Origin of the sequence: Novosphingobium sp., from assembly GCF_036733805.1 — a bacterium.
In the GTDB taxonomy this organism is placed as follows: Bacteria; Pseudomonadota; Alphaproteobacteria; order Sphingomonadales; family Sphingomonadaceae; genus Novosphingobium.
This window is the reverse complement of sequence record NZ_DAIMZT010000010.1, coordinates 11,334-62,650: the sequence shown is the minus strand read 5'-3', so window position 1 is coordinate 62,650 and position 51,317 is coordinate 11,334. Positions and strand designations below refer to the sequence as shown.

Sequence of the window (51,317 nt, the reverse complement as noted above, 5' to 3'; positions counted from 1 at the left end):
ATCATGTTCTTCACGTAGTCGGCGTGGCCGGGGCAGTCGACGTGCGCATAGTGGCGGTTCTGGGTCTCGTACTCGACGTGAGCGGTCGAGATCGTGATGCCGCGCGCCTTCTCTTCCGGCGCCTTGTCGATCTGGTCGTACGCCGTGAACGTCGCACCGCCGGTTTCAGCCAGCACCTTGGTGATCGCTGCGGTCAGCGAGGTCTTGCCATGGTCGACGTGACCGATGGTGCCGATGTTGCAGTGCGGCTTGTTCCGCTCGAATTTTGCCTTCGCCATCTTTCAAACCTTCTTTCGTCTTGAATTTGATTTGCGGGTAATCGTGGCGGCGCCCGCTGAATCAGGCGCCGCCCCTAGAACCATTCTTGCCCTCAGGCAAGCTTCTCCTTCACTTCGGCCGCGACGTTCGCCGGCACTTCTTCGTAGTGCGAGAACTGCATGGTGTACTGCGCGCGGCCCTGAGTGAACGAACGCAGTTGATTGACGTAGCCGAACATGTTTGCCAGCGGCACGTTGGCGTTGACGACCTGGGCGTTGCCACGGCTGTCAGTGCCCTGGATCTGCCCACGGCGGGAGTTCAGGTCGCCGATCACATCGCCCATGAACTCTTCCGGCGTCACCACTTCCACCTTCATGATCGGCTCAAGCAGCTTGATGCCGGCCTTCTGGGCCGCCTCGCGCATGGCGCCGCGACCGGCGATTTCGAAGGCCAGGGCCGACGAGTCGACGTCGTGATACGCACCGTCCGTTAGGTGAATGTCGAAGTCGATGATTGGGAAGCCGATCAGCGAACCCGTCTCGGCCGTTTCGCGCATGCCCTTCTCGACTGACGGGATATATTCGCGCGGGATGTTGCCGCCCTTGATCTCGTCATGGAAGTTGATGCCTGCGCCCCGCTCACCGGGAACGAGACGAACCTTCACGCGGCCGAACTGGCCCGAGCCGCCCGACTGCTTCTTGTGCGTGTAATCAAGCTCAACTTCGCGAGCCAGCGATTCACGGTAAGCAACCTGCGGCGCACCGACGTTGGCTTCGACCTTGAACTCGCGACGCATGCGGTCGACGATGATGTCGAGGTGAAGTTCGCCCATGCCCTTGATGATGGTCTGGCCAGACTCGTGGTCGGTCGAAACGCGGAAGCTCGGGTCCTCGGCGGCCAGGCGCGAAAGGGCGATGCCCATCTTTTCCTGATCGGCCTTGGTCTTGGGTTCCACCGAAAGTTCGATGACCGGCTCGGGAAATTCCATGCGCTCCAGGATGATCGGCGCCTTCTCGGCGCAGAGCGTATCACCGGTGGTCGTTTCCTTGAGGCCGGCCAGCGCAACGATATCGCCTGCATAGGCAGTATCGATGTCTTCACGGTTGTTGGAGTGCATCAGCAGCATGCGGCCGATCTTCTCCTTCTTGTCTTTGACCGAGTTCAGGTACGAACCCTTGACAAGCGTGCCGGAGTAGATGCGCACAAAGGTGAGCGAGCCGACGAAGGGGTCGTTCATGATCTTGAACGCCAGCGCAGCGAACGGAGCGTTGTCGTCGGACGGGCGCTCATCCTCGGCCTCGGTGTCGGGATTGATGCCCTTGATCGCCGGAACGTCCAGCGGGCTCGGCATGTAATCCACGACGGCGTCGAGCAACGGTTGCACGCCCTTGTTCTTGAACGCCGAGCCGCAAGTGATCGGCACGAAAGCGCGCTCCATCGTTCCCTTGCGGATCAGGCGCTTCAGGGTCGCGACGTCCGGCTCCTGGCCTTCCAGGTAAGCTTCCATCACCTCGTCGTCCTGTTCGACGGCAAGTTCGATCAGCTTCTCGCGGTATTCGGCGGCCTTGTCAGCCATGTCGGCGGGAATCTCGACGATGTCGAACTTGGCGCCCAGGCTTTCGTCCTGCCAGACGATGCCGCGGTTGTTCACGAGATCGACAACGCCCTTGAGATCGCTCTCAGCGCCGATCGGCAGGTACATCACCAGGGGGATGGCACCCAGGCGGTCAATGATCGACTGGACGCAGTAGTAGAAATCCGCGCCGGTGCGGTCGAGCTTGTTGATGAAACACATGCGCGGCACGCCGTACTTGTCGGCCTGACGCCAAACGGTCTCGGATTGCGGCTCAACGCCCGCCACGCCGTCGAACACGGCCACGGCGCCGTCAAGAACGCGCAGCGAACGCTCAACCTCAATGGTGAAGTCAACGTGACCGGGGGTGTCGATGATGTTGATGCGGTGCTCAGGACCCTCGCCGTCTTCCGCCTTCCAGAAAGTGGTGGTGGCGGCCGACGTGATGGTGATGCCGCGCTCCTGCTCCTGCTCCATCCAGTCCATGGTCGCAGCGCCGTCGTGCACTTCGCCGATCTTGTAGGACTTGCCGGTGTAATAGAGGATGCGCTCGGTCGTCGTCGTCTTGCCGGCGTCGATATGCGCCATGATACCGATATTGCGGTAGCGTTCGATCGGATGGCTGCGTGCCATGGTGAGAATCCTTGAGCAGGTGTTTTGGAAGCTGGGCCGACCGTCAGATAGGCCCGCGCCCCCTGAAATGAAAGTGTGACGCCCGGATGACTCCCTGTGATGGGCTCAGCATCGAGGCGCCACGAAGCCGTTACCAGCGATAGTGCGAGAAGGCACGGTTCGCATCCGCCATGCGGTGCGTATCTTCGCGCTTCTTCACGGCATTGCCGCGGTTATTGGCCGCATCGAGCAGTTCACCCGATAGGCGCGCCGACATGGTGGTTTCGGGGCGGTTGCGCGCCGCGGAAATCAGCCAACGGATCGCCAGCGCCTGCGCACGTTCGGGGCGCACCTCCACCGGAACCTGATAGGTCGCACCGCCAACGCGGCGGGAACGAACCTCGATCTGCGGCTTCACGTTGTTAAGCGCATCGTGGAACAGCTGAACCGGATCGGCCTTCGCCCGCGTTTCCATGGTTTCGAGAGCACCGTAAACGATGGACTCGGCAACCGACTTTTTACCGTCGAGCATCAGGTTGTTCATGAACTTCGACAGGACCTGATCTCCGAACTTCGGATCAGGCAGGATTTCCCGCTTCTCGGGACGACGACGACGTGACATCGCTTGTGCTTCCTTGTCTTTCCAGACCCGTTCTCAACCTTCATCCCGGCGAAGACCGGGATTCATCTGGCGGCTGAGATGGACCTCAATAATTCCAATCGACCCAGCGCTTCTCCGCCTTGGCCCTGGCTTTCGCCGGGGACGGCGCGGGAACGCGGCCGTTTCCGCTTATTTCGGACGCTTGGCGCCGTATTTCGAACGGGACTGCTTGCGATCCTTAACGCCCTGAGTGTCGAGCACGCCGCGAAGGATGTGATAGCGCACGCCGGGAAGGTCACGCACGCGACCGCCGCGGATCAGGACCACCGAGTGCTCCTGCAGATTGTGACCCTCACCGGGAATGTACGAAATGACTTCGCGGCTGTTGGTCAGGCGTACCTTGGCGACCTTGCGGAGAGCCGAGTTCGGCTTCTTCGGCGTCGTCGTGTAGACGCGGGTGCAGACACCGCGCTTCTGCGGGTTCTGCTCCATCGCAGGGACCTTGGACTTGGCCTTCTGCGGCTCGCGGCCCTTGCGGACCAGCTGGTTGATCGTGGGCATCTATACTCTTCTTTCGAAATGTGGAGTGCGATGGATGCGCACCGAAAACCCTTGTTTCCGCACAGGGATCGGCGCGCACCCGTCGCACCCCGGGTCGTCAGGCCCAGCGCGTTTCGAGAATGAGTAAGTGAAGGTTCACACGATCTGGCGCCGTCCTGCCCGTTACCCGACGACGTCGGAAAACGGATGAAAGAACGCGATGTCGCCACACGCGTGAGCCGAAAACACTCCACCCGGCCTCGATGCCACCGGATTACTTTGCCGCCAGCTGCGGAGTTCCTCTCCGACTCGCGAAAAGGACCTTTCCGATCAGGACCGTTTCGCATGAAACCCGCGAAAAGCCCCAAAATGCTGACATGACAATGTTCAGCTCTATGTCATGCCCCCTACAGGCGTGCCCGCAGGAGATGCGCGCCCTTAGGCGATTGTCGGTTTTGCGTCAAGCAAAGGTGCGAACAGGTGGTGATCGTATGATCGACGAACTTTGATCCAGATCCTTGTTTGACGGCAAGCGACCGTTCATGCCTATCCCATGAACGCACTGCTCACGCTCACTTTCAATGGCGCCGCGCGGACGGTGACCGGATCATGCCACGAGTTCGCGCTGGGGAACACGAGGGTGCTGGTCGACTGCGGGATGTTCCAGGGTTCGAGGACGCTTGAAGCATTAAATTCCGATCCTCTCGGTTTCGATCCGCGTCAAGTAGCCGCGGTGATCCTGACGCACGCACATATCGATCATTCCGGGTTGCTTCCCCGCCTGGCGGCCGAAGGTTTCAACGGGCCGATCTGGTGCACGCAACCAACGGCGGACTTGCTTGAATACATGCTGGCCGACGCCGGCCGCATTCAGGAAGCTGACACCGCAAGGCGCAATCGAAGACGCGATCGGGCAGGAGAAGAACCGTTTCAACCGCTCTATACCGAGGCTGACGCGCTGGCGGCATGGAGCATGTGCCGGCCCGTCGACTTGAAGCAATGGTTCGAGCCGGCAGCCGACTTTCGCGCAAGATTGTGGAATGCCGGTCACATCCTCGGATCAGCTTCGGTGGAAATCGAGGCCGGTGGCACGCGCGTCATGTGCTCAGGTGATATCGGGCCGGAGAACAAGGCTCTTCAGCCCGATCCCGAAGCTCCGGCCGCCTTTGACCATGTCCTTTGCGAAAGCACTTATGGCGATCGCAGTCGGGAACCGATAACGCAAGCAGGCCGGCGCAAGCTTCTGGAGGTCGAGATCCGCGGCGCATTGGAACGCGGGGGCAACTTGGTGGTCCCGACATTCGCGCTCGAACGCACACAGGAACTGCTGCTCGATATCGTTGCATTGCTGCAAGCGAAAGCAATCCCGCCTGTGCCGGTATTCATTGACTCTCCCTTGGCCAGCCAGGCGACAACGGTATTCAAGCGCCATGCCGACAAATTGGAGGATATCGGCGGGTCAGCCACCTTCGACCATCCTCAACTCCACTTCGTGGAAAGCGTTCAAGAATCGATCCGGCTGAACGCGGTGAGCGGCGCGATCATCCTTGCGGCTTCCGGGATGTGCGAAGGCGGGCGCATTCGCCATCACTTGATTCACAACCTCCACCGACGCGAATCCACTGTGCTGTTCGTGGGGTATCAGGCGGCGGGAACGCTGGGGCGGGTCATTCTGGAAGGCGCGCAGCGCGTGCGCATTTCGGGACAGGATGTGCATGTGCGCGCGGCCATTCGCCGTATCGATTCTTATTCCGCTCATGCAGACCAGGGAGAGCTCCTGGATTGGATTGCCGAACGAGCCCCTGTCCGCGGTAGCCTCTTCCTGGTTCATGGCGAGGAAGGCGCTCTTGAAGCGATGCGGCGTCTTGCCCCCCTCCGCTTGCCGGGCACCGCCGTGGCCGTGCCTGAAATCGGTGAAAGCTGGGAACTGCCAACCGGCGCCGCGGCCCGGCGGATCAAGACAGGTCGCATCGATCTGGCAAATGTCGCAGGGCGAGACTGGCAGAACGCCTACGCCGAGTTTGTCACCAGCCTGAAACGCGACCTTGCCAGGATCGGCAATGAAGAGGCGCGCCAGGAAGCGCTGACACAGATGCGCGAGGTGCTCGACAGTTACGCGGCCCATCAGCACGCCCACCGACAGCGGGCAAGGACAACGCCCCCCGGCGAACGATAACTCCGGCTCTCTCCCGATCGCTCGTGGCTATTTGGTGAACACCGCAGCGCTTCGTGGCCCCGTCGGGCGGCCCGGCGGAAACTCGAAGTTTGCGTGGAATTTCACGGTTTGCCGCGCTCTTTAACGGGGGCACATTCGAGCAGAAACGTTTGGCAGACGAAATAGTTCCGTTCTGGATGCAAAAAAATCCTGGATGGACCGTCTTAGGGATTAACCCATATCGGAAAGTTCCGTACTGTCCCGATATGGAAAACTACCGCACCGTCGCCATCATCGAGAGCAACTACCAGAAACGGGCAAAGATAACCAATGCCCTGTTCGCCGGAGGTTACCACGTAGAACCTTATGAAGAGATTGAGGAGTTCATCTCCGAAAGTCGGGCGGGTTATGTCGTTCTCATCAGCGATGAAGAGGGTAATCTTGACCGCCTGCTGACCATGATGAACCGCAAGGCGATGTGGTTTCCCATTATACCTTACGCTGAAAACGCCACGTTGCAGACCATTGTCGCGGCCATGCTAAAAGGCGCGATTGGCTATATCGATCAACTGCCCGATCTCGAAAACGTGACGGACGTTATCAATTCGAACCAGACGGAACGGCGCAAGCTGATCGAGAATGGTCGCATGCGTGCCGAAGCCCGCTCCAAACTTGTACTGCTGACGAAGCGTGAGCGGGAAGTGCTGAAATACATGTCGGAAGGCATGTCGAACAAGATCATCGGCGTAAAGCTGGGGATCAGCCCCCGGACTGTGGAAATTCACCGCGCCAACATGATTTCAAAGCTGGAGACGGACTCGACCAACGAAGCGTTGCGCCTGGCTGCTTACGCGGATATCTGAGCCTTACTTCACTGACACACCGGCACTCACCGCCGTTTCCCGGCGCCGGTTGCGGATTTGAATCACGGTGTCGTCAAGGATCGTATTGCGCGCGCGCTCGTATTCGCCCGGCCCCAAACCAGATCCGCTCGGCGCGGAAGGGCGGGATCGACCGTCGGCAGCTTTCGCGAGGCATCGATCGTAAAAGAGATACATCATCTTGCGCAGCGCCAATTCGGTGAGTTCCACATAGACCCTGCGTGAATCTTCCTTGTCGCGATACCGATGGACCAGGTTCTCGCGTTCCAGTAGCGCGATCCACCGTAACGCCGTCGTCTGCGGTACATGAGCGCCGATGCACACGCTCGTAGTCTGCATCCTGGCATTTTTCAGCTGGGCAATGAACAAGTCGAGGAGGATATCCCAGGTCGGCTCTCCGAAAAGCTGAATGCCTCCGAAGCACTTTTCCCGGTTACGCCGCATGTTGTAGGCGTCGAGTGCCGTTGCCAGCCAGTCTCCGATCTCCGGAACCGGCGGGTGGCAACCAGTCCGCTGAACAGGCTCCGGCCTCATTTCCATATGGGAAATGAGTTGATTGAGCTCATCCGCAAGTATCTTCATTCTGCGTGTGGGCATGGTGTCTCTTCCGCGCCTGTATGCTCAAGGGGTATGTCGTTCCTCTTTTTCTCCGACTCTCAACGCTCCTCCGCACGCCCACGGCTGGAATGGATGGTTGGCAGGGATGCCACGAAAGTCAACCGCGGCGATAAATCTAATGCCTTGCATTCATGGGATATTGCCGCAGGAGACATTCGGTGATGCCGTCGAGGAGCCGGACGGTTTGCCGCAGCGGTCGAAACGAAAACTGCAAACCGCGCACTGGCGGCGCGCGCCGGCACAGCAACGCCGCGTTCCGCCAGTTGGACATACCAATGAAAGGTGCTCTTGCATTCACAGCGGAATAAAGAAGCGGGCGCGGACTACGGTGCGCGCCGAGTCCGCTGCGGGTCCAAAAGCCGCCATTCCAGGCGACTTAGGACGATCCTCTCATGCGCCCACGTCCGGTCACGAACCGGGACCAAGATAGATTTCCCCAAGGACGGCGTGGAAATGAGCGTCCACCCGCTCATTGCAAGTGCAGGCACGGCGACGCAAGCCGGCAAGATCAAGCACCTCGATGCTCCCCCGCCGCGTGCGCAGCAGCTTGTCGTGCTTGAACCGCTGGAGCACACGGCTCGCGTAACTGCGGCCGATACCCATCATTGACGCGAGTTGCTCCTGCGTCATCGTTACGCTGTTGCGGCCAATCCGATCGACCGCCGCGCAGAGCCATTTGGCGGCGCGCTGTTCAATCGTGTGGACTGCGTTGCAGGCGATAGACTGGAACACCTGCGCCATCACGCAATCGGCATAGCGAGCAAAAAGGTTCGCGATCGCGGGAGACCGGCGTTTCGCCTCCTCCAGATCGCGCATCGCAATGCGAAGGAAACGGCCCTCCTGCAATACGGCGGCGCGGGCGTAAGCCGGCAACATTCCGTGGCTGACGACACCGCCCAGCGCTCCTTCCCGTCCAACGAGCACTGTCTCAACGGAGATCCCATCCTCGATTTCGACCAGATAGGCGGACATCGCCGAGCCGGTCGGGAAAAAGCAATGCTCGACGTTGTCGCCCGGCCGATAGATCACGTCTCCATTCAGCAAATGGCACTCGTGACAATGATGTTCGATCAGCGCCAGGTCGGCGGGCTGGAGGAAAGCCAGCAAATTATTGCTCTGAACAGTGGGATAAGGGGCTGTCATCTGCTTCATTTGCAGAAATCCTTGGCGGAAGGCGCGCTTTTCGGGCGGACAGGCTTGAAAACCCGCGCTCACAGCTTCGGTTCCCGGAAATAGGTGCAAAAGTGCACAGACTTAGGCGTCTGCCTTATTCTTTCACACCCATCAGCATTTCACGGAAACCAACTCGGATCGCGGCCGTTTCCCTCGCATCGCCAAAAATACACCACTGAACACCAGACGGGATCCAGAGGAAATGGCTGACGCACGCATCTTCAAGGATCTCAAGAGCGATCACGCAAGACATCGCCGGCTGTTTGAGAAATTGAGCGAAACGCAGGGAAACAGTGCGGAGCGATGTGCGCTGTTCGAGGACCTTCGAAAGGAACTCCAAGCTCACGCGGCGGCGGAGGAGGAATCGCTTTATGCGGCGATGCTCGCTTGTCCCGACCTTCGCGAGAATGCCCGCCATTCCGTAACCGAACATAAGGAGATCGACGATTTTTTGGGCGAATTGCTGAAGATCGACATGGCCTCCGGAGCGTGGCTGGCCAAGTTCAAAGAGATGCAGCACCGCTATCTCCACCACATTGACGAAGAGGAAGAGGAAATGTTCCCCGCCGCCGCTGCCACGCTTTCCGAAGCGGCCGAACGAAGGCTCGCCGAAGTGTTCGAGAAACGCAAGCCGCGGGAGTTGGCTCTTGCCGAGAAGGAAATGCCGGGAGACGAACGGGAATAGCGGCACAAAGATCATCTGTGGCGGTAGGGCGGGAACAGGAACGACGCGCGGCTCGTTGTTCCTCTCGAACAACAAACGGAGATTTGCCGTGGACACCGGCACGCCTATGGATGGGGATATCCGCGAAACGTTCTGGAATGCGTTCCAGGCCAGTCCCTTCATCATGATGACGCTTATCGGGCCCCGCGGCCATGCCGAGCCGATGACAGCCCGGCTCGATCGGGACGCGCATCACGTCATCTGGTTCTATTGCAAACGCGATAACCGCATTGCCGCGGGTGGCCGGGCGATGGGGCAGATCATGACCAGGGGGCACGACGTCTTCGCCTGCCTGGAAGGCATATTGGCGGAAGAAACCGATCCGACCCGTCGCGAAAAGCATTGGAGCAACGCGGTGGAAGCGTGGCTTCCCGGCGGCAAGTCCGATCCGTCAGTGATGATGCTGCGCTTCGACATTGCCGACGGTGAGGTGTGGACGGCTAACCTCGGCCTGAAAGGGGCGTTCAAATTGATGTCCGGCCGGCCAATCCACCCCCACGAAGCTGGTCGACACGCGCTCGGCGCCGTCTGACACCCTCACAGACAGGCGTTGGCGGGGAGGGGCGCAGGCTTGCCGCTTTGCGCCCCTCTTTCTTTTTCGATCATCGTATTTAATCGTACTTACCGGCGAATGCGGCGCGACAGAAGATAACGCCATACGCCGAGACAGTTAATCATGAGCAGGACAACGTTCTGAAGGCCGATCCCTTCCGAGTCTGTGTCAAGAAAGCCCCAAGCGATTAAAGCGGCTGAACTGGTCACGAAAATCACGAAACCCCAGCCCGTCCAGCGGCGACCCAGGTCGAGAGAGACGACCAACGCCGCCACAGTTCCTGCGGCGGCGCCGTAATATTGCAGTATCCGCAGCGCGAACTCGTTCGTCACTCGCCCCGCCGCCTGCGTAGCCGACGAGTCAGGCGTGGCATACCGGTTCGAGTTCGGCGGGGCGGCAACTGTCTGGGCAACCAGCCAATGCGTAGGATATGGCCTCCAGAATCGATTGTCGGGTGAAGGGTTTTTGAACAACTCCCACGGCGGTCGGCGCAGGGGCATCGATTTGCGTGGGATTGGCGGTAACGTAGATCACCCTCGCGCCGAATTTTACGGCAAGCTGCCGCGCTATGGCCGGCCCTGTCAAACCATCCCGCAGATTCAAATCGACCAGCGCGACATCCGGCGCATCGCCCAGCATCGCCAGAGACGCCATGTCAGGCACCGTGCCGACGACGGCGTGCCCCCCATCTTCGAGAATATCTTCCAGCTGCAATGCAACCAGGAATTCGTCCTCGACAATCAGAACCTTCCCGAAGTTGGTCATAAACGCACCGGTCAAGGCACGGCATTCCTTATCTTCGTCAGGCGGCAACGGTTTCGCCGTCCTGGCTATTGGCGATCTTTTCCAGTTCCGCGAAAAACGCGTCGATTGCTTCACCGGTCAGAACAAAATTGTGGCGGAAGTCGGGGAGCTGGCCCGACTCAATGATGTTGTGGAGCATCGCACGTGCCCGGCAGATGCGACTTTTAACTGTGCCCAACGCGATACCGCAGATCTCGGCAATTTCCTCGTAAGAGAGATTTCCGGCCGCAACCAGGACAAGCGCCTCACGATAAGTGTCTGGAATGGCTGTGAGGGCACGAATTACGTCGACTAGCTCAAGAGCACTTTCCTGGGCCGCCTCCGCACAGAGGATGCGTTCCGCAGCCAGCTCGTCATACTCGCCGTGGAATCGCGCGCGCCGCGCTTCACTGTAGAAGTGATTACGCAGGATCGTGAAAGTCCAGGCTTTGAAGTTGGTTCCGGCCGTATAGCGCTCGCGAGCGGCCCAGGCCCTGAGCATAGCCTCCTGAGCCAAATCGTCCGCCCGGTCGCGGCAACCGCAGAGCCCCCGCGCGAAAGCACGAAGGTGCGGCGCAACATCTGCCAGAGCTCGTCTGAAGTCTCCATCGCTGAGCGCTGTTACGGGCTGGGGCGCAGGATGAGCCTCTGGTGCTGCGGACATCCAAATCCTCCGTATTAACCAGTCACAATGCAAACGCGCTTCCGCAACAGAAAGTTCCCATGTTCGCTTCCGCGAAGGCCAAACGGCTTTTCAACACATTGGAAAGATGCGCAAATCCAGCGCCAGATGGCGAGGTGTCTTCGAAGGAGCGAAAAATTTGTCCCCGATGGGAACAAGTGTGCTCCGGAAACTTTGAGGCCCCTGTCCACGATGAAGTGAACAGGGGCCTCCGGGATCGGGTCACCACCGGTTTGCGGGGGGTGGGGGAGCCAGTGGTGATACGGGGCAAACGTAGAGGAGTGCACTTGGTTCCCGGGAAAGTATGAGTTCTGCAAAAAATTTTCCGATTGCGATGGGAACGTTGTGGAGTCAGACCACCCCCACGCGGGCGGCCATGCCAACGGCGTCCAGTGCAATGGACCACAATTTCCAGCCTGAGGAATTCCCATGTCCGTCTCTGACCAGATTGCCGTTCAACTTCCTTACTTGCGCCGGTATGCCAGGGCGCTGACGGGATCGCAGCAATCGGGCGACGCCTATGTGCGGGCAACATTGGAGGCCGCGCTGGCCGATCACGCGCTGCGTGACGGAATCGCGGAGGACAGATCTGCTCTCTATCGCGCCTTCACCTGCATCTGGGCCACGGGCCACGTCGACACGCCCCGACAGGCGTTGCCCATCGGCGGCGGTCCGCAGGAACAGGCCGCTCAAACGCGGCTGGCGACGGTGACTCCCGCTCACCGCCAGGCATTGCTGCTGACCACTGTCGAAGAATTTTCCCGGACTGAAACCGCGGAAATCCTGGGCATTCCGGTCGAGGAGGTCGACGCGCTCGTGACGCAGGCGATCCGCGAGATCGAGGGAGAGAGCAAAACGAAGGTGCTGATTATTGAGGACGAACCGCTGATCTCAATGCAGCTCGAAGGGCTTGTCACGGACCTGGGCCACACGGTGGTCGGCACTGCGGCAACGCACAAACAGGCGCTGGAACTATTCAACCACTCGGCCACCGGCCTCGTGCTTGCCGACATTCAATTGGCCGACGGCAGTTCGGGTATTGACGCGGTGGAGGACCTGCTGAAGTTGGGTGACGTGCCGGTCATTTTTATTACCGCCTATCCCGAGCGCTTGCTCACGGGCGAACGGCCGGAACCGACATACCTCATCACCAAGCCGTTTCAGGAAGCCACGGTGCGCGCGGCGATCAGTCAGGCGCTGTTTTTCCGGTCCAATCGTCCGCTTCAGTAAAATTCCCTCGTGCTGCCGCCTCAGCCTCAGTTGGGAAGCAGGCCCGCCGTCTCGTGATAGCGATCGACAATAGACAGCGCCAAGGCCCCCACGAGCGCAAGGGCGAAAGTGCTGCCCGAAGATGTGGACTCACGTTGCTGGCCCTGCAGTTGGACAGTCGCCAAATGGCGTCCGGGGCCAGGCGTGGAGGTCATTAGGCACGCATTGTCGGGAAGCAGCCTGAGAGCCGCGGATTCGAAAGCACCGGCATTTAGATTACGCGTGACTTCAGCTTCGCGACCGGCTTCCATGCCCGCATCCTCCATTCCCGGTGGTCGCAGCCGCATCAGGACGCCCATGGCGCGCAGGTGGGCTGCCTCGAAGTCCGGCGCGGCAACGGTGGATGACAAGGCGATATTGTCGACCTCCACCAGCCATTCGGCGATGCAACGGGTAGGTCGCATGGGATACTCTCCTATTCCATATCACCGCCCCACGTTGCATATTCTGCACTGCATCATTTGCGTTGAAGGCAAGAGAGACATACGTAGTTTCCCCCTGCCGCGACGAATTGGATCGAAAATCGCCCACTCGCCCGGCTCGCCCGTTCGAAAATCGAATAGCCGGGGGCTTAATTATGCGATGGGCCGCCTCTCGGAACGGAGGCTGAACTCCCGAACCGCCCTGACCGGCACTTTCAGCCGGCATTCCACACCGCCGGGATTGAACGTCAGGTAAACTTCAGATCGCAATTCATGAGCCACGATCTTTTCGATCAGATCGCGCCCAAAGCCACGCTTCGCCGGCTCAACCACCGGCGGCCCGCCCTCCTCACGCCAACTGATTTCCGCACTGTCCGGCGACAACAGCGTCCAATCGATGTGAATGCGCCCTTCAACGGTGCTGAGCCCACCATATTTGGCTGCGTTGGTCGCCAGTTCATGGATGGCAAGGCCAAGCGACATGGCGTCGTTCGGCGCCAGCTTGATGTCCGGCCCCGACATGTCCACACGATTTTCGTGTCCATCCATGTAAGGCGCCAGTTCGGAATGCACGATGTCGCCAATCGCGGCATTGCCCCAGTCCGTCTGGGAAAGCAGGTCATGCGTAGCCGACAAGGCCCGGATACGCGCCGTCAGGCTCTCAGTGAAATCATCAATGTCCCTCGAACGGCGACGAGTGAGCGCAGCGATCGAAAGAACATTCGCAAGCGTGTTCTTGACCCGGTGATTAAGCTCTCGGGTCAGCGAATCGCGGATCGACGCCTGACTGGTGAGCCATTCCAGCACCCTGCGGTCTTCAGCGGAGCGACGAGTAATCAAACGGCCGATCGTCATAACCATCAGTGACGCGAGCACTCCGAAGAACAATGTGATACGCGACAAGGTGGAAAGTACGCGTCCTTCCCGGTCGCTGATCTGGACCACCCAGGAATGATTGCCGACGTCGATCCGCCGCTCCATCGTGGTGCCGGTCACCCCTTCCGCACTGCGCTGGGCCAGCAATGTCGCCGGGGCCACATGATCGTCGTAAATCGCCACTTCGATGTGGTCGTTGCGATAAAGCTCGCCCGCTGATTGGAGAAAGGCGCCGGCCCGAAACGGGCTATAAACGAAACCTTTGACGCGCCGGCCGGCGCCCCGGTCAGTCACCACGGGCATGTATATCAGAAAGCCGGCAGCATCTGCGTCGCTTTCGTCCTGAATCAGATGGACTTTGCCCGAGGCTACCGGCCTGCCCAGGCGCATCGCCTTTTCCATGGCGGCGCGTCGTACCGGTTCGGAGAGCATGTTATAGCCGGAGGCTCGTCGATTTTCGGGCGTACCCGGCTGCAGATAGACCACCGGCGCCGCAAAATCGCTGTCGCCCTCGGGTCGTGGATAAGTGACGAACTCCGGTCTCCCCGCTTCATGGATCGCGGTTTCGAAGACATCGAGCTTACGCGCCGGGACCAGCGGCGCCCAGCCCATCCCCAACGAACCGTAGAGATTGCCTTCGCGCTGAAGATCATCCGCGAACTCGTCGAATTGCTGCTGCGTGACAAGGTCCTGCGTGCCGAACAAGGCCGCGCCAGCTCGCAGGAGGGCGATGTTTTCGGTGATCCGGCGCTGCAATGCCGACGCGATTTCGGTGAGATTGCGATCCAACTCGACCTGACGGGTCTGCCTGTCGGCACGCTCGATCGCCACGACCGAAACGGCCGTGGTTATGCTCGCGATAAGGAACAACAAGAAGGGCCAGCCACGCGGATATTTATGGAACCACGCCTGCTTCTTCACTCTGTCCAGCAGAGCCTGGTCAATCACCCCGCACTTTCCAGTCTCCTGAACGGGCGGGTCGCCCCCCTGCCCAACAACCCTATGGCAACACTTTACAGTCAGGGGAACCTTAAAGCGGGTCGATTGTTCCAACCGCGAATGATGTTCGTGTGCCTTGCGACTAATGAAGTCTGCGAAAGACCGGGCTGATCCCGGCTTGACCGCTCTCCGGTCCCGCAGCAAGGGTAGGCGGCGAAAGGGAGCTTGTGTTGACTCAACCCAATGGACGTGGGCACTCCGGAAAGATGCAGCAAGAGTCGCCGGACGTTCGCCGCAAACGGGACGGGGAAGAAGAACCCGGCTGGGCCGACGGGTTGAGGAAGCTCTACAATTCCGTAGTGGAAGAGCCGCTGCCTGACAGCTTCAAGGATCTCCTGAAGAAGCTGGATGACGGCGACGATGCCTGAACGCACCAAGCATTCTCCCGCCGACGAGGAATTTCGCAAAGAGCTTCTGGACGTTCTGCCGCACCTGCGCGCCTTTGCGCGCGGCCTTTCCGGACGCGCCGATTTCGCTGACGACCTGGTGCAGGAAGCAGCGATCAAGGCATGGAGCGCGCGTGACCGATACCAGGCCGGAACCAACATGCGGGCGTGGACCTTTGCGATCCTGCGCAATCACTACCTTTCCGAACTGCGTCGCAGCAAGCGCCAGACCGACCTAGATGACGGTGCGGCGGAGCGTATGCTGGTGATGGAAGCTGATCAGGAAGGCCCCATTCACCTCGACGACATGGAAGGCGCCCTGCAGCAACTGGCCCCGGAACGTCGCGAAGCAGTGCTGCTCGTTGGCGCTTCGGGTTTCAGTTATGAGGAAGCGGCGGAGATTGCCGGCTGCCCGATCGGAACTATGAAAAGCCGTGTCGCCAGAGCCAGAGCCGATCTGGCTCAGTTGCTTGACGGCGAACCAGAGCTGCTAAAGGGCAAGGTAGGGCGGGGCCGCTGACATGGATTGGCCCGCGCTGCTGGGATAATTTCCGCTTGGAACGAAGAGCAGCCCCCGCGCCCGTTCGGGACGCGGGGGCTTTTTACTTGATATCCAACCGGAAGATCAGGCCGGGTATGTCCAGGGCGTTCCTCGATCGAAATTGTCCGAAGCGAACTTCCAGTTGACGATGTTTTCAAGCACCGCCTTTACGTAGGCGGGGCGCTTGTTCTGCTGATCGATGTAGTAAGCATGCTCCCACACATCGATGGTCAGCAAGGGGTTGGCGCCTCCGGTCAGCGCGGTGGCAGCGTCGTGAGTGGAAATCACCTTGAGCTTGCCGCTTTCCACCACCAGCCAGGCCCAGCCGTTGGAAAAGTGATTGACCGCCTCGTTGCTCAGCGCTTCCAACAGCGCGTCGATCGAACCGAAATCGTTCTTGATCGCCGTGGCAAGGCTTTCGCTTGGCGCGGTTTTCTCCGGCGAGAGCGAATGCCAGTAAAAACCGTGGTTCCAGGTCTGCGCGGAGTTGTTGAACAAGGGGCCAGAGGCTGACTTGATGATCTCTTCAAGCGGCTTGCCAGCGTTCTCGGTGCCTTCGATAGCGGCATTCAGCCTGTCCACATAGGTCTTATGGTGAGCGCCATGATGAATTTCCAGCGTCTTGCGGGAGATATGCGGTTCAAGCGCATCGTGCGCATAGGGCAGCGGCATCAAGGGAATGGTCATGGCAAGTTTCCTGTTCAGGTTATCGAACGCTTGGCATGGGCTTTCTCGCGGTAACAGCCGTGAACGCCCAAAAAGACACGGTCGCCTATGTCTGTCGTCCGGGCCGACAATTCAAGCGTGCAATCGTGCATTTTGGTCGAGCGGCTTTAGCGGCGCTCTTTCTTTGCGAACATTGCGACAAGGGCCCCGCGGAACCCGGCCCTTGTCACGAGAAAAAGAGCTGCTCCGCCTGGAGCAACCGCATGCTATCGGCGCCGGTCTTCAGCTTTCTCCGCCTTGTCCTTCAGCGCGCCGGCCTTGTCTTCACCGGACTGCTTCACTTGATCCGCCTTCTCGTCAACAGCATCGGCGGCGCCGGTCATCTGCGCCGCTTCGCTTTCCATGGCATCGGCTGCGGCGTCGGATGATTGCTCAATGGCGTTTGCCTGCTGCTCAGTCGCGTTGTCGGCTGACTTCTTGCAAGCGGCCAGACCGAGCGAGGCAGTTGCAAGCAACAGCAGCGCCAGCCGCGACGTCGTCATGACATGCATCTCGGAAATTCCTTTAGCTTTTGGAAAATGCGCGTTTTTTCAGAAGGACGCGCAAACCTTCATTGAGGACGAATGAATCAACGCACCGAGCCGCGGCGGAACAGATTCACGATTGCCAGAAGCACCACTGCGCCGAGGAACGAAGCGATAAGCGACATGATGTCGAACGATCCGCTGGTGATCGGCGCTCCGCCGATCAGAGGCGTCACGATGAAGCCGGCGATCACCGCACCCACTATGCCCACCACGATATTCAGGAAAATTCCCTGTTGCGCGTCCGTGCGCATGAGGATCGAGGCGAGCCAGCCGATGACCCCGCCGACGATCAGGATAAGCAGAAGTGTCATTGCTCCATCTCCGGAATTTGCTTGCTGCACCGGATAACGGACAGCCGGCGGCATGGTTCCGAGGACGACACACAAGACGACTTTCAGTCAATCGCGCCGTTTCGACCGCGCGAAACCGGACGTGTTCCCAGCCGTTCTTTCATGGGGGGTAGGAAGGCCCGAAAGGTGTATGCGCCTTCACAACACCGAGCCTTGTCCGCGCTGTCTGCTCTGGTCATCGTGGCGTGCGGAAGCCTGGCGCTTATGCTCGGTCTGTCTTTCGCGTCGCCTTCGACGGCGCCACGTTCCGCGCTGGAGGCGATCCTGCCGACCCACAGCATGCCAGCGCCCCACTCACAAAAGCTGCATCCGAGCCCGAGCCGGAGCTCTGCCCCGCGCGGCCGCCCGGCCGCCACGGCACGTGCCGCCCACCTCGAAGCGCCAGCGAGACCACCGCCTCCCCCGGTCGCGCTGCCCCTTAAGCCCGCTACCACCATCGCCGGTAATGGCGCCACACCAGATCAAGGCGCAGCGCAGGCCAATGGTTCCGGACAGGGTGCCGGCGGCATCGGAGCGGGCGGCGGAGGGGAAGGGATAGGCGGCGGCGGAACAGGTTCGGGCGCGGGACCTGGCGATTACTCGGCCTATCCCCGCCAAACCGCCGGAGAGCTGCACTACTCGGACATTCCAGAGCAATTGCGCCGTAACCACACCGGCACGATCCGCCTGCGTTATCGCATTGGCCCGGATGGACGCGTGAGCGATTGCACTGTCCTGCAATCGAGCGGCTTGCCCGATTTTGACCGGCAGACCTGCGCCAACATCACGGCGCGGTTCCGCTTTCGGCCCGCGCTGGATATCCAAGGCCGCCCCGTACCCTTCATCATGAATGAGATTCACGGTTGGGACCATGCGCCGGTCGGTTAGGCATTTCCATTCCGGCGTCCGGACAAATCCGCGGTGGTCCCCTGCTCTATCAATCTGCTTGGGAAATCCTCCGCCGCGGGTTGACGCAGCGTATTCGCCGGGAGCATGGCGTGCGAAGGTAACGCATCGCGAGAATTGCCCTCATGCTTTCGCAAAAAACCCGTTATGCGATCCGGGCCATGCAGCACCTCGCGGACCGGTATGGCCAAGGTCCGGTCCCCCTTGCGGAAATTGCCGAGGCGCAGAATATCCCTGCAAAGTTCCTGACCGTCATTCTTTCAGAACTGAGCCGCCTTGGCATTGTCGCTTCGCAGCGCGGCAAGGACGGCGGCTATTGGCTAGGCGTTTCCCCGATCGACATCACTTACGGGGATTTGATCCGGGTAATGCGCGGATCGCTGGCGCTTGTTCCGTGTGCCAGTCGCTTCGCGCATGAGACATGCAAGAACTGCCTGGAGGAGAAGGACTGCCGCATCCGCGCGCTGATGCTTCAGGTTCGCGACGCGACCGCCGATCTGCTTGACGGTATCCGTCTATCGGACCCCATCGAGTTGGCGCCTGCGACGGAGGATATGGCGGCGCCGGGTTAAGCGGTTCGGGGCTGAGAACGCCACCGCTCATCCTCCGCCCCGAACCGGCGCGCAAGGACCGCACAAACCATAAGCTGGATCTGGTGAAAGAACATGAGCGGCAAAATCACCGCACCCACCTGAGCCGGAGGAAACAAAACACCAGCAAGCGGCACGCCAGTGGCGAGGCTCTTCTTGGAGCCGCAGAACAACAGCACGATGCGATCTTCTCGGGCAAAGCCCATGGCTTTGCCGAGAAGCGCCGTGAAAACCATCACCAATGTCAGGACAGCCAGCGAGATCGCGGCGATCAGCGCCAGTTCCGCCGGCGTCACCTTATGCCACAAGCCTTGCAGAACGGCTGCCCCGAACGCAGTGTAGACTACCAGTAGTATCGACGTCCGGTCTGTGTAGCTCAGCATTTTGCGATGTCGCGCGACGAAGCCGCCTATCCACGGCCGCAGCAGATGGCCTACCAGGAAAGGCAGCAGCAATTGGACGGCGATGGCCATAACCGGATCGGTGGAGAAGCCGCCGCTTTGCTTCCCGGTAATCAGTAGCGCGGTCAGCAAGGGCGTAACGAAGATACCCGCCAGGTTCGAGAACGACGCGCTGCATACCGCGGCCGCGACATTGCCGCCGGCGATCGCCGTGAATGCGATCGAAGATTGTACGGTGGAAGGCAGCAAAGTCAGGAACAGCATTCCCGTTGCCAGCGACGGATCCAGACCCGGAATTGCCCTCACACCAAGACCGATCAATGGAAACAACACAAAGGTGATCGCCATCGTTGTGAGGTGCAGTTTCCAAGCGCGTGCGCCCTCGATGATCGCCTGACGGGAGAGCCTGGCGCCATGCAGAAAGAAGAGCAGCGCGATCGCGCCTTCCGTAATGCCGCCCGCCACGTGCGCCCATTCGCCACGCGCCGGCAGGACTGTGGCCAGGCCCACGGTTCCGACCAACATCAGCAGGAAAGGATCGATGTTCAATCGTGCGAGCAGGCGGTTCACGGTTAGAGCCATTTGTGCTCCCGATACCACTGCGCGGTCGCGCGCAATCCTTCGCGCGTCTCTATCCGCGGCCTCCAGACCGTTTCGGGCACGGCGGCCTCCGGTGACACGACCCAATCCGGGTGGCTGAAATAGGCCGCGCGATCAAGCGTCATCTTCGCCTTGGTGCCACGAAAGAACCGATCCATTCGTGCGGCCCGCTCCAGTGCCTTGCGCGAAAGACCGAGCACCTTGGGCCGCCTACCCAAGGCCCAGCCGATCGCGCGGGCCATCTCGTAATGCTCCCACCCGCGCAACCTGCCGTCATCCGGCTCGAATATGCGGCCCGAAACATTCTCCGCCGCCTCCACCAGAGCCACGAGCAGGCGGGCCAGATCCTCGACATGGATCATCGACGCGCGCCCTTCGCGCGGCGTCGGCACCAGCCCCCAACGCGCGGCGCGGAACAGCTCGAACATCTCTTTGTCACGGGGGCCGTAAATCGCCGGTGGACGCACGATCGTCCAGTCAACAGGGGTGGCCATCAACAGCTTCTCAGCGCGTGCCTTGGACGCGCCGTAAGCGGAAAGTTCAGGCTCCCGCGCCGAAAGTGACGAAACATGGACGAACCGCGGAATACCCCCGGCCACGGCCGTTTCGATCAGGTTAAGCGTGCCTTCCACGTTGCACGCATGGAAGGCGGCCGCGTCCGTCGCGTTGACCACACCGGCGACGTGAATCACCGCTTCCACGCCCTGAGTCAGTTCAGATAGGGAGGCCGTGTCCGCCATCTCACCAAGGACCCATTGCACATGCTCCCGGTCCGGCTGTTCACGCCGCGTCAGAGCGCGCACTGCGTAACCGCCCGCCAGTGCCGCGTCGAGCACGGCGTGGCCGACGAAACCGGTGGCGCCGGTCAAGGCGATGGTCGGACGGTCCGGCCCGGTCATTTGAGCACCATCTGATCGCGATGAACCACCGAAGAGCGCGGCGCGTAGCCAAGCACCGCAGCCTGCTCTGTCGAATGCAGGCCCGTGATAGCGGCGCATTCAGCCGCATCGTACTCGGAGAGACCATGCGCCAGCACCCGGCCCTCGGCATCGATGATCGCCACCGGGTCGCCGCGCTCGAACACGCCCTCCACGGCCGTAATACCCTTGGCCAGCAGGCTGGATCCGCGCAGCAGCGCAGCTGCCGCCCCAGGATCAACGACCAGGCTGCCCTTCAGCCTCAGCCGCCCCCCAAGCCAAGCCTTGCGCGCACCGGCCTTGCGGCGTGGCAGGAATAACGTGCCGATGCCCTGCTCGGTCACGCGCGCTATCGGCCGATCATGCTGACCATTGGCGATAACGAGGGAAATACCGGCCAGTTCGGCGATTTCGGCCGCCTGCAACTTGGACACCATACCGCCCGAACCCAGGCCCGAATTGGATTCCGCGCTCGCCATGGCATGAACCTCCGGTGTGACGCCTTCCACCACCGGAATCATTCGCGCCCCCGGCTCCTTGGGATGCCGATCATAAAGCCCATCGATATCGGAAAGCAGCAATACCGCGCTCGCCTGTGCCGCCTGCGCGACGCGCGCGGCCAGGCGATCGTTATCACCGAAGCGGATCTCGTTCGTGGCGACCGAATCGTTTTCATTGATGACCGGCACCGCTCCGGCATCCAGCAACCGAGTAAGCGTGGCAGTAACGTTGAGGTAACGGCGCCGATCCTCCAGATCCTCCAGCGTCAGCAGGATCTGGGCCGCCGTCAGGCCATGGCTGCCAAGCAAATCCGCCCATAGACCCGAAAGCGCGATCTGGCCTACCGCCGCCGCCGCCTGCGCATCAGCCAGTGATCCGCGTCCGCCCTTCTCCAGCCTCAGCGTCGCAGCCCCCAGCGCAATCGCACCGGAGGAAACCACGATCACTTGCTGCGCCCGCGCCCGCACGCCGGCAATCTCCGCCACCAGTCCGGCGAGCCATTCGCGTCGCACACCGTCCCGACCCACGAGCAGCGCCGATCCGACCTTGATTACAAGGAGCGGGCACTGGGCCTTGTCGGCAAGATCGGAAACGCGCGTGATCGGCATGTGAAAGCCAGCCTCTAGGAGAATTGCCGCGCGGTGGGAAGCGGGCGTGTGGCCGGAAGGCCAACAGTCAGGCACCATTGTCGATTTGACGGCCCCCTCATTGCGCCAACCGAACGGCCAACCTAAAGAACCGTCAGTGTTACAAGGCGAAAAGCGGTGGAAGACGAGTCAGAATATCTCTTCAAACCGCATGAGCGCCCCACCCTTCCCGGCTCACCCGCTACGCCGGACCACCCGCAACGCCGCCGGGTCTTCTATCTTCTGATCGGCACGCTCATCGGCATCACCGGTGGACTGGGCAACGCGCTGGTATCGGTAAATCTGATATTCGCGCAGGGCACCCTGGGTCTTAACAGCGATGAAAGCGCTTGGCTGACTGCCGCGTATTTCATGACGAACACCACGGCTAACCTGCTCTTCGTGAAATACCGGCAACAGTTCGGATTGCAGCCCTTCGTTCGCGCGATGCTCGCCATTTACGGCCTTACTACTCTGCTGCATATTCTGGTTCACGGCTTCTGGTCGGCGATCGCTGTAAGGGCCGCCAGCGGCTTTGCCGGCAGCGGCCTGTCCACTCTCACCATTCTCTATCTCATGCAGGGCATGCCGGCGTCCAAGCGGCTCAACGGCATCATGCTGGGCATATCGATCCCGCAACTGGCTACGCCATTGGCGCGCGTTCTCTCACCGCATCTCCTGGAGAGCGGGGATTGGCACATGCTTTACTGGTTCGAACTTGGCCTGGTGTTGGCATTGTTGGCATCAGTGATCGCACTGCCGCTGCCGCCGAGCGAGCGCGTCAAGGCGTTCAAGCGTATGGACTTCGTCACCTTCTTCTTGCTGGCGCCTGGCCTCTGGTTGTTGATCGCGGTTCTTTCGGAAGGGCGCATCGAATGGTGGACGGAGCGAGCCTGGATTGGCTGGGCGCTGGCCGCCAGCCTCATCCTGATAACAAGTGCGCTTGTCATTGAACATTTTCGCGCCGATCCGCTCATCAACACACGCTGGCTTGGCACAAGAGAAATGCTGCGGCTTATTCTGGTAGCCGCCTCGGTGCGCATCCTGCTTTCCGAGCAGGCTTTTGGATCGGTGGGGCTGCTAAACGCGCTGGGTGTGCTCAACGACCAGATGGTCGGCCTTAACCTGGTTATTATTCTTGCGTCCGTGGCGGGGACCGCGACGGCAATATTGGCCTTCAGGCCCAGCAATGTGGCAAGGCCCATCTCCATCGCCATCATACTGATCGCTGTAGGGGCGTTCATGGACGCGGGTTCCACCAATCTTACGCGACCCGCCAATCTCTATCTGAGCCAGGCTCTGATCGGTTTCGCATCCATGCTGTTCCTTTGCCAGACAATGGTCATCGGGGTGTCCCGCACATTTCTTGCCGGACCGAAGAACTTCATCAGCTTCGTCGTGCTTTTCGGCCTCAGCCAAAGCATCGGCGGCCTTATGGGCTCAACGCTCCTGGGCACCTTTCAGGCGATTCGAGAACATGTCCACGCGAACGAGCTTATGCAGGATATCGTGATGACAAATCCTCTGGTCGCCGCACGGATCGGCACGGGAGCCGGCGTGGTGAGTCACGTCATCGGCGACCCGGCCCTGCGCAACGCGGAAGCGGGTGCGCTGCTTGCTCAGCAGATCGTGCGCGAAGCCAACGTTCTTGCTTACAATGATGTGTTTCTGTTGATCGGCGTGCTTTCAGTGGCTGCAACGATCTGGAGCTATATGATTCGCTGGTCAATGCGGCGGCGGGGGGAGGTTTCTCCCGTCCTGCAGCTTCAGCGCGCGCAGGCCGCCAGTGCCAATACGCAAGGAGAGCAGGAGTGACGGAACCCAGCGACGTACAGCAGGAGGGGCCGGCCGATCCGCAGATCGGTTCGCCGCCGCAAGGCTGGCATCCTCCCGCCCGCAGTCGCGCCGCATGGATCGGAATTGGCCTGTTGGCGCTCTGCGCCGTCCTTGTCATTCTTTATGCGTGGCAGTTACCGCCCTTCGCGGGCTGGGCGGAAGAAACCGATAATGCCTATGTGCGCGGCAAGGTCACGATCATCAGCCCGCAAGTGAGCGGCTATGTCACTTCCGTTCCGGTGCACGATTTCCTGTTCGTGAAGAAGGGGCAGGTCCTGGTGGTCATAGATCAGCGTATCTATGCCGCGCGCGTCGAGCAGGCCAAGGCGAACTTGGCCGCCCAACGCGCCGCGCTGGCCAATTCCGAACAGAGCCAGCGCGCTCGCGAGGCGACGCTGACCGGCCAGGAGGCCGCGATCGCCAGCGCGCAGGCGCAACTGGTGCGGGCGCAGGCCGACATGAAACGCGCCGGCGCGCTCGTCGCTGACGGCTCCATTTCCGAACGTGAGCGCGACCAGACACGCGCCACGCTGCTTGCAGCACAAGCCGCGGTCCGCCAGGCGTCAGCGCAACAGCAGGTAGGTCAACAGGACGTGCGCTCCGTCATTGTCGGCCGCGGAGGGCTGGAAGCCTCCGTCGCCGCCGCGCAGGCGCAGCTTCATCTGGCCCAGATTGATCTTGATAACACGATCATCCGCGCACCCGCCGACGGGCAGCTCTCCGAACTCGGCGTACGCAATGGCGCTTATGTGACCGCGGGCACGCAGCTCATGTTCCTGGTCCCGAACGAGTTCTGGATCATCGCCAATTTCAAGGAAGCGCAGACACACAAGATGCGCGTCGGCCAGTCGGCTTCCTTTCGGATCGATGCGCTGGGCGGCGCGAAGCTGAGGGGTCATGTGGAAAGCCTGTCCCCTGCCGCAGGATCGGAGTTCTCAGTGCTCAGACCGGACAATGCCACCGGCAATTTCGTCAAAGTGGCGCAGCGCATCGCCGTGCGCGTGAAAATCGACCCCGGCCAGGACTTGGCCACGCGATTGCGGCCGGGCATGTCGGTCGAACTCAATGTCAACACGAGCGACTGATGCGCATCACGCTGTTCCTTCTGCTCGCATTTCTGGGCGGCTGTGCCGGACCGGCTGTGGAAACCGCGAAAGTCGAGCCCGTCACGCCTCCAGACACATGGCGCACGTCGCTCTCGCCGACGGCGGCGGCCGACATCGACTGGTGGCAGGGCTTCGGGGATCCCGTGCTTGCCGCGCTCGTCAAACAAGCGCTCACCAACAACCTCGACATTGCTATTGCCGGGGCGCGTATTCGTGATGCCAAAGCACAGGAAATGGCGGCGCGCGCGGCCCTGCTGCCGACGCTTGATGCCGCTGGCGCAGGCGCTCGTTCACGTTCGGTCAGCCCTTTCGGCACGCCTTCGGTACAGACGGCAGCGCAGCCTCAGCTCCAGGCCGCTTGGGAGATCGATCTGTTCGGTCGCCTTTCCGATCAGCAGTCAGCGGCGCGCTCGGCCTGGCTCGCCAGCCAGGCGGCACGCGATGGAGTGCGTCTTTCGATCGCCTCAACGATGGCCAACGGTTATGTGACTCTCCTGGCCCTCGATGCGCGCCTGGCCGTCGCACGCCAGACGGTGGACGCACGCGCGCAGGCCCTGGCGCTTATCCGTCGCCGCGCCGATGCGGGCTATTCACCAAGACTGGAACTGGCCCAGGCGCAGGCAGAATATCAGACGGCGCTTCAAGGCATCACCCCGCTCGAACAAGCGATCTCGCGACAGGAAAACGCTCTGAAATTTCTGGCTGGTGACCTTCCCGGCCCCATAGCGCGCGGCGGAACCTTGGCAGCGCTGAAGGAACCGGCAGTGCCGGACGGCCTTCCTTCCGAACTATTGCGCAGAAGACCCGACGTCGCGCAAGCCGAGCTGCAGCTTGCGGGCGCGGATCATGCGCTTGCCGCAGCCCGCAAACGCTTTCTTCCGCAAGTGCGCCTGACCGGCGCTGGAGGAGCTGCATTCTCCACTTTGCTTGCCGACCCCATCACCCTCTGGTCGGTAGGGGGAAGCATTCTCGCACCACTGTTCGAAGGAGGCCGGCTGCGCGCCAGTGCGGAAAGCGCCGGGGCCCAACGAGACAGCGCCGCATTCGCTTATCGCCGCACGGCGCTCAATTCCTTTCGCGAAGTGGAAGACGCAATGGCCGGTATCGTCAGTGCCGACGATCAAGTCCGGGTCATATCCGCCCAACGTGACGCACTGGCAGAGACCTTGCATCTCGCGACCAACCGCTATCGAGCGGGCTATTCCCCTTATCTCGAACAGCTCGATGCGCAACGCGGTCTGCTCGCGGCCGAACTCAATCTCGTTCAGGCCCGCGCGGATTCCTTCACCGCCCGGATAGCCCTCTATCAAGCCATGGGCGGCAGCTGGCAGCGAAGCCCTTGAGTGGCAGCCCGCACATCCGCACCCACAGACCCCTTCGGGTTTTCCGCTATGTATTTGATTTCCCTGGTGGGCGGTGACGGGCTCGAACCGCCGACCCTCTCGGTGTAAACGAGATGCTCTACCAACTGAGCTAACCGCCCGGACTTGCGCGCTATGACCGCGATGGCAGCGCGGGTCAACCGGCCTGTTCAATCAAAGACGCACGAGGAGCGCGGATGATTTGCTATGTTTCGCCGTCGTTCTGCCCGCGCCCTGGTCAATTGATCGACTTGACTCCAAGTGCGACCGCAGGTTGGACGGCGATATGAACTACCGGTGGAAAAGCGCGTTGCTGACTCTGATCGTCCGCCAGCGGCGATCTTTGCGGGAAAGCGAGGCCGCTTTCATCGTGCTGGCAACGATCGCCGGCCTCGCAGCCGGCTTCTTGACCAATCTCCAGCAGTTCATCGCGCATTCGCTGCAACATCTGTTTTATGGCGTCACCATCAACCGCCTGAGCGCGCTGGCTTCGATTCATCATCCCTGGCGACTCCTGGCGCTTCCCACGGGGGGCATTGTCATGGTGATGATCGCCCGCCTCCTGCGCGGTCGCAAACGTCCGCCTATCGACGTGGTGGAGGCCAATGCGCTGCATGGCGGACGCATCCCGTTCGTGGATAATCTCGTGATCTGCGTGCAGACCATCATTTCCAACGGGGCCGGCGCATCGGTGGGATTGGAAGCCGCCTACGCGCAGATGGGCGGCGGCATCGCTTCCGTGCTGGGCCAGTGGATGAAACTGCGGCGTAATGATTTGCGCACCTTGGTCGGCGCCGGAGCCGGTGCGGCAGTGGGCGCCGCCTTTGGCGCGCCGCTGACCGGGGCCTTTTACGCTTTCGAGATCGTTATCGGAAATTACACCCCTGCCGCCATTGCACCAGTGGTTGCGGCCGCGCTTTCGGCCGCATTCGTAACGCGCGAATTGGGTGTCGAGCCCTATCTGATCGCCACCACAGCAAACCGCGAACTCGCGCTTCCGGACTATCTCGCTTACGCCGGGCTAGGGATCGTATGCGCGCTGATCGGCGTCGCGATCATGCGATTGGTCACGGCGGCGGAGCAGCATGTGCAATCGTGGCGCCGGATCACCGGCTGGCGACCGCTTGTGGGCGGTCTGCTGCTCATGCCGATCGCGTGGTTTTCACCGCAGTCGCTTTCAGCGGGGCATGGAGCTTTGCACCTTGATCTGCTGCTGCGCCCCCCAGTGGCGTTCCTGACCGCGATCCTCTTGCTGAAGATCGCCGCTTCAGTGATTTCGCTGAGCTTCGGCTTCAGGGGTGGGTTGTTCTTCGCGTCGCTGTTCCTCGGATCGATTGTGGGGCAGATCTTTGCAGGACTGATACATGCCACTCCGCTAGCGTTCACACTCGATACCGGCGATGCCGCGCTTGTCGGCATGGCGGCGCTCAGCGTCTCGATCGTGGGCGGACCGATGACACTGGCCATTCTCATGCTGGAAACGACGCACGATTTCGCGCTCATGGGCGTGGTTCTCACAGCGGCCCTGATTTCCAGCGCTTTTACTCGGGAAACGTTCGGCTATTCCTTCTCGACCTGGCGCATGCATCTGCGCGGCGCCAGCATCCGCAGTCCCCGCGACATCGGCTGGACCACCTCGCTCACCGCGGGACGAATGATGCGCCGGGACTGGGTAGCGGTGACCGAAGACATGACAGTTGCGGACTTTCGGGCGCGAGTGCCACTGGGCTCGGCCAGCAAAGCCATCATGACGGACGCAAACGGGCATTATCGAGGCGTTGTCGTCACGGCTTCGGCATACCGTCCCGACCTTGAAGGAGGCGCGCCGCTGGAAGACCTTGCGACGCTGGCCGACGTTGCGCTTAACCCGGCCACGGGGATTAATGTCATGCTGCAAATGTTCGACACTCACGCGGCTGACGAACTGGCCGTCATCGACGCGGAAGGCAAAGTCGTGGGGGTCTTGACCGAAAAGCACGCAAGACGCCGCTATTTCGAGGAAATCGAAGCGTCCCAGCGCGCGCTTTTTGGAGAGACGTGAAAAATACCGCTAGGAAGCTATCGATTGGCGATGGCGGGCATGCCGTCCTTGCAGCCGGTGCCGCCGGTATCGGCCCGACTCCGTGGATTGGCAGCGGCGGCAGCGATCAGACGATCCTGTTCGTCGGCGCTGATTCGCTCCCAACCGGCGCGACCGAGCTTTTCCATAGGCCGATAGCGCACCTTGTATTGCATCCGCGCCGACCCCTCGACCCAATAGCCGAGATAGACGTAAGGCAACCCCATCTCCCTGGCGCGGCGGATGTGATCGAGAATGATGAAATTGCCCAGCCCCGCCCGCGCGTCATGGTGCGGGTCGTAGAAGCTGTAGATCATTGATAATCCGTCGCACTGCCTGTCCGTCAGACAGGCGCCGATCAGACGGCCGGGCGTTACGCCGTCAGCCGAAGGCTCGCGATATTCGATGACATAGCTGGTGACCGGGGTGTGTTCGACCATATCGGCGAAATCGGTCTCGTCCATGCTGGTCATCCCGCCTTCTGGATGGCGAACGGAAAGATAGCGCTGAAGAAGGTCGAACTGCTCGCTGGTCGACCAGGGACGGCAGATCGTGACGACGAGGTCTGCATTGGCTTTGAGCGTGCGCTTCTGCGTCCCCGACGGCATGAACTCTTCCGCCACGACACGAACTGAAACACAAGCGTTGCAATCGAGACATGACGGACGGTAGGCCACCGTCTGACTGCGACGAAAGCCGATACGGCCCAGCGCATCGTTCAGCGAATCCGCATGCGGCCCCTTCAGCTCGGTGAACACCTTGCGCTCATTGCGGCCAGGCAAATAAGGGCAAGGTGCCGGGCTGGTCACGAAAAACCGCGGAAATCGAACCTGGGCCGTCACGGGGCTGCAACTTCCTTTTTCTATGTCGCCACGCACTGTCTGTATAAACGAATATGCATGGCAGCCCCAAATCTTCAAAGTTCTTTAACCACAAAAACTCATGAGCCCGCAGCCGAAATGCGCGCGCGAATCCTGGATCGCAACTCATTGTGCCAATTTGGCGCGGATGTTCCGCCCGCTCTTAAAACGAAGCCTCGCTCCATCGCTTGTCCACCAGCTTCGCTCTTCACCCAGCACTGGCAAGAACGCCGCAATCGCCGTGCGGTTGCCCGCACCAGGGGCGGCCATTATCGGCGCTTCCGCAGAAGCTTTTGCCGGCGCTCCTCTATTCGGTCTCGACCTGCTTCACTTCATAGCCCTCGCGTCGAAGCGCCGCGACCAGAGCATCGAGCTGTTCCTTGTCACGGGCTTCGCACTCGATCTCAGTGACAAGGCCCTTGGCGGGCAAGTGCGTGAAGATGCGCTGGTGGAACACCTCAATGATGTTCACGTTATGCTCGTGAAACACCTTTGCCACCTTGAACAGCGCGCCGGCCCGGTCCTGCAGGCCGATACGCAGTCGCGCCAACCGGCCGGCCCGCGCCAGGTCGCGCAGCAGGACATTGGCGAGCAGGCGCGTGTCGATATTTCCCCCTGAAAGAACGACGCCGACCTTCCTGCCCGCGAACAATTCTCGATTGCCCATTACCGCCGCCAGCCCGCAAGCGCCGGCGCCCTCGACCAGCGTCTTTTCGATCTGAAGTAGAAGGGCAAGGGCACTTTCAATGCTCGCCTCGCTGACCAGCAGCAAGTCATCCAACTGATCGCGCAGCACTTTCGATGTGAACAGGCCCGGCGCGAACACGGCAATGCCTTCTGCCAGGGTATCACCGCCGATCGGCAGGTTGGTGCCCTTTAGCAGATTGTACATCGAGGGATAAAGCTGCGCCTCGACGCCGATCAGCCTGATGTCCGGATTGATCGCGCGCGCCATCGCGCCCATGCCGGCAGCCAGCCCACCGCCGCCGATCGGCAGCACCAGCGTGTCCAGATCCGGCACGTCCTCCAGCATCTCCAACGCCACGGTGCCTTGCCCGGCGGCGACGTGCGGATCATCGAATGGGTGAATAAACGTCAGGCCCAGCTCGGTTTCCAGCTTGCGGGCGTGAGCATAAGCTTCATCGAAGCTCTCCCCTTCCAGCACGACTTTGCCGCCCACACTTTCCGTCTGCATGACCTTCACCAGAGGAGTCGTCTTGGGCATGACAATGGTCACCGGCACGCCTAACCGCGTGCCGTGATAGGAGAGGCCCTGCGCGTGATTGCCCGCCGAAGCGGCGATCACGCCCCGCGCCTTGCGCGCTTCGTCCAGCAGCAGCAGCGCGTTGAGCGCCCCGCGCTCTTTGTAAGCTGCGGTAAATTGCAGGTTCTCGAACTTCAGCCAGATTTCGGCGCCCGTGATGGCGCTCAAGGTCTTGCTGTGGTCCGTGGTCGTGCGCACGACCGAGCCCGAAATTCGCCCAGCCGCAGCGCGAACGTCAGCGGCGGAGAGCGGGGCATCGTGAGCCCCGGAAGCGATATCGAGCACTGGCTTGTCCATAGGAGGCCGCGCCTACCGGAAACTTCGATAAATTGAAAGCAAAGTCCGGCCGGCAAGGGGCTACCCCGTTTGCATTCCCGCAAAAGGCGCTAGAAGTCGCCCCATGAGCCAGAGCACCAGTGCGCCTCGCAAGGTTTCCTTTATCGGTCTGGGGGTGATGGGCGGCGCAATCGCGCGGCACATCGCGCATGCCGGGCATGAACTGACCATCTACAACCGCTCCCCCCAGCGCGCGGCGAAATGGGCGGAGGACAATCCCGGCCTGGCGCACCGCATCGCCGCGAACCCCGCCCATGCGGCGCAGGGCGCCGATGTCGTGATTACCTGCGTCGGCAATGATGATGATCTTTCCGACGTGGTGCTCGGCCCCAACGGCGTGTTTCGCATGCTGAAGAAGGGCGGTGTCTTCATCGATCACACCACAGTTTCAGCGCGAATCGCCCGGCAGATTTCAGTCGAGGCGCGCGACCTGCAGATTCACTGCATCGACGCGCCAATGACCGGATCGCAAATCGGTGCGGAAAAAGGTACGCTCACCCTGATGTGCGGCGGGCGCGATGATGCGATCGAGGCGGCAAGACCGGTGATGGAAAGCTATTCCCAGCGCATTGTCCATGTCGGCAAGGCCGGGTCGGGCCAGATCGCCAAGATGGCCAACCAGATATGCATTGCCGGAAACGTCGCCGCACTGGCCGAAGCGGTGCGCTTCGCGCAAGCCTCGCACTTAGATATGGACAAGGTCTATGAGGCGATCTCGGGCGGCGCGGCGCAGTCATGGCAGATGGACAACCGCTGGCAGTCGATGGACGAGGATCGCTTCGATTTCGGCTTTGCGATCGATTGGATGAGGAAAGATCTGGGCCTCAGCCTTGAGGAGGGACGCGGCCTAGGCGTCTCATTACCGGTCGCGGCGCTGATCGACCAGTTCTTCGCCGAGATCCAGGCGATGGGCGGCGGCCGGCTGGACACCAGCGCAATCATCAAACGGCTGCCGAAGAAGGGCAAGAAGTGAAGCTCAGAAGCCTTCGCGTCCGTTTCATGTCGCCTCGCACTCATTGCTCCAATTCCGCCGCAGAAGGGAAACCCGGAAGACCCGCCTTCGCGACACCTTTCATCACCGGCCGGTCCGCCTTGGTGCTTGTCGCCGGGTTCTGCTGCGCCTTCGCGGCGCCGCCCGCCATGGCGAAAAAAAAGCCGGCCCCCGAAGAAGCGCCGGTGGCGGGAACCCTGATCGACAACATCGATGGCCTGACGCCTGACGGCAGCGGCGGTATCGAGCATTTCAGCGGCTTCCTGATCGACAAGGAAGGCCGCGTAGCAGCGGTCTATCGCAGTGGCGACAAACGGCCGCAGCGGGTCGATTACCGGCTCGATGGTCACGGCCGCGTCGTAATGCCCGGCATGATCGATGCGCATGCACATGTGATGGCGACGGGCTTCGCCAAAATGACGCTCGACCTGTCAATGACGAAATCGCTGGACGAGGCGCTTTCACGCATCTCCGCCTGGGCAGCCGCGCATCCCGATGCGCCTTGGATTCTAGGTTCGGGCTGGAATGAGATGCCATGGGGTCTTGGCCGCATGCCCACCGCTGCCGAGTTGGATGCGGTGACAGGAGGAAAGCCGGCGTGGCTTACCCGGGTGGACGGCCATGTTGGCTGGGCCAACAGCGCTGCGATGGCCACCGCCGGAATCGCTCCGTCCACGCCCGATCCCATCGGCGGCGAAATCATCCGTGCTGGCAGCGGCAAAGCGCCTGCGGGTGCGTTCGTAGATGCCGCCATGAACTTGGTTGAAGCCAGGATTCCGAAACCCCGTCCTGAAGATCGCGACACCGCGCTGGGAGAAGCGCAACTCATATTCCTCTCACAAGGCGTCACCGCTGCAGCCGATATGGGCACCTCGATCGAGGACTGGCAGGCGTTTCGCCGCGCGGCCGACCTCGGCCATTTGCGCATGCGCGTGATCTCCTATGCTGGCGGCATCGACAACATGAGCCTGATCGGCGGCCCTGGCCCCAGCCCATGGCTTTATGACGACCGGCTCAAGATGAATGGCCTCAGGCTCTTCCTCGATGGCTCACTAGGCGGACGGGGGGCATGGCTCAAAGCGCCTTATGCAGACGATCCCAAGGCGCGCGGCCTTCCGCATATGAACCAGACTCAGCTCGGCAACCTCATGAGCCGGGCCGCGATCGACAATTTCCAGGTCGCCGTCGACGCCACTGGCGATGCGGCCGTCAAGACGGCGCTGGACGCGATTGATGAGCTCTCCGCCACTTACAAGGGCGATCGCCGCTGGCGCATCGACGATGCGCAGATTGTCGATCCGGCGGATATTCCCCGCTTTAGCCAACACGGTGTGATTGTCTCGATGCAGCCACAGCAGCAAGCCTCAGGTCGGCTGATGGTGGAAGCGCGGCTGGGGCCAAACAGGCTCGCGGGCGCTCATGCCTGGAAATCGATCGCCGCAACCGGAGCAAGGCTCGCCTTCGGATCCGGCACCCCGGCCGAACGGCCCGACCCGTTCGAAGGCATCGCCGTGGCCGTGACCCGGCAGGGCGCTGACGGACAGCCCGTCAACGGATGGCAACCGCAGGAGGCCCTGAATCGGGAGGCAGCGATCAGCGCCTATACGACCGGCGCGGCCTATGCGATGTTGGCAGAAGACCGCTTGGGCCGCATCGCCAAGGGTTACCGCGCCGACTTTCTCTTCGTAGATACAGACCCGATGCTTGCCCCGCCCGATCAGCTACGCAGGACCAAAGTGTTGGAAACCTGGATCGGCGGTCAACTGGTCTGGTCGGCCGCGCAGAACCGGACGCCAGCGGAGGCGAAAGCATCCGCTGGGCGGTGAGGAGCCAATCCGGGCTGCTTCCCGCCCCCTTCAAAACACATGCAAAGCCGTGTATCGGCGCGCGATGCGTCCTATCCAAACTCCCAAGACCTACCGGGTCAAGAGCTTCGGCTGCCAGATGAACGTCTATGACGGCGATCGCATGGCCGAACTGCTGGCCGAGCAAGGCATCCAGCCCGCCGCCGATGGCGAGGACGCAGATCTCGTGGTGCTCAACACTTGCCACATCCGCGAGAAGGCGGCGGAAAAGGTCTATTCCGATATAGGCCGCCTGAAGCGCGAGGACGGTTCCAGCCCACTGATCGCCGTGGCCGGTTGCGTTGCTCAGGCGGAGGGCGAGGAAATCATGGCCCGCGCGCCCACGGTGAAAATGGTTGTCGGCCCGCAGGCTTATCACCGCCTGCCTGAGATGATCCGTGCCGCTGCAGACGGACACCGCGTCACTGACACCGACATGCCGGCGGAGACCAAGTTCGATGTTCTTCCCCCTCGCCGCCGCTCAGGCCCCACGGCATTCCTGACGGTGCAGGAGGGATGTGACAAGTTCTGCACCTATTGTGTGGTGCCCTATACGCGCGGCGCCGAAGTCTCGCGCCCTTACGCCGACCTGATGGACGAGGCAAAACGCCTGATCGAAAGCGGCGCGCGCGAAATCACGCTGCTGGGGCAGAACGTCAATGCCTGGTCCGGCGAGAATGGGAAAGGTCAGGGTGTCGGGCTGGAGGGATTGATCCGCGACCTGGCGGCGATCCCCGATCTGGCGCGCATCCGCTATACGACCAGCCATCCCAACGACATGTCCCGCGGCCTGATCGCCGCGCATGGCGAAGTAGAAAAGCTTATGCCGTTTCTTCACCTGCCGGTGCAAGCTGGAAACGACCGGGTGCTGAAAGCGATGAATCGCAGTCATACGGTCGAGAGTTACTTGCACATTCTCGAACATGTGCGCGCCGTCCGGCCCGACATTGCGCTCTCGGGCGATTTCATTGTCGGCTTCCCCGGCGAGACCGATGCCGAGTTCGAGGAGACGCTGAAGCTGGTCGATACCGTGCGCTATGCTCAGTGCTTCAGCTTCAAATATTCCCCCCGCCCAGGCACTCCGGCAGCGACGATGGAAAACCAGCTCCCGCTGGATGTCATGGACGAGCGCTTGCAACGCTTGCAAGCCGCGCTTAATCGAGACCAGCTTGCCTTTAACGCGGCGTCCTTGGGCAAGACCTGCATGGTGCTGGTAGAGCGCAAGGGCAAGCATCCCGGCCAGTGGCTGGGCAAGTCGCCCTGGCTGCAGTCAGTTCATTTCGAAGGCGATGCGGCGGTGGGTGATCTGGTCGGAGTGGAGATCACCAGCGCTGGGCCGAACAGTCTGGGCGCCATCCTGCGCCAGAACTGCGCGGCCTAACGAAGCTTTTCGGATTGAACCTGCCCCTCCCGTTAAAGGAGGGGCATAAGAAGGCACGCTCTGCCGCTTAGAAGAAGAACCCATTGTAAACGCGCACCACATGTCCGCTGCGCACGTCAACCAGCACCACATCGTTGCCGTAGCGCACCCAGCGGTGGAACCGTCCCGGTTCGGGCAGGCGATATCGGGCATAGTCACGCACCCAGTAGCGATTGCCGTAATAGGCGGGCTGAAAACGATATCCCGTCACGACCGGACGATAGGCATATCCGCGCGGTCCCACATAAGCGGGGCGGCGGAATACATCGCGATGAGCATTGCGATAATCGCGCCAATCCTCGCGCATTTCCTGGCGGTCCTGGCGCAATTCATGACGGTCTTGGCGCGCTTCCCTCCAATCGCCGCGGCGCTGGTCGCGATGTATCTCGCGCTGATCCTTGCGTATCTCACGTTGATCGTGGCGTACTTCCCCTGCGCTTTGCGCCGAAGCTATCGTCGGAACCATTATCACCGGAAGGGCAACGCTGGCTGCAAGGGCAGTCATGATGAACTTGCGCATGTTGTTTCTCCTTATAGGCGCGACCGCAGCGCGGTCCGGGCGGATATCTGCTCCTGTCCATCTGAATTCCGGGCGAACCGGATTAGCAACGAACGCTCATCTCTGTCGCAAGTTGCGACAAATCGCGGTCCCTGGTCCGATGCGTCAGGTTATCCCCTGCGAAGCGAGATTTCACACCGGCACTGCTTGCACGCCGGAGCGGGCGGAGCCATTTAGGGATCGGAGCGACGACAACGTTCGTCAGAAAGGAGCGCATGGCCCGTAAAGCAGCCCGTGCCGTTGATCCGGCACAGTTCCGTCCCGAAACTCATCGTAGAGCGCGTGTCGAGATAGAGTTCGACGAGCCGACGCTGCTGGGAACCCTATTCGGGCAGTTTGACGCCAATCTGGTGCAGGTGGAAAATCGGCTGGGCGTCTACATCTCGGCGCGGGGCAACCGCATCCAGATGGAGGGGCCGGAAGAAGCAGTGGCCCGCGCGCGGGATACATTGAAAGGCATGTATCACCGGCTTGAAATGGGTCAGGACCTGGATGCCGGCGCCATCGAATCGCTGATCGCCATGTCGTCTGAGCCGACGCTGGAAGGCATCATCACCGGCGACGCGGGCGCGCCGCCGATCATGATCCGCACACGTCGCAAGACCATCGTACCACGCTCGGCAACGCAGATCGAATATATGCGGGCGCTGTCGAAGTCCGATGTGATCTTCGCGCTCGGCCCGGCGGGCACGGGCAAGACCTATCTCGCCGTGGCGCAGGCGGTGAGCCAGCTCATGACCGGCTCGGTGCAGCGCCTGATCCTTTCGCGCCCGGCGGTGGAAGCGGGGGAGAAGCTGGGCTTTCTGCCCGGGGACATGAAGGATAAGGTCGATCCTTACTTGCGCCCCCTCTACGACGCGCTTTACGACTGCATGCCGCCCGAACAGGTGGAGCGACGGCTCGGCAGCGGAGAGATCGAGATCGCACCGATCGCCTTCATGCGTGGCCGCACCCTGGCTGACGCCTTCGTCATCCTCGACGAAGCGCAGAACACCACGCGCGAACAGATGAAGATGTTCCTCACCCGCTTCGGCCAGAACAGCCGCATGGTGATTTGCGGCGACCCAAAGCAGGTCGATATTCCCGGAGGCGACAGGATGAGCGGCCTGGCTGACGCGGTGCAGAAGCTGGAAGGTGTTGAAGGCATCGCAGTTACACGCTTCACCACCGCCGATGTGGTGCGCCACCCGATCGTGGGACGTATTGTCGAGGCTTACGAGGGAACAAACGCGCTTACAGATTAGAACCGCGCCTAATCGCACCAGCACCCCCGAAAATCCACCGCCGACCCGCTGGATTAAATGCGCAATCGTTAATCCCGGTGACGCCGCGCGTATGGGCGCTTCTCTTTGTCCGACCGCGCGGGTAGCACCGCCGTAGATGAACCTCGAAATCGATATCGAAGCCCCGTGGCCCTCCACCACTGATTGGGCGCAACTCGCCGAACGTGCACTGGAAGTGCTGATGCAAGTCGCGCCCGAACTCGCGAATCCGCGCCTGATGGCCAGCGTGCTATTCACATCCGATGCGGAAGTCCATGCGCTCAACCGCGAGTGGCGGGGCAAGGACAAGCCGACCAACGTGCTCTCCTTCCCCATGCTGGAGCGTGAAGGCTTGCTTGATCTCTCGCCTGAAGGCCCGCCGGAAATGCTGGGCGACATCGCGCTGGCCTGCGAGACTTGCGCGCGCGAGGCGGAAGAAAAGAAGGTTTCCACCCAAGATCACGCAACGCACCTGATGGTCCACGGCCTGCTCCACCTGGCTGGTCACGATCACGAAATCTCCGAGGCCGAGGCCGATGCAATGGAAGCGCTTGAAACAAAGGCGCTTGCGATTCTGGGCATCAGTGACCCATATGGGGGCGCAACGTAGGCATCAGGGGATCATCAGTCACGATGGCCGAAAATGGCCGCCATACCGAGTCCGGCTCGGGAGACGGGGACAGTACCGGCACGCTTTGGCGTGTTTTTAGACGGCTTTTTCAGTCCGACGGCGATCAGTCGCTGCGCGCACAGATAGAGGACGTCATTAACGAGCATGAGGGCGAGGCCGACCCCGGCCGCGCGCCTAACGGCGACCTCTCCCCCCTCGAACGCCAGATGCTGCGCAATCTCCTGCATTTCAGCGAGCATGACGCGGATGACGTGGCGATTCCGCGAGGGGAAATTATCGCCATTCCGGCCTCGGCAAGCTGGGAGGAACTGGTCGAAACCTTCGCCGAGCATGGGCACAGCCGCATGCCGGTCCATGGCGAATCGCTAGACGAGATAAAGGGCATGATCCACATCAAGGACGTGTTCCCGTTGCTGGCACGCGGCCATGCCCCAATCGATTGGACCGATCTCTTGCGGCAGCCTCTCTATGTGCCCCAATCGCGCGGGGCGCTGGATGTTCTGGCCGACATGCGCGCGCAACGCATTCATCTAGCTGTCGTGATCGACGAATATACCGGCACTGACGGCATCATCACGATCGAGGATCTTGTCGAGGAAATCGTCGGCAATATCGAGGACGAACATGATGATGCGCCGGAGGAACTGCTCATTCCCCTCGAAGAGGGGCTATGGGAAGCCGACGCCCGTGTCGAGTTGGAGGAAGTGGCTGAGCGCGTCGATCCGCGGCTCGCTGAAGTGGAAGAAGCCGTTGAAACTTTGGGCGGCCTCGCCTTTGTCTTGGCTGAACAGGTTCCGCAAGTCGGCACAGTTCTCACACACGGCAGCGGCTGGCAGATCGAAGTTATCGACGGGAATGAACGACATGTAACCCGCCTTCGCCTGCATCCCCCTCGCGAGGGCTTGGAAAACGAGCCCGATTAGCTCACATGTAGTTGCATGATCTGCATTGCAGATTGCATCTTCAGCAACTGACGAAAAGATTGCCCCGTGCCTGTACGCCGCCTCCCCCCCCTGCGCGCACTCGAAGCCTTTGTGCGCGTTGTTCGCCTTGGTTCAGCCAAGTCCGCCGCCAATGAACTGGCGCTGTCCCCTTCCGCCTTGTCGCGCCGCGTCGCCGCGCTGGAAGATTTCACCGGCAAACGCCTGTTTACTCGCCAGCATCAGGCCATGAAGCTGACTGAGGAAGGGCAGGCTTTCTACAATGCGGTCGCGCCAAAACTGGAAGAACTGGCCGAAGCCGTGGAAGCGCAAGTCGATCGCGGACGCGTCTTGCGCCTGCACCTCGGCGTGCCTTCCCTGTTCGGAGGCCAGCGCCTCTTTCCGCGTCTGCCCGAATTGCGCAAACTGCATCCCCGCCTGCACATCGATATCGATACCGGCGTGCATTCGGAAGACCGCGTCGGCGATACGCTTGATGCTGCAATTGTCTTGTCTGAGGAACCCGACCCGGCATTTTACCGGGTGCAGCTCGACCAAAACATGGTCTACGCCATCGTCTCGCGGGAAACCGCGGCGGAGATTGGTCCGGTTCCCGACAAGAAGATGCTTTCCAAACAGACGTTCCTTATCCATCAGGACCTGCCTGACAGCCTCGACGCTTGGAAGAAGGCCATCGGTATGCCCGATCTGGTGCCCGCTGCGATCGACAAGTTCGATTCCGGCCAGTTGGTGCTGGAAGCGGCGGCCCAAGGTCTCGGCATCGCCATCATGCATGACGATCACTTCCGTCGGTCGCATGACAGCCGCCTGGCGCGGCTGTTCGATATCAATGTGGAAAGCCCCTACCGCTATTGGTTCATCTGCAAGCCAAAGGCCCTGGAGACGCGGCCGGTGCGGATCTTCCACGAATGGCTGCTGCAAGCGGGACTGTAACGGCCAAGATTATCGCACGATTGCAATAAATTAAACTTAAGCTTCCTCTACCAGACGGCATGGAAAATGCCACCCATTTCGAAAGTGCTACTCATGTTCAAATTCTGCGCAGCGCTTGCCGTTCCTCTTTCCTTGCTTGTCGCTAGTCCGGCAGCGACCGCCGGCGAACCTGCGTCTCCGTCACCGGCAAACGAGGCTCCCGATCCCGTCCACCTGAGCCTGGCGCGCCGAACGGTCGATTACGTCTTTCCCGTGGGCACTTACGCGCGGATCATGAGCGGGGCGATGGATCGGATAATGGATTCCGCGCTCGACTCGGTCACTCACATGCCGCTCAAGAGCCTGGCCGGACTTGGCGGCGCCAACGCTGCCAAGCTTGGCTCAGGCACGCTGGCCGAAATCGTCGAAATCTATGATCCTGCCTACAAGCAGCGGATGCAGATCATGACACGCACGATAATGACCGACATGATCGGCCTGATGACCCAATTGGAGCCGGAGATCCGCGACGGCCTGGCCCACGCCTACGCGTCCAAGTTCGATGAAAAGCAATTGGGCGAACTGAACGCCTTTTTCGCCACGCCGACGGGCAAGGCATACGCCGCCGACTCCTATGTCATCATGACGTCGCCCGAGGTCACGGCGAAGATGCAGGCATTTATGCCCAAGATGATGCAGCAAATGCCGGCAATCATCGAAAAAGCGAAAACGGCGACCGCCAGCCTGCCAGCCCCCCGCCGGTACTCCGATCTGACCGAGGCGGAAAAAGACAAGCTCGCCGGGCTGCTCGGGTTGAGCCGCGCCGATCTAGACAAGAAGCAAGCGGCGAAGGCGGCCCCTCGGAACTGAACAACAAAGGGCGGCACACGCGGCCGCCCTCCATCCTTCTGATGCGGCCCGATCAGCCTTCGTTGACGGTCGCCTTTACGATATGGCCCGGATTGCGCGGCGGTTCACCCTTGGGCAGCGCGTCCACCAGTTCCATGCCTTCGACCACTTGACCCCAGACCGTATATTGCTTGTCCAGGAAGGTCGCATCATCGAAGCAGATGAAGAACTGGCTGTTCGCCGAGTGCGGATAGCTCGTGCGGGCCATCGAGCAGACTCCCCGCACATGCGGCTCGGCGTTGAACTCGGCCTGAAGGTCAGGCTTATCCGAACCGCCCATGCCAGTGCCCTGGGGGCAACCGCCCTGCGCCATGAAGCCGGGAATTACACGGTGAAACTTGACGCCATCATAGAAACCCTCGCTTACCAATTCCTTGATCCGGTCGACGTGGCCGGGGGCAAGGTCGGGGCGCAGTTTGATCTTCACGTCGCCCTGGTTCTCCCCAGTATCGAGAGTGAGGGTCAGATATTCGTCGGCCATTGCATATCTCCTGTTGCCGGCACCCAACCCGGGCGCGGATAAGCTCGGCGCCTGATATAGGGCGCGCGCCCGCAATGTCACCTTTTCGGTAACGCACCTGGCACATTCGGGTGGAGCGTGCGCGAAAACGGCGCGAACCATTTCCAATCGTTCAAAGACTGGCTGTTGCAATCGCGAAATAGGTGCGTAGACCCGCCAGTTATGAGCGAAGCGGACGTCAAGGAAAACCAGCCAGAAGACGAGGCCACCGCCCTTTCCGGCGCGGCCCCGGAGTCGGAGAGCCTGGACGAGGAAAACCGCCTCAAGCCCGAGTTCGTGCGCAATGTGAAGGACGCGCTTGACGCGGAAGATTTCGACCGCGTTTACGATCTTGTCGAACCGCTCCACCCCGCCGACATCGCTGACTTGTTCGAGCTGATCGATGGCGATGAACGCCTGACCCTGGCGCGGTCGATCCGCGATCTCATGGGCGTGGAGGTGATCGCCGAACTGAACGACTGGGTGCGCGAACTGCTGGTGGGCGATCTGCCTGCAGACGTTGTCGCCGGCTTCGCGGAACAGCTCGATACCGACGACGCTGTCGCGATGCTGGAAGACCTTGACGAGGAGGATCAGCAGGCCGTCCTCGCCGAGATGGAGCCGGAAGACCGCGCGGCGATCGAATCGGCGCTGTCCTATCCAGAAGAATCCGCCGGGCGTCTGATGAGCCGGGAGTTCGTCGCGGCTCCGGAGACGATGACGGTGGGTGACCTCATCGATTTCCTACGCGAGCACCGCGAACTGCCCACCGAGTTCTGGGAAGTGTTCATCGTCGACCCGATGCATCGTCCGGTCGGCACCTGCGCCTTGTCCTGGATCCTGCGCTGCCCGCGCAACATCCCGCTCCATGACGTGATGAAACGAGACCAGACGCTGATCCCTGCGGGTATGGATCAGGAAGAAGTGGCGCTGCGTTTCCAGAAATACGCATTGATTTCAGCCGCCGTGGTTGACGATGCTGGCCGATTGATCGGCCAAATCACCGTCGATGACATCGTCCATATCATCCAGGAAGAGGCCGGCGAAGACGCGTTAGCCATGTCCGGCGCGGGCGATGGCGACATCAACGAACCGCTTCCCCGCACGATCCGTGGGCGAATGTGGTGGCTGTTCATCAACCTGCTTACCGCCCTTCTCGCCAGCTCGGTGGTCGCATTCTTCCAGGGCACTATCGAAAAGCTGGTGGTTCTCGCTGTCATCATGCCGATCATCACCGGCATGGGCGGCAATGCGGCGACGCAGACCATGGCGGTGACCGTGCGCGCCCTTGCCACCAATCAGCTTACCAGTTCCAATACCTGGCGCATGATCGCACGCGAATGGTGGATCGCCAGCGCCAACGGCATCGGCCTGGGCGTCTTGATGGCGCTGGGCTGCCTCGCCATTTATCACGACGCCATGCTGAGCTTCGTGGTGATCCTGGCGATGGTCCTTAATTCACTCAATGCGGGGCTTTCGGGCGTACTTATTCCCTTGGGCCTGGAAAAGCTGAAGATCGACCCGGCGGTGGTCTCGACCGTGTTCGTCACCACCATGACGGACACACTGGGCTTCTTCTTCTTCCTTGGCCTTGCCAGCATATTCCTCATGTAAGGGGCCGACATGCCGCTGCACATGACCAAGATCGCTTATTCCGCCACCAGTGTCGCAGAATTACGCGAATGGCTGGAGAGGCATGCAGACGAAGCGTTGATGACCACCCGCTATCTGCCCAAGCGGCATGAGGAGATGGTGGGCGGATCGCTTTATTGGATTTTCGAGCACGCTCTGGTTGGCCGTTCCCCGATCCTGCGCTTCACTCAGCGCGATGACGGGCGCTGGCACATTCATCTCGCGCCCCTGCTGATCCCGGTGCAGACTCGCCCAAAGCGCGCTCACCAGGGCTGGCGCTATCTGAAAGAAGAGGAAGCGCCAGCGGATCTTCAGGAAGGCGAGGCCGAAAGTGACGTCATGCCCCCGAAGCTGGTGAGCGAGCTGGCAAAACTCGGACTGGTCTGACCGGAATTTCCGACGGCCCAGCCGGTTTAGCCCCGTTCCACCCACCAGCGCAGCAGCAGGTGAGCGATCGCCGTGGGTGGCGGAGCACCGAAAGCGCGGCCATTTTCACCGTGCGCCACAGCCTCCAACGCATCGATCGCGTCCTCGCGGCTGAACCAGCGGGCGTCCTCCAACTCGGTGATGTCAACAGTGATGGCCGGATCATCCGCATGGGCATGGCAGCCAAGCATGAGGGATGATGGAAACGGCCAGGGCTGACTGGCGATATAGGTCACGTCGCGCACTCGCACGCCGGCTTCCTCAAACACTTCGCGAGCCACCGCTTCCTCAATCGTCTCGCCCGGCTCAACGAAACCCGCCAGCGCGGAATAGCGCCCGACCGGAAAGCGCGGCTGACGCCCCAGAAGGATTTGCCCGGCATGTTCGACGAGCATGATGGTGACCGGATCAACGCGCGGAAAATGTTCAGCCTTGCACGTCTCCGAAACGCAAGTCCGTTGCCAGCCACCTTTGGCGAGCGCCGTAGGACTGCCACATACGGCGCAAAAACGGTGACGCGCGTGCCAGCTCACCAATGAACGGGCACCGCCGTAAGTTGCAAGTTCTCCGGCCTCCAGAACGGCCATGGCGTGCCAGCTCGCCGGTCCAGCATGAGGGCTTCCTGAAGGATACGATGTCCGCACTTCGGCAAAACACCCGCGATCGCCATCGAGGCCCAGGAATACCAGTTCACTGTCGGGCGCTGCATCGGCCAGACTGCCCCATTCGAGCATGTTCTCCGCCGTCAGCGCGGGATCGAGGCCATCCAGGCGCAGCAGGCGTGCTTGCCAGGTCTTGAGCGCTGCCAATCCCTGGGGGTCGTTGCGAATGTGGTCCGCCCGATCAATGTGCGACCCCGAAAAGGCGATGACAGGAGCACTCATGTGGACGCCACTCTCAGCAACGCCAGGACATCGGTCTTAAGCGCAGTCTGGAATTCGGAATGCAGGGCAAGCGCCTCCGGCGGCATGAACTGGACGAAAAGCTGGGAACGGATGCCACGCAGCATATCCACCATGCCGACCGTTCCAGCGGCGCCGGCCCAACCGTAAATTCCCGTCTCGGGACCGATGCCGACCCGACCGCCGGCTCCGAAATCCGCCTTGGAAGAGTTCCACGCAGGTCTCTCAACGCCGGGGGGAAGGAGATTGCTGGTGCCTTGCCGCACCGCCGTTTCAGCCAGCACGCGCTTACCGTCCATCACGCCGAATTGCGCAAGCATACGCAGGAAGCGATCGTAATCACGTGGCGAGCTCACAAGCCCCGACCCACCCATCGGAAATGGCGGCGGATCGAGGAATACTGATTCCGCCCCCTTATCGATCGGGACGAACACGCCGCCCACGACGGCATAATTGGTTGTCAATTCACCGGCATCGGCGGCGGGAACCTGAAAGAAGGTGCTGGTCATCCCGCAGGGACCGAAAATGGTTTCCTTGAGATAGGCATCGAAGGGCTTTCCGGAGACCACCTCTATGACCCGTCCCATCAAGTCCAAACCAAGCGAATAGCTCCATTTGGTTCCCGGATCATAAACCAGCGGCACTTCGGCCAACCGGTCCGCAAAGATTTCCAGGCTGGGCGCCGGCGGACCGCCATAAACGTCCGGCAGCTTCATCCGGCTGACCTGCCCTCCCGCCAAACCTTTCCGGTTTAGCAAGTCCCGGATCGGGCCCTTCTGAATGATTGCATAACCCAGGCCGGCCGTATGCGTCATCAGCTCGCGGATGGTGATGGCGCTTTTCACCGGATGCAGATCGGTGACTGAACCGTCGTAGACGTTCTGCACCTGCATTTGCCGATACTTGGGTAGAATGTCGTAAAGCGGCTGATCGAGGGATAGTTTGCCCTCAGCAATGAGTTGCATCGCCGCGATGCCGGTAATCGGCTTGGTCATCGAATAGATGCGAAACAGGCTGTCGGCTGTCATCGCATCGGGACTGACGAAGCCCTCGGTGCCCTTGGCGACATATTCCGGTTCTTTGCCCGGCAGCCCCAGCGAAGCGACCATGCCGGGAAACTTTCCCGGCCCAACCCACTTGTCCACCAGCATGCGGACATTCGGCAGGAGTTCCGGATCCGCTGCAGCCAGCGCAAGGCGCGGCATCAGCGCGGCGCCAAGGCCCGCGAACGCGCCAAGCCTCATCACCATGCGCCGGTCGAGAGCCCGTTCGAGTGCCGCACGCGATTCCATCATCGGCTAGTCTCCGGCTTTGGCCAGCGCGAGACGCGCCGCCTTTGCAAAAAGCGTAGGCAATCCAGCCTCGTCCAGCCGATCGAGCGGCCACCATTCGCCATCGCCGGGGTTCAAACTAGCCCAGTCCTGCCCGAGGTAAACTGCCAAATTCAACTCGAGCGAGAAATGCGTAAAAATGTGATTCACACGGCCGCCGACCGTCCATGGTCCGGCAAGCGGCCTGCTTCCCGATCCGTCCGCCCTCGCTGACCAGCCGTCATCGGGAAGAGCACGCATGCCGCCCAACATACTCGTTCCGAGGCGACGAACGAGCCAGACGTGATCTTCGCGCTCGATCCAGAACGCACGGCCGCGCCGGGCCGGCCTGGCTTTCTTCGGCGGCTTAACCGGAAAGCACTCTGGCTCGCCTTCGGATCGGGCCCGACAAAAGGCGGAAATTGGGCAAACAAGGCAGCGCGGCGATCGGCTGGTGCATACTGTCGCCCCCAGATCCATCATCGCCTGCGCAAAGTCTCCGCAGCGCGCTTTCGGCGTGACGGCATCTGCCCTGGCGCGAATCACGGCTCGCCCGCCGGGTAGCGGCTCGTCCAGCGCGAACAGACGAGCGATCACCCGCTCGACATTGGCGTCGACCACTACCGCGCGTTGCCCGAACGCAATCGCGGAGATCGCCGCTGCCGTGTAAGGGCCAAGACCGGGCAGCGTTCGCAAGTCGTTCTCGGCTTCGGGAAACCGTCCCCCACGCAATGCCACTTCGCGGGCGCAGGCCAGCAAATTCCGAGCGCGAGCGTAATAGCCAAGCCCCGCCCATGCAGCCATGACATCCTCATCGGCGGCGGCGGCCAAAGCTTCGATAGTTGGCCACCGGCGCGTGAACTCCGCGAAATAATCCTTCACGGCCGCCACGGTGGTCTGCTGCAACATCACTTCGGAAAGCCAGACCCGATAGGGATCAGGAGGCTGCTCCCCCGGCCGCGCACGCCACGGCAAAGCGCGGGCATGGACATCGTACCAAGCGAGAAGATCGTGCGCGATAGCATCGGAACTGGCGTCCATGCTTTCGCTATGGCATTGGATCTGCGGCAATGGAACGGGACGATCGCAAACAATCCACCTCTGGGCCGAAGCGCTATGAACGAGCGCGAGGCGGGCCTGCGCGCGCGATCTCCGAATTGATGCCCGAAGTGGGTCGGACAGCCTTTCGACGGTTTGGCTTCGTCCAGTCGAGCGTGGTCAGCCGGTGGCCGGAAATTGTCGGCCCTCGCCATGCGCGCGTATGCACGCCCGAATCGATTCGCTTTCCGCCTGGCGAGAAGAGTGAAGGCATCCTGCAACTTGTGGTCGTGCCGGCTCATGCGCCGATCATCCAACACGTCATTCCCGAAATCGTTGAACGGGTGAACCGCTTCTTCGGCTACAATGCTGTCGCCAAAGTGAAAATCCGTCAGGGCGAAGTTAAAGCGCCACCGGCTTCAAAACCACCGACCGCGGCGCCCTCACTTAAGCCGGTTCCGCTCGAGCTGGGGGAGTCGCTGCGTGATATCGGTGATCCAGAGCTTCGCGCGGTACTAGAGTCGCTTGCCCGCAGCATCGGCGCGAGAAACAATCAGAAAGAGCAGTGAACATGCGCCTGACCACAAGAACAACCCTGCGCATTCTAGCCCTTGTCGCAGCAGTCACCGCCAGCGGAGCGGTAATCGGCAAACCGAACCACCTTGTGGCGGCGCCCAAGGCCAACTGGAACGGCCAAGTGGCAGTCACCGCCGATGGCAGCTATCGCATGGGCAACCCTGACGCACCCGTGAAGCTTACTGAATATGTCAGCTACACTTGCCCGCATTGCGCGCATTACCAGAGGGAATCGGACCCGGTACTGCGCACGACGGTGATCCCGAAAGGGCAAGTCTCAGTCACGGTGACCAACCTGTTGCGTAATCCGATCGATCTTGCCGTCGCGCTATTGGCCAATTGCGGCGATCCCAAGCGGTTCTTCGTACGGCATAACGCCTTCTTCGCAACTCAGGACACCTGGCTTGCCAAGGCCGAAAAGATCAATCAGGCGCAACAGCAGCGCTGGTATCAGGGGCCTATCATCGATCGCATGCGCGCCATCGCCAATGACTTTGACTTTTATGAAAAAACAGCCGGCTGGGGTCTCGACCGGGCGCAAACGGATGCCTGCCTTGGCAGCACCGCCGTATTGGACAAGCTGAAGGAACAGCAGGCGGAAGTTGCCAAACTGGGGCTCGACAGCACGCCCAGCTTCACGCTCAATGGCGAAGTGCTGCAAGTGCATGATTGGGCCTCGGTGTCCAAGGCCATTGGGGCCAAGCTGGCGGAACAGCACACGGGAGCTATCTGACCCGCTCGCCAATACAATGGTTAGCTGTGGAGAGAATCTCCCGCGCGCAGCTCGCCCGCTTTGTTCCCTTTCGCCCCTGAGCTAGCCTTTCCCATTCGCAAAGGATTCGCCACAATGAACCGCACCTTTATCCGTCAGATCGCGATCGGCATGCTGGCGCTGCCTTTGGCGCTTGGCCTTGCTGCATGCGGCAAGAAGGCTGAGGGCGACGCGCCGAAATCCAGCGAACCGATCGCGAAGATCGCGGCCCCAACCGGCAAGACATGGGCCGACATGGTGGAGAAGACGCCGGAGGGCGGCTATCGCATGGGCAACCCCAAGGCCCCGATCAAGCTGGTCGAATACGGAGCGCTCAGCTGCTCGCACTGCGCAGAGTTCGCAAAGGAGAGCTTCGCGAAGCTGCGCGACGACTACATCGCCGGTGGACGTGTGAGTTATGAGCTGCGCTATTTCATGCTCAATCCGTATGACATTCCGGCGTCTCTTCTGGCCACATGCGGATCGACGGAGGCGGTGATCCCGCTCAGCGAACAGTTCTGGGCCTGGCAACCCAACATGTTCAAGAATGTCCAAGCAGCAGGCGACGCCCGCCTCAAGGCGCTGGGCGATCTACCCAAGGAAAAGCAGATTCCGGCGATCGCCGAACTTTCCGGCATGACGGAGTTCTTCTCCTCGCGCGGGATTGCCCGCGACCAGGCCAATATTTGCCTTGCCGATGCGAACAAGGCGAAGGCGCTAGCCGATCAGACCGAGAAAGCGACGACCGAATTCAACGTCACCGGAACGCCGACTTTCGTGATTAACGGATCATCGATCGGCTCCATGGGCTGGTCCGAATTGGAAGCCAAACTGCAGGCGGCGGGCGCGCGCTAATGCTGCGGCGAGGCAACTTCAAGGACGCCTAAATGCGCATAAGGCGGCTCAAGCTCAGTGGTTTCAAGAGCTTTGTGGAGCCCGCCGAACTGCGCATCGAACCGGGGCTGACCGGCGTTGTCGGCCCCAATGGCTGCGGAAAATCAAACCTCCTCGAAGCGATCCGCTGGGTCATGGGCGAAAGCTCGGCAAAGTCCATGCGCGGCGGCGGCATGGAAGACGTGATTTTCGCGGGCACGGCCCACCGCCCACCACGCGCTTTCGCCGAAGTGGTGCTGCACGCAGAAACATCCCGGCGCGAGGATGGCACACGCGAGGAAATCGAAGTCGTCCGCCGGATTGAACGGGGAGCCGGCAGCGCTTACCGCATTAACGGGCGCGATGTGCGCGCCAAGGACGTCGCGCTGATTTTCGCCGATGCGGCAACGGGCGCGCACAGCCCGGCTTTGGTCAGCCAGGGCCGCATCGCCGCAGTGATCGCGGCGAAGCCGGCTGAGCGCCGGGCAATGCTGGAAGAAGCGGCGGGCATCGCAGGATTGCATGTGCGCCGCAAGGATGCAGAGCAGAAGTTGAAGGCGACGGAAGCGAACCTGGCCCGGCTTGAGGATATTATGGCCGGGCTCGACAAGCAGGTCGCCACGTTGCGTCGGCAAGCGAAGGCCGCCGAGCGTTACAAAGCGCTGACAGATGATATCCGCGTTGCTGAAGCACGCCTAGTTTTTGCCCGGTGGCGCGATGCGGCGATGGCGGCCGACGCGGCCAAGAAAGAGGCCCAGACCGCCCACTTGCGCGTGGCGGAAACGCAGGAGGCGGCGAGGCTCGCACAGGAAACCCAGGCCACCGCCGCCGCAATGATGGCTCAAGCCCGCGACGAATTGGCCGACCGACGCGATGACGCTACCGCGCACGGCCACCGCATGGCCACATTGACGGGTCAGCTCGAAGCGGCGGAACAGCGTCTTAAGGATCTCGATCGCCAGCGTCTGCGGTTGGAGGAAGATCGCGCCGATGCCGACCGCCTGACGCGTGACGCGGCGGAAGCTCTGGCCAGGCTCGAACGGGACCTGGCGGAAGGCGCGCGGCAACTGGCGACTGATGAAGAGCAGCGCCCGCGCCTTGTCCAGGCTCTGGAGCGGGAGGACCGCACCACTCGTTCCGCAGAGCTTGATCTTGCGCAGGCAACCGCAACACAGGCCGGGGTCGAAGCCGAATGGCGCGTTGCCGACGCCGAATTGGCGCAGACACAGGCTGTTCTAGATCGACTGACTGCCGAGGCCAGACGCCTGCAGTCCCAACTGGCGGCGCTGCCCGACCCCGGCAGCTTCGATGCGGCGATAACGCAGACGCGCAATTCGGCGCGGGCAGCGTCCGAAGCACTGGCGAGCGCACGCGCCGATCTGGACGCCCAGCAGGCGCGCAAGACCGAACTACTGAGCGATCGCGACGCCGCTGCCTCTACTCTTTCCGGTGCGCGCGCCGATCTCACCGGCGTGGATCGTGAACACGCCGCCCTACTCAGGGACCGTGAGGCTCGCGCCAAAGGAGCAAAGGCCGCGCACGGACTTCCGGTCGCGATCGATGCCCTCCGCGTCACCCCAGGCTATGAGCGCGCGCTGGCTGCCGTGCTGGGCCGGGACGCCCGAACGCCGCTTGGCTTCATCGCCGAGGTGGATGGGCGCTTCTGGACCGGGTCGGAACCGCCCTCTCCGGTCGCAGCGAATCTCGCGGCCTACGTCACCCAATGCCCGTCTGAACTGGCGGCCCGTCTGGCGCTGGTCCACTTCGCCGAGGAAGACGATGGACGAAGGCTGAAGCCGGGCGAATGGCTTGTCACTCGCACCGGCTTGCTGCGCCGTTGGGATGGCTTCGTCGCGCGCGGGGAAGGTGCAGCCGAAGCTTCGCGGCTCGAAGCCGAGAGCCGTTTCGCCGAACTCGACGCGCAGCTTCCTTCGCTGCGCGACGCGGTTGCGACCGCCGAAGCGCGGCAAGCGCTTGTGCAGGATCAATTGGCCTCCCTCTCCGCTTCAGTCATCGCCGCTGAACGGACCATCGCGGGCGCGGCCAACGCCGAGCGCAACGCGTTGCGTGCAGTCGACCAGGCCGAAGATGCCAAGGCGCATGACCAAGCCCGTCGCGCGGAATTGGAGCGCGGTCTGAGCGAACTCTCCGACCGGCGCCATAGCGCGGAAGCGGATTTCGCAGCTGCTGAAAGCAGGCGAAGCTCTTTGCCCGATCCGGGCGCCGGCCGGATCGCTCTGGAAACCGCGAGGGCCAAAAACGAGACGGCCAAGACGGCATTGCAAGCCGCCACCGCCGCGCTCGCCGCTCACGACCAGGCCCTTGCCGTTGCACGGGAACGAACCGCCTCGCAGCGCGGCGATATCAAGAGCTGGCAAGCGCGCGCGGGTGACGCTGCGAACCGTCTTGCCCAGATGGCTGGACGTCTGGACGAAATCGAAACCGAACGAGCCGTTGTCGCCGCCAAGCCGGCCGCTTTGATGGAGCAGATCGAACAAGGCGAGACGCTCCGCCGCCGCCTTGGTGAAGAACTCGCCCGCGCGGAAGCGACGGTAAGCACTGCAACGGAGGCCGCTCGGCAAGCAGATGCGGCACTGGCGGCCACGCAGGAAACACTGGCTGGCGCCCGCGAGGCGCGCGCGGGGGCGGTCGCTCGCGCCGAGAATGAAGACCAGCGACGTATCGAAATGACGCGGGTTTCGGGCGAGCGCTTTCAGTGTCCTCCGCCAATCCTGCCCGAGCGCTTTTCCTTCGCCTCCAGCGAGGTTCGCGGCGCGCAGGAGGAATCGGCTGCGATGGACCGCCTGGTTGCGGATCGGGAACGGATCGGGCCAGTCAACCTTGTCGCGGCCGACGAACTTGCCGAAGCTGAAGTACAACTGGGCACCAGCGTGACTGAGAAAGCCGAACTGGCCGAGGCGGTGCACCGCCTGCGCGGTTCGATCGGCAATCTCAATCGGGAGGGCCGCGAGCGGCTACGCGCCGCGTTCGAGGCGGTCGATGGCCATTTTCGCCGCCTCTTCACACGTCTGTTCCAGGGCGGCCAGGCACATCTTGCGTTGGTCGATTCCGACGATCCTCTAGAAGCTGGCCTGGAAATCTATGCCCAGCCGCCCGGAAAGCGCCTGCAGTCGCTGACACTGCTTTCAGGGGGTGAGCAGGCGCTTACGGCCGTGGCCTTGATCTTCGCCCTGTTCCTGACCAATCCCGCGCCGATTTGTGTCCTCGATGAAGTGGATGCACCGCTGGA

At 61.5% G+C, this 51,317-nt stretch carries 51 protein-coding genes and 1 tRNA gene; 27 read left to right on the top strand and 25 right to left on the bottom strand.

All coding sequences use genetic code 11. The features are described from left to right. The 4 genes from V7D69_RS04530 to rpsL all read right to left on the bottom strand — a co-directional run. Positions 1-278: GTP-binding protein (locus tag V7D69_RS04530; protein ID WP_333605165.1), on the bottom strand; the 278-nt coding region annotated here is incomplete at its 3' end. Between the two features lie 92 nt (positions 279-370). Beyond that, positions 371-2,464, bottom strand: coding sequence for an elongation factor G (gene fusA / locus V7D69_RS04525; RefSeq protein ID WP_324061596.1), 2,094 nt, complete (start codon positions 2,462-2,464; stop codon positions 371-373). A gap of 130 nt (positions 2,465-2,594) precedes the next feature. Next, positions 2,595-3,065, bottom strand: a complete 471-nt coding sequence (gene rpsG, locus V7D69_RS04520) for a 30S ribosomal protein S7 (protein ID WP_324061594.1) — start codon at positions 3,063-3,065, stop codon at positions 2,595-2,597. Between the two features lie 168 nt (positions 3,066-3,233). Then, entirely contained in the window at positions 3,234-3,605 is a 372-nt protein-coding gene (rpsL, locus tag V7D69_RS04515) for a 30S ribosomal protein S12 (RefSeq protein ID WP_007011879.1), read from the bottom strand. 532 nt (positions 3,606-4,137) lie between these two features. On the opposite strand from rpsL, the gene V7D69_RS04510 reads away from it, so the two are divergent. Together V7D69_RS04510 and V7D69_RS04505 are read left to right on the top strand one after the other, a co-directional pair. Then, on the top strand, positions 4,138-5,760 hold the full coding sequence (locus tag V7D69_RS04510; RefSeq protein WP_324061592.1) for an MBL fold metallo-hydrolase: 1,623 nt from the start codon (positions 4,138-4,140) through the stop codon (positions 5,758-5,760). Positions 5,761-5,813: 53 nt separating this feature from the next. After that, positions 5,814-6,602 carry a response regulator transcription factor gene (locus V7D69_RS04505; protein ID WP_333605164.1) on the top strand — a complete coding sequence of 263 codons (789 nt, stop codon included), beginning with the start codon at positions 5,814-5,816 and terminating at the stop codon, positions 6,600-6,602. Positions 6,603-6,605: 3 nt separating this feature from the next. Here V7D69_RS04505 and V7D69_RS04500 read toward each other — a convergent pair whose 3' ends face one another. Both V7D69_RS04500 and V7D69_RS04495 read right to left on the bottom strand, forming a co-directional pair. After that, entirely contained in the window at positions 6,606-7,217 is a 612-nt protein-coding gene (locus tag V7D69_RS04500; RefSeq protein ID WP_324061588.1) for a hypothetical protein, read from the bottom strand. Between the two features lie 429 nt (positions 7,218-7,646). Continuing rightward, on the bottom strand, positions 7,647-8,390 hold the full coding sequence (locus tag V7D69_RS04495) for a Crp/Fnr family transcriptional regulator (protein WP_324061586.1): 744 nt from the start codon (positions 8,388-8,390) through the stop codon (positions 7,647-7,649). Positions 8,391-8,613: 223 nt separating this feature from the next. On the opposite strand from V7D69_RS04495, the gene V7D69_RS04490 reads away from it, so the two are divergent. Together V7D69_RS04490 and V7D69_RS04485 are read left to right on the top strand one after the other, a co-directional pair. Beyond that, complete coding sequence (locus V7D69_RS04490) at positions 8,614-9,096, top strand: hemerythrin domain-containing protein (RefSeq protein ID WP_324061584.1); 483 nt, start codon at positions 8,614-8,616, stop codon at positions 9,094-9,096. An 88-nt stretch (positions 9,097-9,184) separates the two neighbouring features. Then, the gene (locus tag V7D69_RS04485) at positions 9,185-9,667 is read left to right on the top strand and encodes a pyridoxamine 5'-phosphate oxidase family protein (RefSeq protein WP_414690941.1); all 483 of its coding nucleotides are present in this window, start codon (positions 9,185-9,187) and stop codon (positions 9,665-9,667) included. Positions 9,668-9,756: 89 nt separating this feature from the next. On the opposite strand, the gene V7D69_RS04480 is transcribed toward V7D69_RS04485, so the two are convergent. The 3 genes from V7D69_RS04480 to V7D69_RS04470 are packed head-to-tail and all read right to left on the bottom strand — an operon-like array spanning position 9,757 to position 11,135. Beyond that, positions 9,757-10,020, bottom strand: a complete 264-nt coding sequence (locus V7D69_RS04480; RefSeq protein WP_324061582.1) for a hypothetical protein — start codon at positions 10,018-10,020, stop codon at positions 9,757-9,759. A gap of 28 nt (positions 10,021-10,048) precedes the next feature. After that, a complete protein-coding gene (locus V7D69_RS04475; protein ID WP_324061602.1) occupies positions 10,049-10,453 on the bottom strand; it encodes a response regulator in 405 nt (134 codons plus the stop codon). A gap of 37 nt (positions 10,454-10,490) precedes the next feature. Continuing rightward, positions 10,491-11,135, bottom strand: coding sequence for a sigma-70 family RNA polymerase sigma factor (locus V7D69_RS04470; protein WP_324061580.1), 645 nt, complete (start codon positions 11,133-11,135; stop codon positions 10,491-10,493). 447 nt (positions 11,136-11,582) lie between these two features. Between V7D69_RS04470 and V7D69_RS04465 the strand changes: the two genes are divergently transcribed. Further along, entirely contained in the window at positions 11,583-12,383 is an 801-nt protein-coding gene (locus tag V7D69_RS04465; protein WP_333605163.1) for a response regulator, read from the top strand. A gap of 26 nt (positions 12,384-12,409) precedes the next feature. Here the strand turns inward: V7D69_RS04465 and V7D69_RS04460 are convergent, their stop codons facing one another. Together V7D69_RS04460 and V7D69_RS04455 are read right to left on the bottom strand one after the other, a co-directional pair. Beyond that, positions 12,410-12,826 (bottom strand): hypothetical protein, encoded by a 417-nt coding sequence (locus V7D69_RS04460; RefSeq protein ID WP_324061576.1) that lies wholly within the window; start codon positions 12,824-12,826, stop codon positions 12,410-12,412. 171 nt (positions 12,827-12,997) lie between these two features. Next, positions 12,998-14,668: a CHASE domain-containing protein gene (locus tag V7D69_RS04455; protein ID WP_333605162.1), complete on the bottom strand. Its 1,671-nt coding sequence runs from the start codon at positions 14,666-14,668 to the stop codon at positions 12,998-13,000. 257 nt (positions 14,669-14,925) lie between these two features. On the opposite strand from V7D69_RS04455, the gene V7D69_RS04450 reads away from it, so the two are divergent. Next, on the top strand, positions 14,926-15,087 hold the full coding sequence (locus V7D69_RS04450; protein WP_324061572.1) for a NepR family anti-sigma factor: 162 nt from the start codon (positions 14,926-14,928) through the stop codon (positions 15,085-15,087). Continuing rightward, positions 15,080-15,625 (top strand): sigma-70 family RNA polymerase sigma factor, encoded by a 546-nt coding sequence (locus tag V7D69_RS04445; protein WP_324061571.1) that lies wholly within the window; start codon positions 15,080-15,082, stop codon positions 15,623-15,625. Before V7D69_RS04450 ends, V7D69_RS04445 begins: the two co-directional genes overlap by 8 nt. A 105-nt stretch (positions 15,626-15,730) precedes the next feature. Here the strand turns inward: V7D69_RS04445 and V7D69_RS04440 are convergent, their stop codons facing one another. The 3 genes from V7D69_RS04440 to V7D69_RS04430 all read right to left on the bottom strand — a co-directional run bounded on the left by V7D69_RS04440 (position 15,731) and on the right by V7D69_RS04430 (position 17,210). Further along, positions 15,731-16,333: a superoxide dismutase gene (locus tag V7D69_RS04440; RefSeq protein ID WP_324061570.1), complete on the bottom strand. Its 603-nt coding sequence runs from the start codon at positions 16,331-16,333 to the stop codon at positions 15,731-15,733. Between the two features lie 245 nt (positions 16,334-16,578). Continuing rightward, positions 16,579-16,863 (bottom strand): hypothetical protein, encoded by a 285-nt coding sequence (locus V7D69_RS04435; RefSeq protein WP_324061568.1) that lies wholly within the window; start codon positions 16,861-16,863, stop codon positions 16,579-16,581. A gap of 77 nt (positions 16,864-16,940) precedes the next feature. After that, complete coding sequence (locus V7D69_RS04430; RefSeq protein WP_324061567.1) at positions 16,941-17,210, bottom strand: GlsB/YeaQ/YmgE family stress response membrane protein; 270 nt, start codon at positions 17,208-17,210, stop codon at positions 16,941-16,943. Between the two features lie 192 nt (positions 17,211-17,402). Between V7D69_RS04430 and V7D69_RS04425 the strand changes: the two genes are divergently transcribed. After that, entirely contained in the window at positions 17,403-18,116 is a 714-nt protein-coding gene (locus tag V7D69_RS04425; protein WP_333605161.1) for an energy transducer TonB, read from the top strand. A gap of 143 nt (positions 18,117-18,259) precedes the next feature. Beyond that, entirely contained in the window at positions 18,260-18,706 is a 447-nt protein-coding gene (locus V7D69_RS04420; RefSeq protein ID WP_333605160.1) for an RrF2 family transcriptional regulator, read from the top strand. Here the strand turns inward: V7D69_RS04420 and V7D69_RS04415 are convergent. From V7D69_RS04415 to proB, 3 genes are read right to left on the bottom strand one after another with little or no spacing between them, the layout of a single operon-like run. Beyond that, on the bottom strand, positions 18,703-19,695 hold the full coding sequence (locus V7D69_RS04415) for a bile acid:sodium symporter family protein (protein ID WP_333605166.1): 993 nt from the start codon (positions 19,693-19,695) through the stop codon (positions 18,703-18,705). The two genes, V7D69_RS04420 and V7D69_RS04415, sit on opposite strands and share 4 nt — an antisense overlap. Before the next feature lie 2 nt (positions 19,696-19,697). Further along, the gene (locus V7D69_RS04410; protein WP_324061561.1) at positions 19,698-20,624 is read right to left on the bottom strand and encodes an NAD-dependent epimerase/dehydratase family protein; all 927 of its coding nucleotides are present in this window, start codon (positions 20,622-20,624) and stop codon (positions 19,698-19,700) included. Continuing rightward, positions 20,621-21,751 carry a glutamate 5-kinase gene (gene proB / locus V7D69_RS04405; protein WP_324061559.1) on the bottom strand — a complete coding sequence of 377 codons (1,131 nt, stop codon included), beginning with the start codon at positions 21,749-21,751 and terminating at the stop codon, positions 20,621-20,623. The genes V7D69_RS04410 and proB overlap by 4 nt, the downstream gene beginning before the upstream one ends. Before the next feature lie 156 nt (positions 21,752-21,907). Between proB and V7D69_RS04400 the strand changes: the two genes are divergently transcribed. Genes V7D69_RS04400 through V7D69_RS04390 form a run of 3 tightly spaced genes read left to right on the top strand, consistent with a single transcriptional unit; the run spans position 21,908 to position 26,054 of the window. Further along, positions 21,908-23,584, top strand: a complete 1,677-nt coding sequence (locus V7D69_RS04400; protein ID WP_324061557.1) for an MFS transporter — start codon at positions 21,908-21,910, stop codon at positions 23,582-23,584. After that, positions 23,581-24,690: an HlyD family secretion protein gene (locus V7D69_RS04395; protein ID WP_333605159.1), complete on the top strand. Its 1,110-nt coding sequence runs from the start codon at positions 23,581-23,583 to the stop codon at positions 24,688-24,690. The genes V7D69_RS04400 and V7D69_RS04395 overlap by 4 nt, the downstream gene beginning before the upstream one ends. Next, positions 24,690-26,054 carry an efflux transporter outer membrane subunit gene (locus tag V7D69_RS04390; protein WP_333605158.1) on the top strand — a complete coding sequence of 455 codons (1,365 nt, stop codon included), beginning with the start codon at positions 24,690-24,692 and terminating at the stop codon, positions 26,052-26,054. The genes V7D69_RS04395 and V7D69_RS04390 overlap by 1 nt, the downstream gene beginning before the upstream one ends. 64 nt (positions 26,055-26,118) lie before the next feature. Here the strand turns inward: V7D69_RS04390 and V7D69_RS04385 are convergent. Further along, positions 26,119-26,194, bottom strand: a tRNA-Val gene (locus V7D69_RS04385). Between the two features lie 164 nt (positions 26,195-26,358). Here V7D69_RS04385 and V7D69_RS04380 point away from each other — a divergent pair. Further along, positions 26,359-28,113, top strand: a complete 1,755-nt coding sequence (locus V7D69_RS04380; protein ID WP_333605157.1) for a chloride channel protein — start codon at positions 26,359-26,361, stop codon at positions 28,111-28,113. A gap of 17 nt (positions 28,114-28,130) precedes the next feature. Here the strand turns inward: V7D69_RS04380 and V7D69_RS04375 are convergent, their stop codons facing one another. Then, positions 28,131-28,973 carry an arginyltransferase gene (locus tag V7D69_RS04375; protein ID WP_333605156.1) on the bottom strand — a complete coding sequence of 281 codons (843 nt, stop codon included), beginning with the start codon at positions 28,971-28,973 and terminating at the stop codon, positions 28,131-28,133. Positions 28,974-29,298: 325 nt separating this feature from the next. Continuing rightward, on the bottom strand, positions 29,299-30,552 hold the full coding sequence (locus V7D69_RS04370; protein ID WP_324061548.1) for a threonine ammonia-lyase: 1,254 nt from the start codon (positions 30,550-30,552) through the stop codon (positions 29,299-29,301). 103 nt (positions 30,553-30,655) lie between these two features. Here V7D69_RS04370 and V7D69_RS04365 point away from each other — a divergent pair, with 103 nt between their 5' ends. From V7D69_RS04365 to miaB, 3 genes are all read left to right on the top strand, one after another. After that, complete coding sequence (locus V7D69_RS04365) at positions 30,656-31,564, top strand: NAD(P)-dependent oxidoreductase (RefSeq protein ID WP_324061546.1); 909 nt, start codon at positions 30,656-30,658, stop codon at positions 31,562-31,564. A 167-nt stretch (positions 31,565-31,731) separates the two neighbouring features. Next, entirely contained in the window at positions 31,732-33,408 is a 1,677-nt protein-coding gene (locus tag V7D69_RS04360) for an amidohydrolase (RefSeq protein ID WP_333605155.1), read from the top strand. 64 nt (positions 33,409-33,472) lie between these two features. Further along, complete coding sequence (gene miaB / locus V7D69_RS04355) at positions 33,473-34,807, top strand: tRNA (N6-isopentenyl adenosine(37)-C2)-methylthiotransferase MiaB (protein ID WP_333605154.1); 1,335 nt, start codon at positions 33,473-33,475, stop codon at positions 34,805-34,807. A 67-nt stretch (positions 34,808-34,874) separates the two neighbouring features. On the opposite strand, the gene V7D69_RS04350 is transcribed toward miaB, so the two are convergent. After that, a complete protein-coding gene (locus V7D69_RS04350; RefSeq protein ID WP_324060945.1) occupies positions 34,875-35,366 on the bottom strand; it encodes an RcnB family protein in 492 nt (163 codons plus the stop codon). A gap of 254 nt (positions 35,367-35,620) precedes the next feature. Between V7D69_RS04350 and V7D69_RS04345 the strand changes: the two genes are divergently transcribed. The 5 genes from V7D69_RS04345 (at position 35,621) to V7D69_RS04325 (ending at position 40,021) form a co-directional block, all read left to right on the top strand. Next, a complete protein-coding gene (locus tag V7D69_RS04345; protein WP_324060946.1) occupies positions 35,621-36,649 on the top strand; it encodes a PhoH family protein in 1,029 nt (342 codons plus the stop codon). A 136-nt stretch (positions 36,650-36,785) separates the two neighbouring features. Beyond that, the gene (gene ybeY, locus V7D69_RS04340; protein WP_324064459.1) at positions 36,786-37,277 is read left to right on the top strand and encodes an rRNA maturation RNase YbeY; all 492 of its coding nucleotides are present in this window, start codon (positions 36,786-36,788) and stop codon (positions 37,275-37,277) included. Positions 37,278-37,300: 23 nt separating this feature from the next. Beyond that, entirely contained in the window at positions 37,301-38,221 is a 921-nt protein-coding gene (locus V7D69_RS04335) for a hemolysin family protein (RefSeq protein ID WP_333605153.1), read from the top strand. 66 nt (positions 38,222-38,287) lie between these two features. Next, entirely contained in the window at positions 38,288-39,172 is an 885-nt protein-coding gene (locus tag V7D69_RS04330) for a LysR substrate-binding domain-containing protein (protein ID WP_324064457.1), read from the top strand. A gap of 297 nt (positions 39,173-39,469) precedes the next feature. Continuing rightward, positions 39,470-40,021, top strand: a complete 552-nt coding sequence (locus V7D69_RS04325) for a DUF2059 domain-containing protein (RefSeq protein ID WP_333605152.1) — start codon at positions 39,470-39,472, stop codon at positions 40,019-40,021. 52 nt (positions 40,022-40,073) lie between these two features. On the opposite strand, the gene V7D69_RS04320 is transcribed toward V7D69_RS04325, so the two are convergent. Further along, the gene (locus tag V7D69_RS04320) at positions 40,074-40,541 is read right to left on the bottom strand and encodes a peptidylprolyl isomerase (RefSeq protein ID WP_324064455.1); all 468 of its coding nucleotides are present in this window, start codon (positions 40,539-40,541) and stop codon (positions 40,074-40,076) included. A gap of 201 nt (positions 40,542-40,742) precedes the next feature. On the opposite strand from V7D69_RS04320, the gene mgtE reads away from it, so the two are divergent. Next, a complete protein-coding gene (gene mgtE, locus V7D69_RS04315; RefSeq protein ID WP_333605151.1) occupies positions 40,743-42,173 on the top strand; it encodes a magnesium transporter in 1,431 nt (476 codons plus the stop codon). A gap of 9 nt (positions 42,174-42,182) precedes the next feature. Beyond that, a complete protein-coding gene (locus V7D69_RS04310) occupies positions 42,183-42,578 on the top strand; it encodes a DUF1489 family protein (protein WP_324064453.1) in 396 nt (131 codons plus the stop codon). A gap of 26 nt (positions 42,579-42,604) precedes the next feature. Here the strand turns inward: V7D69_RS04310 and nudC are convergent, their stop codons facing one another. The 3 genes from nudC to V7D69_RS04295 are packed head-to-tail and all read right to left on the bottom strand — an operon-like array spanning position 42,605 to position 45,870. Further along, positions 42,605-43,501: an NAD(+) diphosphatase gene (gene nudC / locus V7D69_RS04305; protein ID WP_324064452.1), complete on the bottom strand. Its 897-nt coding sequence runs from the start codon at positions 43,499-43,501 to the stop codon at positions 42,605-42,607. After that, complete coding sequence (locus V7D69_RS04300; protein WP_324064451.1) at positions 43,498-44,814, bottom strand: serine hydrolase domain-containing protein; 1,317 nt, start codon at positions 44,812-44,814, stop codon at positions 43,498-43,500. Before V7D69_RS04300 ends, nudC begins: the two co-directional genes overlap by 4 nt. A 3-nt stretch (positions 44,815-44,817) precedes the next feature. Continuing rightward, the gene (locus V7D69_RS04295; protein WP_333605150.1) at positions 44,818-45,870 is read right to left on the bottom strand and encodes an A/G-specific adenine glycosylase; all 1,053 of its coding nucleotides are present in this window, start codon (positions 45,868-45,870) and stop codon (positions 44,818-44,820) included. 29 nt (positions 45,871-45,899) lie between these two features. Between V7D69_RS04295 and V7D69_RS04290 the strand changes: the two genes are divergently transcribed. The 4 genes from V7D69_RS04290 to V7D69_RS04275 form a co-directional block, all read left to right on the top strand. Then, positions 45,900-46,436, top strand: coding sequence for a DUF721 domain-containing protein (locus V7D69_RS04290; protein WP_324064449.1), 537 nt, complete (start codon positions 45,900-45,902; stop codon positions 46,434-46,436). Positions 46,437-46,438: 2 nt separating this feature from the next. Beyond that, positions 46,439-47,176: a DsbA family protein gene (locus V7D69_RS04285; RefSeq protein WP_333605149.1), complete on the top strand. Its 738-nt coding sequence runs from the start codon at positions 46,439-46,441 to the stop codon at positions 47,174-47,176. 114 nt (positions 47,177-47,290) lie between these two features. Beyond that, positions 47,291-48,049 carry a DsbA family protein gene (locus V7D69_RS04280; protein ID WP_324064447.1) on the top strand — a complete coding sequence of 253 codons (759 nt, stop codon included), beginning with the start codon at positions 47,291-47,293 and terminating at the stop codon, positions 48,047-48,049. A gap of 32 nt (positions 48,050-48,081) precedes the next feature. Then, the coding region (locus V7D69_RS04275) for a chromosome segregation SMC family protein (protein ID WP_333605148.1) at positions 48,082-51,317 on the top strand (3,236 nt) is incomplete at its 3' end.

What these genes read in the sequence shown, in the direction of transcription:
- V7D69_RS04310 (WP_324064453.1), top strand. Translation starts at nt 42,183, where the DNA reads ATGCCGCTGCACATGACCAAGATCGCTTATTCCGCCACCAGTGTCGCA.
- V7D69_RS04465 (WP_333605163.1), top strand. Translation starts at nt 11,583, where the DNA reads ATGTCCGTCTCTGACCAGATTGCCGTTCAACTTCCTTACTTGCGCCGG.
- V7D69_RS04365 (WP_324061546.1), top strand. Translation starts at nt 30,656, where the DNA reads ATGAGCCAGAGCACCAGTGCGCCTCGCAAGGTTTCCTTTATCGGTCTG.
- V7D69_RS04345 (WP_324060946.1), top strand. Translation starts at nt 35,621, where the DNA reads ATGGCCCGTAAAGCAGCCCGTGCCGTTGATCCGGCACAGTTCCGTCCC.
- fusA (WP_324061596.1), bottom strand. Translation starts at nt 2,464, where the DNA reads ATGGCACGCAGCCATCCGATCGAACGCTACCGCAATATCGGTATCATG.
- V7D69_RS04445 (WP_324061571.1), top strand. Translation starts at nt 15,080, where the DNA reads ATGCCTGAACGCACCAAGCATTCTCCCGCCGACGAGGAATTTCGCAAA.
- V7D69_RS04370 (WP_324061548.1), bottom strand. Translation starts at nt 30,552, where the DNA reads ATGGACAAGCCAGTGCTCGATATCGCTTCCGGGGCTCACGATGCCCCG.
- mgtE (WP_333605151.1), top strand. Translation starts at nt 40,743, where the DNA reads ATGAGCGAAGCGGACGTCAAGGAAAACCAGCCAGAAGACGAGGCCACC.
- miaB (WP_333605154.1), top strand. Translation starts at nt 33,473, where the DNA reads ATGCGTCCTATCCAAACTCCCAAGACCTACCGGGTCAAGAGCTTCGGC.
- V7D69_RS04435 (WP_324061568.1), bottom strand. Translation starts at nt 16,863, where the DNA reads ATGCATGTCATGACGACGTCGCGGCTGGCGCTGCTGTTGCTTGCAACT.
- rpsG (WP_324061594.1), bottom strand. Translation starts at nt 3,065, where the DNA reads ATGTCACGTCGTCGTCGTCCCGAGAAGCGGGAAATCCTGCCTGATCCG.
- V7D69_RS04280 (WP_324064447.1), top strand. Translation starts at nt 47,291, where the DNA reads ATGAACCGCACCTTTATCCGTCAGATCGCGATCGGCATGCTGGCGCTG.
- V7D69_RS04495 (WP_324061586.1), bottom strand. Translation starts at nt 8,390, where the DNA reads ATGAAGCAGATGACAGCCCCTTATCCCACTGTTCAGAGCAATAATTTG.
- V7D69_RS04320 (WP_324064455.1), bottom strand. Translation starts at nt 40,541, where the DNA reads ATGGCCGACGAATATCTGACCCTCACTCTCGATACTGGGGAGAACCAG.
- V7D69_RS04350 (WP_324060945.1), bottom strand. Translation starts at nt 35,366, where the DNA reads ATGCGCAAGTTCATCATGACTGCCCTTGCAGCCAGCGTTGCCCTTCCG.
- V7D69_RS04470 (WP_324061580.1), bottom strand. Translation starts at nt 11,135, where the DNA reads ATGTCCGCAGCACCAGAGGCTCATCCTGCGCCCCAGCCCGTAACAGCG.
- nudC (WP_324064452.1), bottom strand. Translation starts at nt 43,501, where the DNA reads ATGAGTGCTCCTGTCATCGCCTTTTCGGGGTCGCACATTGATCGGGCG.
- V7D69_RS04300 (WP_324064451.1), bottom strand. Translation starts at nt 44,814, where the DNA reads ATGATGGAATCGCGTGCGGCACTCGAACGGGCTCTCGACCGGCGCATG.
- V7D69_RS04500 (WP_324061588.1), bottom strand. Translation starts at nt 7,217, where the DNA reads ATGCCCACACGCAGAATGAAGATACTTGCGGATGAGCTCAATCAACTC.
- V7D69_RS04290 (WP_324064449.1), top strand. Translation starts at nt 45,900, where the DNA reads ATGGAACGGGACGATCGCAAACAATCCACCTCTGGGCCGAAGCGCTAT.
- rpsL (WP_007011879.1), bottom strand. Translation starts at nt 3,605, where the DNA reads ATGCCCACGATCAACCAGCTGGTCCGCAAGGGCCGCGAGCCGCAGAAG.
- V7D69_RS04335 (WP_333605153.1), top strand. Translation starts at nt 37,301, where the DNA reads ATGGCCGAAAATGGCCGCCATACCGAGTCCGGCTCGGGAGACGGGGAC.
- ybeY (WP_324064459.1), top strand. Translation starts at nt 36,786, where the DNA reads ATGAACCTCGAAATCGATATCGAAGCCCCGTGGCCCTCCACCACTGAT.
- V7D69_RS04325 (WP_333605152.1), top strand. Translation starts at nt 39,470, where the DNA reads ATGGATTCCGCGCTCGACTCGGTCACTCACATGCCGCTCAAGAGCCTG.
- V7D69_RS04490 (WP_324061584.1), top strand. Translation starts at nt 8,614, where the DNA reads ATGGCTGACGCACGCATCTTCAAGGATCTCAAGAGCGATCACGCAAGA.
- V7D69_RS04510 (WP_324061592.1), top strand. Translation starts at nt 4,138, where the DNA reads ATGAACGCACTGCTCACGCTCACTTTCAATGGCGCCGCGCGGACGGTG.
- V7D69_RS04295 (WP_333605150.1), bottom strand. Translation starts at nt 45,870, where the DNA reads ATGGACGCCAGTTCCGATGCTATCGCGCACGATCTTCTCGCTTGGTAC.
- V7D69_RS04410 (WP_324061561.1), bottom strand. Translation starts at nt 20,624, where the DNA reads ATGACCGGGCCGGACCGTCCGACCATCGCCTTGACCGGCGCCACCGGT.
- V7D69_RS04390 (WP_333605158.1), top strand. Translation starts at nt 24,690, where the DNA reads ATGCGCATCACGCTGTTCCTTCTGCTCGCATTTCTGGGCGGCTGTGCC.
- V7D69_RS04430 (WP_324061567.1), bottom strand. Translation starts at nt 17,210, where the DNA reads ATGACACTTCTGCTTATCCTGATCGTCGGCGGGGTCATCGGCTGGCTC.
- V7D69_RS04420 (WP_333605160.1), top strand. Translation starts at nt 18,260, where the DNA reads ATGCTTTCGCAAAAAACCCGTTATGCGATCCGGGCCATGCAGCACCTC.
- V7D69_RS04285 (WP_333605149.1), top strand. Translation starts at nt 46,439, where the DNA reads ATGCGCCTGACCACAAGAACAACCCTGCGCATTCTAGCCCTTGTCGCA.
- V7D69_RS04440 (WP_324061570.1), bottom strand. Translation starts at nt 16,333, where the DNA reads ATGACCATTCCCTTGATGCCGCTGCCCTATGCGCACGATGCGCTTGAA.
- V7D69_RS04450 (WP_324061572.1), top strand. Translation starts at nt 14,926, where the DNA reads ATGCAGCAAGAGTCGCCGGACGTTCGCCGCAAACGGGACGGGGAAGAA.
- V7D69_RS04380 (WP_333605157.1), top strand. Translation starts at nt 26,359, where the DNA reads ATGAACTACCGGTGGAAAAGCGCGTTGCTGACTCTGATCGTCCGCCAG.
- V7D69_RS04360 (WP_333605155.1), top strand. Translation starts at nt 31,732, where the DNA reads ATGGCGAAAAAAAAGCCGGCCCCCGAAGAAGCGCCGGTGGCGGGAACC.
- proB (WP_324061559.1), bottom strand. Translation starts at nt 21,751, where the DNA reads ATGCCGATCACGCGCGTTTCCGATCTTGCCGACAAGGCCCAGTGCCCG.
- V7D69_RS04460 (WP_324061576.1), bottom strand. Translation starts at nt 12,826, where the DNA reads ATGCGACCTACCCGTTGCATCGCCGAATGGCTGGTGGAGGTCGACAAT.
- V7D69_RS04475 (WP_324061602.1), bottom strand. Translation starts at nt 10,453, where the DNA reads ATGACCAACTTCGGGAAGGTTCTGATTGTCGAGGACGAATTCCTGGTT.